General features: G+C 65.5%; 50 protein-coding genes and 2 tRNA genes (2 of these 52 only partly in view). 21 read left to right on the forward strand and 31 right to left on the reverse strand.

The features are described from left to right. Positions 1–135, reverse strand: the start of a protein-coding gene (locus tag WFI54_RS02130) for an ATP-dependent DNA helicase RecG (protein WP_336651147.1). The gene continues 2052 nt to the left of window position 1, outside the view; the window shows 135 of its 2187 coding nt (coding positions 1–135); the start codon lies at positions 133–135; its stop codon lies beyond the left edge, outside the window. 74 nt (positions 136–209) lie between these two features. On the opposite strand from WFI54_RS02130, the gene rsmD reads away from it, so the two are divergent. Continuing rightward, positions 210–782 carry a 16S rRNA (guanine(966)-N(2))-methyltransferase RsmD gene (rsmD, locus tag WFI54_RS02135; protein ID WP_336651148.1) on the forward strand — a complete coding sequence of 191 codons (573 nt, stop codon included), beginning with the start codon at positions 210–212 and terminating at the stop codon, positions 780–782. A 76-nt stretch (positions 783–858) separates the two neighbouring features. Here the strand turns inward: rsmD and WFI54_RS02140 are convergent, their stop codons facing one another. Next, a complete protein-coding gene (locus WFI54_RS02140; protein ID WP_336651149.1) occupies positions 859–2328 on the reverse strand; it encodes an NAD-dependent succinate-semialdehyde dehydrogenase in 1470 nt (489 codons plus the stop codon). Between the two features lie 138 nt (positions 2329–2466). Then, on the reverse strand, positions 2467–3810 hold the full coding sequence (gene gabT / locus WFI54_RS02145) for a 4-aminobutyrate--2-oxoglutarate transaminase (RefSeq protein ID WP_336651150.1): 1344 nt from the start codon (positions 3808–3810) through the stop codon (positions 2467–2469). A gap of 170 nt (positions 3811–3980) precedes the next feature. Here gabT and WFI54_RS02150 point away from each other — a divergent pair, with 170 nt between their 5' ends. Next, positions 3981–5549 carry a PucR family transcriptional regulator gene (locus WFI54_RS02150; RefSeq protein WP_336651151.1) on the forward strand — a complete coding sequence of 523 codons (1569 nt, stop codon included), beginning with the start codon at positions 3981–3983 and terminating at the stop codon, positions 5547–5549. 27 nt (positions 5550–5576) lie between these two features. Here the strand turns inward: WFI54_RS02150 and thiL are convergent, their stop codons facing one another. Continuing rightward, positions 5577–6608 carry a thiamine-phosphate kinase gene (gene thiL / locus WFI54_RS02155; RefSeq protein WP_336651152.1) on the reverse strand — a complete coding sequence of 344 codons (1032 nt, stop codon included), beginning with the start codon at positions 6606–6608 and terminating at the stop codon, positions 5577–5579. Between the two features lie 43 nt (positions 6609–6651). On the opposite strand from thiL, the gene WFI54_RS02160 reads away from it, so the two are divergent. Further along, a complete protein-coding gene (locus tag WFI54_RS02160; RefSeq protein WP_336651153.1) occupies positions 6652–7134 on the forward strand; it encodes a DUF3515 family protein in 483 nt (160 codons plus the stop codon). 189 nt (positions 7135–7323) lie between these two features. Here WFI54_RS02160 and WFI54_RS02165 read toward each other — a convergent pair whose 3' ends face one another. The 7 genes from WFI54_RS02165 to WFI54_RS02195 form a co-directional block, all read right to left on the reverse strand. Continuing rightward, positions 7324–8478 (reverse strand): D-alanine--D-alanine ligase family protein, encoded by a 1155-nt coding sequence (locus WFI54_RS02165; protein WP_336651154.1) that lies wholly within the window; start codon positions 8476–8478, stop codon positions 7324–7326. Further along, positions 8475–9596 carry an NAD(P)H-dependent glycerol-3-phosphate dehydrogenase gene (locus tag WFI54_RS02170; RefSeq protein WP_336651155.1) on the reverse strand — a complete coding sequence of 374 codons (1122 nt, stop codon included), beginning with the start codon at positions 9594–9596 and terminating at the stop codon, positions 8475–8477. Before WFI54_RS02170 ends, WFI54_RS02165 begins: the two co-directional genes overlap by 4 nt. Further along, on the reverse strand, positions 9593–10369 hold the full coding sequence (locus WFI54_RS02175) for a lysophospholipid acyltransferase family protein (RefSeq protein ID WP_336651156.1): 777 nt from the start codon (positions 10367–10369) through the stop codon (positions 9593–9595). Before WFI54_RS02175 ends, WFI54_RS02170 begins: the two co-directional genes overlap by 4 nt. 65 nt (positions 10370–10434) lie before the next feature. Beyond that, positions 10435–11763: a UDP-N-acetylglucosamine 1-carboxyvinyltransferase gene (gene murA / locus WFI54_RS02180; protein WP_336651642.1), complete on the reverse strand. Its 1329-nt coding sequence runs from the start codon at positions 11761–11763 to the stop codon at positions 10435–10437. A 74-nt stretch (positions 11764–11837) separates the two neighbouring features. Next, on the reverse strand, positions 11838–12440 hold the full coding sequence (leuD, locus tag WFI54_RS02185; RefSeq protein ID WP_336651157.1) for a 3-isopropylmalate dehydratase small subunit: 603 nt from the start codon (positions 12438–12440) through the stop codon (positions 11838–11840). A gap of 2 nt (positions 12441–12442) precedes the next feature. Then, entirely contained in the window at positions 12443–13930 is a 1488-nt protein-coding gene (gene leuC, locus WFI54_RS02190; RefSeq protein ID WP_336651158.1) for a 3-isopropylmalate dehydratase large subunit, read from the reverse strand. Positions 13931–14126: 196 nt separating this feature from the next. Then, positions 14127–15146 carry a TerC family protein gene (locus WFI54_RS02195; protein ID WP_336651159.1) on the reverse strand — a complete coding sequence of 340 codons (1020 nt, stop codon included), beginning with the start codon at positions 15144–15146 and terminating at the stop codon, positions 14127–14129. A gap of 273 nt (positions 15147–15419) precedes the next feature. Between WFI54_RS02195 and WFI54_RS02200 the strand changes: the two genes are divergently transcribed. Then, positions 15420–16178, forward strand: coding sequence for a TIGR00645 family protein (locus WFI54_RS02200; RefSeq protein ID WP_336651160.1), 759 nt, complete (start codon positions 15420–15422; stop codon positions 16176–16178). 63 nt (positions 16179–16241) lie between these two features. Here the strand turns inward: WFI54_RS02200 and WFI54_RS02205 are convergent, their stop codons facing one another. Further along, positions 16242–17834: an isocitrate lyase gene (locus tag WFI54_RS02205; RefSeq protein ID WP_336651161.1), complete on the reverse strand. Its 1593-nt coding sequence runs from the start codon at positions 17832–17834 to the stop codon at positions 16242–16244. Between the two features lie 230 nt (positions 17835–18064). Here WFI54_RS02205 and WFI54_RS02210 point away from each other — a divergent pair. Further along, positions 18065–18146, forward strand: a tRNA-Leu gene (locus tag WFI54_RS02210). 281 nt (positions 18147–18427) lie between these two features. Here WFI54_RS02210 and WFI54_RS02215 read toward each other — a convergent pair. Then, positions 18428–18919, reverse strand: coding sequence for a BLUF domain-containing protein (locus tag WFI54_RS02215; RefSeq protein WP_336651162.1), 492 nt, complete (start codon positions 18917–18919; stop codon positions 18428–18430). Next, on the reverse strand, positions 18912–19145 hold the full coding sequence (locus WFI54_RS02220; protein ID WP_336651163.1) for a hypothetical protein: 234 nt from the start codon (positions 19143–19145) through the stop codon (positions 18912–18914). The genes WFI54_RS02215 and WFI54_RS02220 overlap by 8 nt, the downstream gene beginning before the upstream one ends. Positions 19146–19934: 789 nt before the next feature. Here WFI54_RS02220 and WFI54_RS02225 point away from each other — a divergent pair. Then, positions 19935–21089 carry a hypothetical protein gene (locus tag WFI54_RS02225; RefSeq protein ID WP_336651164.1) on the forward strand — a complete coding sequence of 385 codons (1155 nt, stop codon included), beginning with the start codon at positions 19935–19937 and terminating at the stop codon, positions 21087–21089. Positions 21090–22110: 1021 nt separating this feature from the next. Here the strand turns inward: WFI54_RS02225 and WFI54_RS02230 are convergent. Beyond that, entirely contained in the window at positions 22111–23475 is a 1365-nt protein-coding gene (locus WFI54_RS02230) for a hypothetical protein (RefSeq protein ID WP_336651165.1), read from the reverse strand. A gap of 443 nt (positions 23476–23918) precedes the next feature. Here WFI54_RS02230 and WFI54_RS02235 point away from each other — a divergent pair, with 443 nt between their 5' ends. Genes WFI54_RS02235 through WFI54_RS02245 form a run of 3 tightly spaced genes read left to right on the forward strand, consistent with a single transcriptional unit; the run spans position 23919 to position 26744 of the window. Further along, positions 23919–24551 (forward strand): response regulator transcription factor, encoded by a 633-nt coding sequence (locus WFI54_RS02235; protein ID WP_336651166.1) that lies wholly within the window; start codon positions 23919–23921, stop codon positions 24549–24551. After that, entirely contained in the window at positions 24544–25701 is a 1158-nt protein-coding gene (locus WFI54_RS02240; RefSeq protein ID WP_336651167.1) for a sensor histidine kinase, read from the forward strand. Before WFI54_RS02235 ends, WFI54_RS02240 begins: the two co-directional genes overlap by 8 nt. A gap of 11 nt (positions 25702–25712) precedes the next feature. Then, positions 25713–26744, forward strand: a complete 1032-nt coding sequence (locus tag WFI54_RS02245; RefSeq protein ID WP_336651168.1) for a hypothetical protein — start codon at positions 25713–25715, stop codon at positions 26742–26744. Positions 26745–26845: 101 nt separating this feature from the next. On the opposite strand, the gene WFI54_RS02250 is transcribed toward WFI54_RS02245, so the two are convergent. Continuing rightward, a complete protein-coding gene (locus WFI54_RS02250; RefSeq protein ID WP_336651169.1) occupies positions 26846–27841 on the reverse strand; it encodes an SRPBCC family protein in 996 nt (331 codons plus the stop codon). After that, the gene (locus WFI54_RS02255) at positions 27838–28083 is read right to left on the reverse strand and encodes a hypothetical protein (protein ID WP_336651170.1); all 246 of its coding nucleotides are present in this window, start codon (positions 28081–28083) and stop codon (positions 27838–27840) included. Before WFI54_RS02255 ends, WFI54_RS02250 begins: the two co-directional genes overlap by 4 nt. A 199-nt stretch (positions 28084–28282) precedes the next feature. On the opposite strand from WFI54_RS02255, the gene WFI54_RS02260 reads away from it, so the two are divergent. Both WFI54_RS02260 and mgtE read left to right on the forward strand, forming a co-directional pair. Next, positions 28283–28699: a DUF1801 domain-containing protein gene (locus WFI54_RS02260; protein WP_336651171.1), complete on the forward strand. Its 417-nt coding sequence runs from the start codon at positions 28283–28285 to the stop codon at positions 28697–28699. Positions 28700–29003: 304 nt separating this feature from the next. Then, positions 29004–30362: a magnesium transporter gene (mgtE, locus tag WFI54_RS02265; protein ID WP_336651172.1), complete on the forward strand. Its 1359-nt coding sequence runs from the start codon at positions 29004–29006 to the stop codon at positions 30360–30362. A gap of 177 nt (positions 30363–30539) precedes the next feature. On the opposite strand, the gene WFI54_RS02270 is transcribed toward mgtE, so the two are convergent. From WFI54_RS02270 to rplS, 7 genes are all read right to left on the reverse strand, one after another. Further along, complete coding sequence (locus WFI54_RS02270) at positions 30540–33563, reverse strand: aminotransferase (protein ID WP_336651173.1); 3024 nt, start codon at positions 33561–33563, stop codon at positions 30540–30542. Between the two features lie 156 nt (positions 33564–33719). Then, positions 33720–34346 carry a non-canonical purine NTP pyrophosphatase gene (locus tag WFI54_RS02275; protein ID WP_336651174.1) on the reverse strand — a complete coding sequence of 209 codons (627 nt, stop codon included), beginning with the start codon at positions 34344–34346 and terminating at the stop codon, positions 33720–33722. A 2-nt stretch (positions 34347–34348) separates the two neighbouring features. Then, the gene (gene rph, locus WFI54_RS02280) at positions 34349–35119 is read right to left on the reverse strand and encodes a ribonuclease PH (protein ID WP_336651175.1); all 771 of its coding nucleotides are present in this window, start codon (positions 35117–35119) and stop codon (positions 34349–34351) included. 102 nt (positions 35120–35221) lie between these two features. Beyond that, entirely contained in the window at positions 35222–36043 is an 822-nt protein-coding gene (gene murI, locus WFI54_RS02285; RefSeq protein WP_336651643.1) for a glutamate racemase, read from the reverse strand. A 179-nt stretch (positions 36044–36222) separates the two neighbouring features. Continuing rightward, entirely contained in the window at positions 36223–36804 is a 582-nt protein-coding gene (locus WFI54_RS02290; RefSeq protein WP_336651644.1) for a ribonuclease HII, read from the reverse strand. An 86-nt stretch (positions 36805–36890) separates the two neighbouring features. Next, positions 36891–37613: a signal peptidase I gene (gene lepB, locus WFI54_RS02295; protein WP_336651176.1), complete on the reverse strand. Its 723-nt coding sequence runs from the start codon at positions 37611–37613 to the stop codon at positions 36891–36893. Positions 37614–37730: 117 nt separating this feature from the next. Beyond that, positions 37731–38078, reverse strand: coding sequence for a 50S ribosomal protein L19 (gene rplS / locus WFI54_RS02300; protein WP_024357218.1), 348 nt, complete (start codon positions 38076–38078; stop codon positions 37731–37733). Positions 38079–38301: 223 nt separating this feature from the next. Between rplS and WFI54_RS02305 the strand changes: the two genes are divergently transcribed. After that, the gene (locus WFI54_RS02305) at positions 38302–40416 is read left to right on the forward strand and encodes a RecQ family ATP-dependent DNA helicase (protein WP_336651177.1); all 2115 of its coding nucleotides are present in this window, start codon (positions 38302–38304) and stop codon (positions 40414–40416) included. A gap of 43 nt (positions 40417–40459) precedes the next feature. On the opposite strand, the gene WFI54_RS02310 is transcribed toward WFI54_RS02305, so the two are convergent. The 3 genes from WFI54_RS02310 to WFI54_RS02320 all read right to left on the reverse strand — a co-directional run bounded on the left by WFI54_RS02310 (position 40460) and on the right by WFI54_RS02320 (position 42737). After that, on the reverse strand, positions 40460–41467 hold the full coding sequence (locus WFI54_RS02310; protein WP_336651178.1) for an Fpg/Nei family DNA glycosylase: 1008 nt from the start codon (positions 41465–41467) through the stop codon (positions 40460–40462). A gap of 91 nt (positions 41468–41558) precedes the next feature. Further along, on the reverse strand, positions 41559–42050 hold the full coding sequence (locus WFI54_RS02315; protein WP_336651179.1) for a ribose-5-phosphate isomerase: 492 nt from the start codon (positions 42048–42050) through the stop codon (positions 41559–41561). A gap of 81 nt (positions 42051–42131) precedes the next feature. After that, positions 42132–42737 (reverse strand): mycothiol-dependent nitroreductase Rv2466c family protein, encoded by a 606-nt coding sequence (locus WFI54_RS02320; RefSeq protein ID WP_336651180.1) that lies wholly within the window; start codon positions 42735–42737, stop codon positions 42132–42134. A 164-nt stretch (positions 42738–42901) separates the two neighbouring features. Here WFI54_RS02320 and pepN point away from each other — a divergent pair, with 164 nt between their 5' ends. Genes pepN through WFI54_RS02335 form a run of 3 tightly spaced genes read left to right on the forward strand, consistent with a single transcriptional unit; the run spans position 42902 to position 46853 of the window. Further along, the gene (pepN, locus tag WFI54_RS02325; protein WP_336651181.1) at positions 42902–45490 is read left to right on the forward strand and encodes an aminopeptidase N; all 2589 of its coding nucleotides are present in this window, start codon (positions 42902–42904) and stop codon (positions 45488–45490) included. Beyond that, positions 45487–46416 (forward strand): mechanosensitive ion channel family protein, encoded by a 930-nt coding sequence (locus tag WFI54_RS02330; protein WP_336651182.1) that lies wholly within the window; start codon positions 45487–45489, stop codon positions 46414–46416. Before pepN ends, WFI54_RS02330 begins: the two co-directional genes overlap by 4 nt. After that, complete coding sequence (locus WFI54_RS02335) at positions 46413–46853, forward strand: globin (protein ID WP_336651183.1); 441 nt, start codon at positions 46413–46415, stop codon at positions 46851–46853. Before WFI54_RS02330 ends, WFI54_RS02335 begins: the two co-directional genes overlap by 4 nt. Positions 46854–46904: 51 nt before the next feature. Here the strand turns inward: WFI54_RS02335 and WFI54_RS02340 are convergent, their stop codons facing one another. Both WFI54_RS02340 and WFI54_RS02345 read right to left on the reverse strand, forming a co-directional pair. After that, positions 46905–47408, reverse strand: a complete 504-nt coding sequence (locus tag WFI54_RS02340; protein ID WP_336651184.1) for an FBP domain-containing protein — start codon at positions 47406–47408, stop codon at positions 46905–46907. Positions 47409–47703: 295 nt separating this feature from the next. Beyond that, a complete protein-coding gene (locus WFI54_RS02345; protein WP_336651185.1) occupies positions 47704–48429 on the reverse strand; it encodes an alpha/beta fold hydrolase in 726 nt (241 codons plus the stop codon). An 80-nt stretch (positions 48430–48509) separates the two neighbouring features. Between WFI54_RS02345 and WFI54_RS02350 the strand changes: the two genes are divergently transcribed. From WFI54_RS02350 to WFI54_RS02360, 3 genes are all read left to right on the forward strand, one after another. After that, a complete protein-coding gene (locus WFI54_RS02350) occupies positions 48510–49211 on the forward strand; it encodes a helix-turn-helix transcriptional regulator (RefSeq protein WP_336651186.1) in 702 nt (233 codons plus the stop codon). A 43-nt stretch (positions 49212–49254) separates the two neighbouring features. Continuing rightward, positions 49255–49827 (forward strand): HhH-GPD-type base excision DNA repair protein, encoded by a 573-nt coding sequence (locus tag WFI54_RS02355; RefSeq protein ID WP_336651187.1) that lies wholly within the window; start codon positions 49255–49257, stop codon positions 49825–49827. 399 nt (positions 49828–50226) lie between these two features. After that, on the forward strand, positions 50227–53478 hold the full coding sequence (locus WFI54_RS02360; protein ID WP_336651188.1) for a DUF7507 domain-containing protein: 3252 nt from the start codon (positions 50227–50229) through the stop codon (positions 53476–53478). A 124-nt stretch (positions 53479–53602) separates the two neighbouring features. Here WFI54_RS02360 and WFI54_RS02365 read toward each other — a convergent pair. After that, positions 53603–53678, reverse strand: a tRNA-Arg gene (locus tag WFI54_RS02365). Between the two features lie 164 nt (positions 53679–53842). Here WFI54_RS02365 and glsA point away from each other — a divergent pair. The 3 genes from glsA (at position 53843) to WFI54_RS02380 (ending at position 56959) form a co-directional block, all read left to right on the forward strand. Further along, the gene (gene glsA / locus WFI54_RS02370; RefSeq protein WP_336651189.1) at positions 53843–54865 is read left to right on the forward strand and encodes a glutaminase A; all 1023 of its coding nucleotides are present in this window, start codon (positions 53843–53845) and stop codon (positions 54863–54865) included. After that, positions 54858–56501 (forward strand): MFS transporter, encoded by a 1644-nt coding sequence (locus WFI54_RS02375; RefSeq protein ID WP_336651190.1) that lies wholly within the window; start codon positions 54858–54860, stop codon positions 56499–56501. Before glsA ends, WFI54_RS02375 begins: the two co-directional genes overlap by 8 nt. Before the next feature lie 80 nt (positions 56502–56581). Continuing rightward, positions 56582–56959: an META domain-containing protein gene (locus WFI54_RS02380; protein ID WP_336651191.1), complete on the forward strand. Its 378-nt coding sequence runs from the start codon at positions 56582–56584 to the stop codon at positions 56957–56959. Between the two features lie 77 nt (positions 56960–57036). On the opposite strand, the gene WFI54_RS02385 is transcribed toward WFI54_RS02380, so the two are convergent. Next, positions 57037–57374 carry the 3' portion of a DUF1048 domain-containing protein gene (locus tag WFI54_RS02385; protein WP_336651192.1) on the reverse strand. It continues 31 nt past the right edge of the window, so 338 of the gene's 369 nt are visible here — the last part of the coding sequence; its start codon lies beyond the right edge, outside the window; its stop codon occupies positions 57037–57039.

Below are 57374 nucleotides of genomic sequence, written 5' to 3' on the forward strand. Positions count from 1 at the left end.
GCGGCGCGAGTAGCGGCGCGGGAAGTGGTGCAGCAGATCTGACACGGTGCGCATCTCGAACGCGCGCTCGAGCGGCTTGGCCGTGCGCGCGCCCACCACGCCATCAAGGCGAGTGTCGAGCGAAGCCTGGGTCATACCTCAAGCGTAGCGGCGACCTCTGACGTGCACCGCGACCGACGCCTGCGACGACGAGGCGGTACCCTCGTGGGATGACCAGAATCATCGCCGGAGCCGCAGGTTCGCTGCGCCTCGATGTGCCGAAGTCGGGCACCCGGCCGACCAGTGACCGGGTGCGAGAAGCAATCTTCTCGACCCTGGAATCCTGGGGCCTCGTCGACGGTGCGCGCGTGCTCGACCTCTACGCCGGTTCAGGCGCACTCGGGCTCGAAGCCGCGAGCCGCGGCGCCTCGGCCGTGACGCTCGTGGAGAAGCTTCAGCAGGCGGCCCAGGTGGCGAACCGCAACACGGGCACGGTGCTGGGGGCGTTCGGCGGATCCGGATCCGCCCCCCGTATCGAGGTGGTGCGGCAGTCGGTGCAGGGATTCCTCGACGGGGCGGGTGCCGCGCGCTGGGATGTGGCGCTGCTCGATCCGCCCTACGATCTCTCCGAGGCTGAGCTCGCCGCGAACCTCACTGCCCTCGTGCCGCTGCTCGCCGAAGACGCCGCCGTGCTCGTAGAACGCAGCAGCCGCTCCCCCGAGCCGAGCTGGCCGACAGGGCTCGCTCCCGTGCGCGAGAAGCGCTACGGCGAAACCGCCCTCTGGTGGGCCGAACCCATCTAAACCGCAGCCCCCGCACACACCTCGGGCCCGAACCCTCGGCAGAGGTTTCGGGCCCGAGTGCGAATTCCGGCTCGAACTACGAGCGCGGGATGAGCGTGTACTTCGTCGAGAGGAACTCGTGAATGCCGTCGAAGCCGCCCTCGCGGCCGATGCCCGACTGCTTCACGCCGCCGAACGGTGCCGCCGCGTTCGACACGAGACCCGTGTTGAGGCCCATCATGCCGGTCTCGAGCTGCTCGATCATGCGGTGACCGCGTGCGAGGTTCTCGGTGAACACGTACGAGACGAGGCCGTACTCGGTGTTGTTGGCGATCTCGACAGCCTCCTCCTCGGTGGAGAAGCGCACGATGCCGAGCACAGGTCCGAAGATCTCCTCGCGCATGATCGCAGCCTGCGGGCTCAGGTGATCGATCACGGTGGGCTGGAAGAAGTTGCCCGGGCCGTCGATCGTCTCGCCACCGGTGACGATGGTGCCGCCGGTCTCGACTGCGTCTGCCACGAGGCGAGCCGTGTTGGCCACGGCCTTCTCCTCGACCAGCGCGCCGATGTCGTTGCCCTCGTCGGCGCCACGGCCGATCTTCATCGCAGCAACCTTCTCGCCCACGCGGCGCGCGAACTCGTCGGCAACCGACTCGTGCACGATGATGCGGTTCGCGGCGGTGCAGGCCTGTCCAATATTGCGGAACTTCGCAAGCATCGCACCCTCGACAGCCTTATCGAGATCGGCATCTTCGAAGACGACGAACGGCGCGTTGCCGCCGAGCTCCATCGAGGTGCGCAGCACGTTCTGAGCCGCAGCCTCGAGCAGCTTCACACCCACCGGGGTCGAGCCAGTGAAGGAAAGCTTGCGCAGGCGCGGGTCGCTGAGCAGCGCCGACGACTGGGCGCTCGACTTCGAGGTGGGGACCACGTTGACAACGCCTGCGGGGAGGCCCGCCTCTTCGAGCAGCTGCACGAAGTAGATGGTGGTCAGCGGGGTGAGCGCGGCGGGCTTGATCACCGAGGTGCAGCCTGCTGCCAGCGCCGGAGCGATCTTGCGGGTCGCCATCGCGAGCGGGAAGTTCCACGGCGTGATGAAGTAGCAGGGGCCGACGGGAATGTGCGAGACCACCATGTTGCCGGTGCCCTCGGGGTTCTGTCGGTAGTCGCCCTGCACGCGCACGGCCTCCTCCGAGAACCAGCGCAGGAACTCGCCGCCGTAGACGACCTCACCGCGCGCCTCGGCGATGGGCTTGCCCATCTCCATTGCCATGAGCAGCGCGAACTCTTCCTTGCGCTCCATGAGCAGGTCGAAGGCGCGGCGCAGAATGTTCGAGCGCACGCGGGTGGGCGTGTTGGCCCATTCCTGCTGCGCCTCGACGGCAGCATCGAGCGCGCGCACGGCGTCTTCGACGGTGGCGTCGGCGATCGTCTTGATAACCTCGCCGGTCGCAGGGTCGGTGACGTCGAAGGTTGCGCCCGAGGTGGACGCCTCCCACTTGCCGCCGATCCCGAGGCCGCTTTCGACGCGGTCGAGCAGATCTTGCTCGTTGGGCTTCAGTGCCATGTTCTCTGTCCTTTCATAACGCCGCTCCGCGGCCGTGAGGCTGTGCGAAGCGGCGTGTCGTCTGTGGATCCTGCGACTGCGACAGGATAACGGGTCGTCGAGATTCCGCGCCTGTGCGCGGAATCCCGACGAGGCCGATCAGTTTGCGGTGAGCGCGTCGGCGACGACCTGCAGGCCCTCGCGCAGCAGCTCGTCCGAGATGGCGAGCGGCGGGAGGAAGCGGATCACGTTGCCGTAGGTGCCGCAGGTGAGCAGGATAACGCCCTGCTCGCCGGCGAACTTGGCGATGGCACCGGTGAGGGCAGCGTTGGGGGTCTTCGAACCCGACTGGACGAGCTCGATCGCCTTCATGGCGCCGCGACCGCGGATGTCGCCGATGCGGTCGTCGCTCTTCGCCAGCTCGCCGAAGAACTCGTCGATGATCGCGCCGATCTCGCGAGCGCGCTCGGTGAGGTTCTCCTCCTGGTAGGTCTCGATCGTGGCGAGGGCCGCAGCGCAGGCGATGGGGCTGCCGGCGTAGGTGCCGCCCAGGCCGCCGGCGTGAGCGGAGTCCATGATCTCGGCGCGGCCGGTCACTGCGGAGAGCGGCAGGCCGCCCGCGATGCCCTTGGCGGTGGTGACGAGGTCGGGAACAACTCCCTCGTGGTTCGCGGCGAAGAGATCGCCGGTGCGAGCGAAGCCGGTCTGCACCTCGTCGAGGATGAAGACGACGCCGTTGGCGGTGGCCCACTCCTGGAGGGCGGGGAGGAAGCCCTCGGCGGGGGCGATGAAGCCGCCCTCACCCTGGATGGGCTCGATGATGATCGCGGCGAGGTTGGCGGCGCCGACCTGCTTCTCGATCTGGGTCAGTGCGACCTGAGCCGCCTCGGCGCCGGACAGGCCGTCGCGGAAGGGGTACGAGGTGGGCACACGGTAGACCTCGGGAGCGAAGGGACCGAAGCCATCCTTGTAGGGGATGTTCTTCGCGGTCATGCCCATGGTGAGGTTGGTGCGGCCGTGGTAGGCGTGGTCGAACACGACGACGGCGTTCTTCTTGGTGTAGTGGCGGGCGATCTTGATCGCGTTCTCGACGGCCTCTGCGCCCGAGTTGAACAGCGCGGAGCGCTTCTCGTGATCGCCGGGGGTGAGCTCGTTGAGCTTCTCGGCGACCTTGACGTAGCCGTCGTAGGGGGTGACGGTGAAGCAGGTGTGAGTGAACTGCTGCACCTGCTCGGTGACGGCCTTGACCACGGCGGGGGCGGAGTTGCCGACGCCCGTCACGGCGATGCCCGAGCCGAGGTCGATCAGCGAGTTGCCGTCGACGTCGACCATCACGCCGCCGCCTGCAGCGACGATCGAGACGGGGAGGGCCACGCCGACGCCTGCGGCGACCGCGGCGTTCTTGCGGGCCAGCATCTCCTGCGACTTGGGGCCGGGGATGCTGGTGACGAGCTTGCGCTCCTGCGGGAGCGAGGGGCCGCCGACGATCGTGGCGTCTGCCATGAGGTGTTCTCCTTGCCTGGGGCTTGGTGCGGCGCCCGGGTGCGGACGTCGCGGTGTTGGAATGTGATTCTGGATCAGCCTAGCCCCGAGCAGCCACCACTTCCTGTGCCACAATGGAGTAATTCAATTCGAAGTTTCGACACTTCGGCAGATGGGGTCGGAGGAGGACCATGACCCAGCAGGCCGCGCCTTCTGTGCGCCCCACCGCCGCCCATTCCCCGACCATCGAACTCGGAGCCCTGCTGCGCCAATACCAGCTCGGACTCGTGCTCATCGCCGGCGCGAGCGATGACGCAACCGAGCGCCCGGTGCAGTGGGTGCACGTGAGCGAACTCGAAGATCCGGCTCCCTTTCTCACCCCGCGCACGGTGCTGCTCACCACGGGCGCACGTTTTTCGGCGGTGCACGATCAGAGCGACGCCGATGCCTATGTGCAGCGGCTCCTCAGCGCCGGGGTCACAGCCCTCGGCGTCGCTGTCGGCCTGCACTGGGACCGCGTACCCGCGCAGATCGTGTCGGCCTGCGACAGCCTCGGTCTGCCGCTCTTCCGCGTGCCCTACGACACGGCCTTCATCGAGATCGTGCAGACCGCAGCACGCTTGCTCGAGGCCAGTGCCCGCGAGCGCGATATCTGGGCGCTCGAATCGCAGCGCGCGGTGGCCTCGGCCTCGCTGCAGCGGGACGGACTCGGATCGGCGGTGCGCGAGGCAGCCGCCCGCCTGGGGCGCTGGGTCGGCATCACCGACCGCTCCGGTCGCATCGTCGAGTTCGCACCGGATGCGGCTCGTTCAGAAGTGCAGGCCGAGTGGATCCGCCGCGAAACCCGACGGCTCGTAGAGCGCGGGGCGAGTGCCGGGCGCATCGGCGGCGCTGGCGGCGGCGTGCGCATGCAGACGCTTGGGCGCAGAGGCAGGGTGCTCGGCGTGCTTGCGGTTGAAGACCATGGCGCACCTGACACCGCCGAACGCACCCTCATCGGCCTCGTAGCTGCGCTCGCGACCGTGCAACTGGAGCACCGCGGCGGTATCGACGCCGCCCAGTCGTCACTGCGCGATGCGATCGTGCAGTTGCTGCTCGCAGGCGACTTCGCCCTCGCCGAGAAGATCGCAGCCGGTGCGCTGGTACGGGTGCCGCAGGGGGCCGTGGTTGCACTGCGCTATGGCTCCCCCGACAGCCTCGACCCCGCAATCGTCGAAGACCTGCAATCGTTCGATGCGGGCAGCCCCGGCCTCATCACTGCGATGCTCGACGACTCGCCGCTCATCATCGCGGAGACCCGGCATCTGCCTTCGATCCGCCGCCTGCTGCTCACGCGCCGCATCCACTCGGGCGTTTCCGAGCGCGGCACGCTGACGCAACTCGCCGACCTCATCGACCAGGCCGACCGGGCACTCGACTACGCCGTCGCAAGCGACGCCGAAGGCCCGGTCGACTACTTGCCGGCACTGCACGACGGCGTGCTGCACCTACTGAGCGCGCTGCCCGACGCGCACCGGCGCGCCGAGGGGCTGCTGGCCCCGCTGCGCGAACACGACAGGCGACACAGTGACACCCTCGAGCACAGCCTGCGGGTCTGGCTTGCGCACCACGGCCAGACCAGCCCGGCAGCGACCGAACTGGGCGTGCACCGCCACACCCTCAAGTCTCGGGTGCACACAGCCGCACAGCTGTTGCAAGCCGACCTCGACTCCCCCGACACCCGCGCGGAACTCTGGGCGGCGCTGCGCCTCACCGACTGACCCGACCGCCACTGCGGCGCAAACGTTTCAGGAGCCGGGCGGGCGCACGGTGTAGGGATCCCAGCCTGCCGGGACGAGCGGGGCGCCGTTGAGGCGTACTCCGGGAGCCTCGGAAACGGGTCCACCGCCCCCGCCGATTGCCGACCGCACCACTCCGATGGGGCGAAATCCGTGAGGCAGCGCCTCCGACGCCGGGAACGTCGCGAGCAAGCCGTGATCCTCGCCGCCCGTGAGCATCGCCTCGATCGGCACCACTGCATCCTGCTGCACTCCGAATCCGTCTTCCAGCAGCTGCGCGTCAAGGTCGACAGCCACCCCACTCGCCCGCGCCAAACGGTCGGCGTCGATGGACAGCGAATCGGAGACATCCATCATCGCCGTCGCACCCGCCACGGCGGCGGCAACACCGAGCGCCACTGGCGGCTCCGGGGCGAGCTGGGCGGCGAGAGCCGCCGGGTGGGCGCGCCGCAACTCGGGCAACGACCGGGAATGGGCGGTGCCGTCGGGATCCGCTGCCTCTGCAAAGAGCAGCGACAAGCCGAGCCCCGCAAGCCCCAGCGCGCCGGCATAAGCCACCGTATCGCCGGGCTGCGCAGCAGAACGCACCACCGGGCGCCGACCGTCAAGTTCGCCCAGCGCCGTTACCGACGCCATCACCACAGGGGCACGGCCGAGATCCCCTCCGACCACCCCGCAACCCGGCGCGAGTTCGCGGCACGCAGCATCAAGCCCGGCCGCGATCCGCTCCAACAACCCCACCGGGGTGCCATGCGGCACCGCGAGCGCAACAGTGAGCGCTGTCGGCCGAGCCCCCATCGCCGCAACATCAGACAGGTTGGTAGCCGCGAGCTTCCACCCCAGATCAAACCCGTCATGCCAGGCCAGACGAAAATCAGGCCCCTCGATCATCGTGTCGCTCGTCACCACCGTGTCGCCCGAGAAGCGGAGCACCGCGCAGTCATCGCCAGGGCCGAGCACCGCGCCCCCGGCTGCACCCAGCTGCGCGAGCACGCGGGCGAGCACTTCCCGCTCCCCCACCTCTCCCACGGTCTCAGTCACCCTCTCAAGTTAGCGCACAGGCGCGACTCGCTAGGCTGGATGCGTGACTTCGCCCCGGATCCGCCTGTTCGCGTTCACCGCAGCCGTGCTCGCCGCGGCACCGCTGCTCACCGCTTGCGCGGGCGACGTGCCGATGGATGCCGCAGAAGACGCCAACAACCCTGCCTGTGCCGACGTCATCGTGCGCCTTCCAGACACCGTCGCCGGTATGGACCGTCGCACCACCAACGCGCAATCGACAGGGGCTTGGGGCGATCCTGCAGCCGTGCAGCTGCAGTGCGGCATCGAACCGAGCGGCCCCACCACCGACGCCTGCGTGAACGTCGACGGCGTCGACTGGATCGTCGACGACTCGCAGGCACCGCTCTACCGCTTCGAAGCCTACGGGCGCTCGCCAGGGCTCGCCGTGTTCGTCAACTCCGAGCACGCGAGCGGCACCGCAGCCGTGCTCGACCTCGGTGCCGTCGTCAAGCTGCTGCCGCAGACACGGGAGTGCGTCGGCATCGTCGACACACTCGATCTGTAGAGCTGCGGCCCGCTCGAAAGCGAGAGCCTAGGGCGTGCCTCGTAAATCGTTGCCGTTGCGAGCAGCGTCTGGGCGGGGTGCCTCGCAAGGCGGAGGAGGACGGTTTGCTGGTTGTAAATCTGACGACGACAACGCAGCGAGGCGCCCCGAACAGGCGCGCGCAGTAGGCGAGGATTTGCGAGACACGCCCTAGTACGCAGGCTTCTTCGCGATAGCCAGCTCGATCAGTTCGGTGATGAGCTCGGTGTACCCGAGCCCCGACTCCTGCCACAGACGCGGGTACATCGAGATCGGCGTGAATCCCGGCAGCGTATTGATCTCGTTGAGCACCGGGCCGTCCTCGGTGAGGAAGAAGTCGATGCGGGCGAGCCCTGCGCACTGGGTCACCTCGAACGCGAGCACAGCGGCATCACGGATCGCCGCGAACTCGGCGTCGGTCACCTGTGCCGGCAGTGCGAGTTCGACACCGGCAGCACCCAGATACTTCGCCTCAAAGTCGTAGAAGTCGCGGCCGGTGAACACAATCTCACCGATCACCGAACTCGTGCGAGGCCTGTCGTCGCCGCGGCCCTCAAGCACCGCGATCTCAACCTCGCGACCGGTCACGCCCGACTCGACGAGCACCGTGCGATCCTCGGCAAACGCCACATCGAGCGCGGCGGGCAGCTGCGAACGCTCAGTGACACGGCTCACGCCCACCGATGAACCCGCGCGGGCCGGCTTCACGAACAGCGGGTAACGCAGCCCGTCATCCAGCCGCTCCACGAGATACGGGTCATGCACCAGCTGCTCACGGGTGACCGTGCGCCACGGCGCGACCGCGATACCGGCGTCAGCGAGCACTGTCTTTACAGCGTGCTTGTCCATGCAGAGCGCCGAACCCAGCACACCGCTGCCGACGTAGGGCAGGTCGACGAGGTCGAGCATGCCCTGCACTGTGCCGTCTTCCCCGTAGGGTCCGTGCAGCATCGGCAGCACCGCGTCGACATGACCGAGTGAACGGAGCGAACCCGCCTGGTCAATCACGGTGAGCGAGCGAGTCGCCGTCGACGCCGGCCACAGCACGCGGGTGCCGTTGTCGTGCACCTCAGGCAGGGCCCCGGCTTCGAGGCGGTAGCCCTCGAGGTCTTCTTCGTGCATCAGCACCGTGGCGCCCTGCTTGGTGATACCCACCAGGATCACATCGAAGCTGGTTCGATCGATGGATCGCAGCACACCGGCTGCGGTCACGCAGCTGATGCCGTGCTCGCTCGACCGGCCGCCGAACAGCAGCGCAACCGTGCGTCGCGCATCAGCGCCGGTCTGAACGTCGGCCTCTGCCGAACGGGAGGAGGATGCGGTCACGCCTGGGTTCCCTTCACACGGTTGAACAGCCGGCGCAACGCCCCGGCCGGGGGTTCCGCGAGCGTCTGCTCTGGCTGCGGTACATCGTCTTCGGTGGCAAGGTGCGGGCCGAGATCCCGTGGCGCCATACGGCCCGCGAGCACCATCTGCACCTGCTCCACAATGGGCATGCGAATGCCGAGCTCGCGAGCCAGTTCAAGCACGGGCGGCACCGAGGTGATGCCCTCCGCAACCTGCTGCATCTGCTCTTTCGTCTCCTCCTGCGTGTACCCCTGGCCGATGAGACGGCCGGCGGTGTTGTTGCGGGAGAGCGGCGATTGACAGGTCGCGATGAGGTCGCCCAGCCCGGCAAGCCCGGAGAGCGTCGCCGGATCCGCACCCTGCGCAACCGAGAACTGCGTCATCTCAGCAATGCCGCGCGTAATGATCGCGGCCTTCGTGTTCTCGCCGTAACCCACACCGTCGACAATGCCGATCGCGAGCGCGATCAGGTTTTTCAGCACCCCGCCGAGCTCGGTGCCTGTGACGTCAGTGTTGACGTAGGTGCGGAAGTAGGGCGCTGAGGCGGCTGTCGCGATCTCCTGGGCGACCGTCAGATCGACGCAGGAGGCTACCCCGCCCGTGGGCTGCTCCTTCGCGATCTCAAGCGCAATATTGGGGCCGGACACGACGCCGATGCGGGCGGGGTCGAGGTCGAGGGTGTCGGCGATCACCTGCGACATGCGCATCGTGGTGATCTTCTCGACACCCTTCACCAGGCTCACCAGCACGCTGCGCCTGTCGAGGTAGGGCTCGAGGTCGATGAGGTTCTGGCGCAGGGTCTGGCTCGGCACGGCAAGGAACACCAGACCGGCGCCGCGCAGCGCAACGCTCAGATCATCGGTGGCCTTCAGGGTCTTCGGCAGGTTGATGCCGGCAAGATACTGACTGTTGCGCTTCGCCACCTGGATTTCATGCGCCACCTCGCGACGGCGCGCCCAGATCGTGACGTCGCAGCCCGCATCGCAGAGCACTTTCGCGAAGGTCGTGCCCCAGCTGCCCGCACCGATCACCGCAACCTTTCGGCCGCGATTGCGCAGATTGCGGCCAGTGACCGTGGGGATCGGTCGAGTGCTCAAAAGCGCCCCGTTTCGCTCTGCTGGTGCTTGCTCGGATCCCAGCGCTCAGACGGCGCCTGCTCGCCGCGCAACTCGGCAAGCAGCGCAGTGATCGCATCCATGAGCTGGTTCGTGGCTTCCGAGACGACGCGCTGGTCGAGAGGCCGTCCCGCGAAACGGCCGAGATCGAGGGGCTCCCCCACCGACACATGAATCGTCTTGCGAGGGAAGGGGTGGATCCGCTTCGCATAGCGAGGCATCAGCTCTTGCGTGCCCCAGTGAGCGACAGGGATCAGCGGAATACCCGATTCGAGAGCGAGTCGCACCGCGCCCGACTTGCCACGCATCGGCCACAGGCCGGGATCGCGGGTCAGCGTGCCCTCCGGGTACACGATGACACCAGACTCCCGCTCGATGAGCTGAGCGGCGGCACCCATGGGGTTCACACTGTCGCTGGACGCGCGCGCAGATCCCTGCCGCTCGACGGGGATCTGGCCGGAAGCGCGCAGCAGCCAGCCGAACACAGGCACACGGAACAAACTCGCTTTCGCCATGAACCGGGGCAGGCGGCCCAGATGCCACACCGCGGCCCCCATGGCGATCGGGTCGATCTCGCTGTAGTGGTTCGGTGCAAGAATGAACGGCCCCGACTGCGGCAGCTTCGACTGCGGCGTGAAACGGTAGCGCACCATCAGCGACCAGGCCGGCAGAATCAGCGAGGCCAGCACCCAGAAGACGGAGGGCCGACGCTTCTCCGCAGAGGAGCGGCTGCGGAACTTTACCGTGTCAGTCATGATCTCATTATCTCGCCCTCGCGCTCCCAGCACGGAATGCCGTGCCGGGAGCGCGAGATCGCGGATCAGCTCTCGTAGACGAAGTCGGCGCCGAGCTGGCGCAGCTTTTCGATGAAGTTCTCGTAGCCGCGCGAGATGATGCCGAGATTGGTCACCTTCGTCTGCCCTTCGGCGGTGAGACCGGCGATGAGGTAGCTGAAACCACCACGCAGATCAGGCACTTCGATCTCAGCGCCGGTGAGGGGCGTGGGGCCGGCGATGACGGCAGCCTGCTCGAACTCGCGGCGATTCACGCGCCGGGCGTCATCGTGCAGGCCGTCCTTGTAGACCTTGATGTCGGCACCCATCTTGTTGAGGGCATCGGTGAAGCCGAAGCGGTTCTCGTAGACGGTCTCGTGGATCGTCGAAACGCCCTGCGCCTGCGTCAGCGCCACGACGAGCGGCTGCTGCCAGTCGGTCATGAATCCGGGGTGCACATCGGTTTCGATGGTCACCGGGGTGAGTTCACCACCGGGATGCCAGAAGCGGATCCCATCGTCGTGCACGTCGAAATCGCCGCCGACCTTGCGGAACACGTTCAGGAAGGTCATCATTTCTTCCTGCTTGGCACCGCCGACGAACACGTCACCTCGGGTGGCCAGCGCCGCAGAAGCCCAGCTTGCAGCCTCGTTGCGGTCGAAGATCGCGCGGTGATCGTACCCGCGCAGCTCCTTCACACCCTCGATGAAGATCACCCGGTTCGGCTCGACGGTGATGATCGCACCCATCTTCTGCAGGATGCAGATGAGGTCGATGATCTCGGGCTCGATCGCGGCATTGCGCAGCTCAGTCTGCCCCTCGGCGAGCACGCTCGTGAGCAGCACCTGCTCCGTGGCGCCGACAGAGGGGTAAGGCAGCTCGATGTTCGCACCCTTGAGCCCGTTGGGGGCGGTCAGGCTGATGCCACTGGGCAGCTTCTCGACAACCGCGCCGAATCGGCGCAGCGCGTCGAGGTGGAAGTCGATCGGGCGGTCGCCGATGCGGCAGCCACCGAGATCAGGGATGAACGCCTTGCCGAGCCGGTGCAGCAGCGGGCCGCAGAACAGAATCGGGATCCGAGACGACCCAGCATGCGCGTCGATATCCGCGTGATGCGCGTGCTCGACGTTCGAGGGGTCGAAGTGCCACTCACCCGGATCTTCACCGCGGGTGATGAGCACACCGTGCAGCGCGAGCAACCCAGCGACAACGCGAATATCGGAGACGTTTGGCACATTGCGCAGGATGCTTGGGGTCTTGCCGAGCAGTGCCGCGACCATCGCTTTGGGGGCGAGGTTTTTCGCACCGCGCACCTCGATGCGCCCCTTGAGCGGGCGCCCACCGTTGATGAGGATCTCATCCGAGGAGAGCCCCACACGGGCGGCAGCCTTCCGCGCGTCGATCTTCAGACCCTCGGCATCGACCTCAGTGGTCGGTGCGTCCTGCTCGCTCACGCGGCCTCCAACGGGGTGGTTGTGGGCATCCAGCTGGGCCGCCGGGCCTCGAAATCAGAAATCGCGCTCTCGTTGCGCAGCGTGAGGGAAATGTCGTCAAGACCCTCCATCAGACGCCAGCGCGTGTAATCGTCAATCTGGAACGGCACCGTCAGATCCCCCACCGAGACGGTGCGATCTTCGAGGCTGACGGTGAGCTGCACACCGGGTTCGGCGTCGATCGCCGCCCACAGCCGCTCAACATCGGCCTCTTCAACCTGGGCTGCAAGCAGACCCTGCTTCCCGGAGTTGCCGCGGAAGATATCGGCGAAGCGAGGCGAGATGACCACCTTGAAGCCGAAGTCGCGCAGCGCCCACACGGCGTGCTCACGGGAGGAACCGGTGCCGAAGTCGGGGCCGACGACCAGGATCTCGGATCCGGCGAAAGCCGGCTGGTTGAGCACGAAGGTGTCGTCTTGCCGCCAGTGGTAAAAAAGCGCGTCATCGAAGCCGGTCTTGGTGACGCGCTTCAGAAAAACGGCGGGGATGATCTGGTCGGTGTCGACGTTGGAGCGCTTCAGCGGCGCCGCGACTCCGGTGATCGTGGTGAACTTGTCCATGATTACGCTGCCTCCACCTTCTCGTCCGCGGCATCGGCTTCCGCGTTGTGCGTGATGCCCCGCTCGGTATCTTCCTGCAGATCCCATGGGCTTGAGAGCGTGCCTCGGATCGCGGTCGCCGCCGCCACGAGCGGCGACACCAGGTGGGTGCGACCACCCTTGCCCTGGCGCCCCTCGAAGTTGCGGTTGGAGGTCGACGCGCAGCGCTCACCCGGAGCCAGCTGGTCGGGGTTCATACCCAGGCACATCGAGCAGCCCGCGAAGCGCCACTCGCCACCGAACTCCTCGACGATCTTGTCGATGCCCTCGGCTTCGGCTTCGAGGCGCACGCGCGCCGAACCCGGCACCACCATCAGGCGAACACCCTCGGCCTTCTTCTTGCCCTTGATGATGTTCGCGAAGGTGCGCAGGTCGTCGAGCCGGCTGTTGGTGCACGAACCCATGAACACCGCATCGACCGCGATCTCCTTCATGGGGGTGCCGGCTTTGAGATCCATGTATTCGAGGGCTCGTTCTGCGGCGGCACGCTCGTTGGGATCCTCGATATCGGCGGGGGTCGGCACGCGCTCGCTAAGCAGCACGCCCTGCCCGGGGTTGGTGCCCCAGGTCACGAAGGGCTCCAGCTGGCTCGCATCGATGAACACTTCGCGGTCAAACACTGCACCCTCGTCGGTGGGCAGCGTCTTCCAGTATTCAACGGCGCGATCCCAGTCCTCGCCCTGCGGGGCGTGCGGGCGCCCCTTGACGTACTCGAATGTGGTCTCGTCAGGGGCAACCATTCCGGCGCGGGCGCCGGCCTCGATCGACATGTTGCAGATCGTCATGCGGCCATCCATGGAAAGGCCGCGGATGGCGGATCCGCGATACTCGAGCACGTAACCCTGGCCGCCGCCGGTGCCGATCTTCGCGATGACGGCGAGGATGATGTCCTTGGCGGTCACCCCGGGGCGCAGTTCTCCCTCGACATTGATCGCCATGGTCTTGAACGGCTTCAGCGGCAGCGTCTGCGTGGCCATCACGTGCTCGACCTCGCTCGTGCCGATGCCGAAGGCGAGCGCCCCGAAGGCGCCGTGCGTCGACGTGTGGCTGTCACCGCACACGACAGTGATGCCGGGCATCGTGAGGCCGAGCTGAGGGCCGACGACGTGGACGATGCCCTGCTCCTTGTCGCCCAGCGGGTGGGCGCGCACGCCGAACTCGGCGACGTTGTGGCGCAGCGTCTCGATCTGCAGGCGGCTGGTGGGATCCTCGATCTGGCGAGTGATGTTCACCGTCGGGGTGTTGTGATCCTCGGTCGCGATCATCAGGTCGACGCGACGGAGGGGTCGACCCGCTGTGCGGAGCCCATCGAAGGCCTGGGGGCTCGTTACCTCGTGGATGAGGTGCAGATCAATGTAGATGAGATCCGGCTCGCCGTTCTCGCCTTTGACGACGACGTGGTCGTCCCACAGCTTTTCGGCCAGCGTTCGGGGCTTCAGTGCTTCAGTCATACGTGCGCTTCTCTATTCCGTAACTTGCATGCGCAAAAACGCGCGATTGCTTTTCGGCCGTGCTGGACTCCGCGACGGGAGGGCCGAGCAGCTACACCCCGTCGCGGCAAGGAAGAAGAAGCTGCCAACGACGCATGGCGAAGAGTCTACCACCGGGTGCCTGCATTCCCTGGAAGCGGGCACCCGGTGCAGCTTCTCAGTCGTCTGCGTTCTCGGGCGCGCCGAGGTGCAGCCGTTCGCCGTGCCGCTTCGCGTCGCGGTTCATCTTCACCACGCTCGCGATGGTAGCGACCGCCATCGCAGCGACGATGAAGCCGAGCGACATCCAGGTGGTGATATCGGGAACGGGCACATGCTCGCCGCCGTTGATGAAGGGCAGTTCGTTTTCGTGCAGCGCGTGCAGCACCAGCTTGACACCGATGAAGGCGAGAATCGCCGCGATGCCGTACTTGAGGTACACGAGACGGTCAAGGAGGCCGCCCAACAGGAAGTAGAGCTGACGGAGACCCATCAGAGCGAACACGTTTGCGGTGAACACGATGAAGGGGCTGCGGGTGATACCGAAGATAGCCGGGATGGAGTCGAGCGCGAACAGCAGATCAGTGGTGCCGAGCGAGACGAGCACGAGCAGGAACGGAGTCCACATGCGCTTACCGTCGACTGTGGTGCGCAGCTTGCCGCCGTCGTAGTGCTCGCTGATCGGCATGACCTTCTTCACCTGGCGGATCACCCAGCTGTCGCCGGCGTGCGCGTCTTCGCCGGGCTTCACCTGCTGCCATGCCGTCCAGATGAGCCAGGCGCCGAAGATGAAGAAGATCCAGATGAAGCGCTCGATAAGGGCGGCGCCGGCGAGGATGAAGATGCCTCGGAAGATCAGGGCGAGCACGATGCCGATCATGAGTGCGCGCTGCTGGTATGCGTGCGGCACCTTGAAGCTTGCGAGGATCAGCACGAACACGAAGAGGTTGTCGATCGACAGGCTGTATTCGGTCAGCCAACCAGCCAAGAACTCGGTGCCGTGCTGCACATCCCCCAGCAGGAAGATCGCGCCCGCGAAGACGAGCGCGAGCAGCACGTAGAAGCCCACCCAGAGGCTAGCTTCGCGCATGCTCGGCACGTGCGGGCGCTTGATGATGAGAAGCAGGTCGATGATGAGGATCGCGACGAGCAGGATCATCGATCCGATCTCGAACCAGAACGGAAGAACAGGGGTCACAGCATCTCTTTCGGTGCGGCGCGGGCGCGCGAATGAACCGAAAGTCTCTCCCCGGTGAGGCTCCCCGCGAGGCGGCGGAACGTCACCGCGTCCGCACCGGCCGGGCCACGGAGCACGGCGTATTGACGACACGGACGAAACGGAATACTCCCTTTCGAAGGCACCATCATACCCCGCCATGCCGGAAGCCTCGCCGAGGCGCGAGCCTTATTCTCAGCGGTGTCTGGCGTATGACTCGCTACGATGTGATCCTCAGCAGACGAAAGGATCCTCGTGACCGACCGTTCCAACCCGCCGATCACGCGCAGCGCCGAGCGTGGCCCGGGGCCGGCTTCCCGCACGCTCGCCGCGTTCATCTTCGCCAGCCGCTGGCTGCAGGCACCGCTGTACCTCGGACTGATCATCGCGCAGGCCGTCTATGTCGTGCTGTTCTTCGTGGAGCTCTGGCACCTGATCGACAACGCGATCCTCGCCGGGCATATCAGCGAGACCGAGGTCATGCTGAGCGTGCTCGCGCTCATCGACATCGTGATGATCGCGAACCTGCTCATCATGGTGATCATCGGTGGCTACGAGACCTTCGTGTCGAAGATCCGCGTCGAGGGCCACCATGACGAGCCCGACTGGCTTTCGCACGTCAACGCGAACCTGTTGAAGGTCAAGCTCGCGATCTCGATCATCTCGATCTCCTCGATCCACCTGCTCAAAACCTTCATCGAGGTCGGTCGCATGGACGACGGCATCGTCCGCAATGCCGACGGCACGGTGCTCTACTCATGGGATGGCGTGTTCTGGGAGGTCATGATCCACCTCGCCTTCATCATCTCGGCGCTCGCGCTGGCCTGGATCGACAAGATGAGCCATCAGCACCCCGCTCCCCCGAAGAGCGAGCAACTCACCGCTGGTCGTTTGGAGGCCTCGCTGCGGAGTGCTTCCCCCGCAGCCGATGCAACCCCCAGCTCTGACGGCTATGTCACCGTCCGGCTCCCCGCCGGGTCGCAGCTTCCCGAGGGTGCCCGCATCGTCGACTGATCGACTCGCTGCACGCAAGAAAATGGGGCCCGGCATCTGCCGGGCCCCATTTTTGTGTTCAGATCAGAACTGGTTCATGGTGTTGTCTTTGCCGCCAGCCTTGAGTGCGGCGTCACCGGCGAAGTACTCCTTGTGGTTGTCGCCGATATCGCTGCCGGCCATGTTCTGGTGCTTGACCGTGGCGATGCCCTGGCGAATCTCCTCGCGCTGCACGTCACGTACGTAGGTGAGCATGCCCTCGTCGCCGAAGTAGCCCTTGGCGAGGTTGTCGGTGGACAGCGCGGCCGTGTGGTAGGTCGGCAGGGTGATGAGGTGGTGGAAGATGCCAGCACGGGCGGAGCCATCGCGCTGGAAGGTGCGGATCTTCTCATCGGCGAGGCGGGCAAGCTCGGTGTCGTCGTAGTCGACGCTCATCAGGCTGTCGCGATCGTAGGCGGAGACATCGGCCCCCTGCTCGACGAGCGCGTCGTAAGCCTGCTGGCGGAAGTTGAGGGTCCAGTTGAACGAGGGGCTGTTGTTGTAGACAAGCTTCGCGTTCGGGATGACCTCGCGGATCCGGTCGACCATGCCGGCGATCTGCTCGACGTGCGGCTTCTCGGTCTCGATCCACAGCAGATCCGCGCCGTTCTCCAGCGAGGTGATGCAGTCGAGCACGCAGCGATCCTCACCGGTGCCCTTGCGGAACTGGTAGAGGTTGCTGGCGAGGCGCTTCGGGCGCAGCAGCTTGCCGTCGCGCTTGATGACCACATCGCCGTTGCCGAGATCGGTGTCGGAGATCTCTTCGACGTCAAGGAAGGAGTTGTACTGATCGCCGAGGTCGCCGGGGGTGTTGGTGACTGCGAGCTTCTGGGTGAGACCGGCACCGAGCGAGTCGGTGCGGGCAACGATCACGCCGTTGTCGATTCCGAGTTCGAGGAAGGCGTAGCGCACTGCGTTGATCTTCGCGATGAAGTCCTCGTGCGGCACGGTGACCTTGCCATCCTGGTGACCGCACTGCTTCTCGTCGGAGACCTGGTTTTCGATCTGGATCGCGCAGGCGCCTGCCTCGATCATCTTCTTCGCGAGCAGGTAGGTCGCCTCGGGGTTGCCGAACCCCGCATCGATATCGGCGATGATCGGCACGATGTGGGTCTCGTAGTTGTCGATCTGCGACTGGATGAACTCGACCGCGGTGTCATCACCGGCGCGGCGTGCTTCATCGAGCTTCGAGAAGAGCAGGTCGAGTTCACGGGCGTCGGCCTGGCGCAGGAAGGTGTAGAGCTCTTCGATGAGCGCCGGCACGGCGGTCTTCTCGTGCATCGACTGGTCGGGCAGCGGGCCGAACTCGGAGCGGAGCGCGGCGACCATCCAACCCGAGAGGTAAAGGTAGCGCTTGTTGGTGGTCTGCAGGTGCTTCTTGATCGAGATCAGCTTCTGCTGACCGATGAAGCCGTGCCAGACACCGAGCGACTGGGTGTACACCGAGGAGTCGGCGTCGTACTCGGCCATGTCGCGGCGCATGATGTCGGCGGTGTACTGGGCGATTTCGAGGCCCGTGCGGAAACGGTTCTGCGCACGCATGCGAGCGACGTGCTCGGGGTTGATGGCATCCCAGCTCGAGCCGTTCTGCTCCTTGAGTGCCTCGATGGCCTCGATGTCGTTCTGGAACGCAGTCATGCTGACTCCTTTGTGTGATGGCGGCTAGCTCCGATGTGAACTAGTTCTACTCTGCGGCACGCTAGACCCCCACCACCAACGTATCGGAGGGTGAAGATTCGCAGAATTTCTGCTCTACGGAAAAGTTGGTGCCAGCTCAGGCACGGTCAGCACCGCAGATGAGGAGCGTGTGCTGCGCACTGCGTCGCTCACAGGAGCCGATATGCTGTCAACGGCCCTCAACGGGCCGAGCGCGAGTGGCGGAATTGGCAGACGCGCTGGATTTAGGTTCCAGTGTCTTCGGACGTGGGGGTTCAAGTCCCCCCTCGCGCACGCTATACGGGATACGGGCAGAAGCCGACACCGGCTTCTGCCCGTCGTGCGGATGGCGCGCAGATACAGTGCCCCTCTGGCAATGAGCTCACACGACCACCTGCATCAGTCATTCCCGCGTACAGCTTCGTCTCCCGGGCCGCACTCCGCGGGCGCGATCGCCTCGCGGCATTCGCGGTGACTCCATTGGCAGAATGGGTGCCAGTAGTGTCGAATCTCAACAGTGGGCGCGAACCTCGGTCAGTACTGATCCAGTGGGCACCCAAATAGGAGTATCACGATCAAGCTACTGCGAGCGCAGGCAGACCTGACCGCACCCGGAACCACAATGCCAACTCCTTTGCCGCCCGCCCGGAGGTTACAGCGGTCGGATCTTCAGCGATATCGGCGAAGGAGTCCCTGAACCCGTCAGGCGCGGGAACACCGTCAGACCGCATCGCTCGATACCCCATGGTCCAGTCGTGGAACTGGCGAGTCAGACTCCATTCATCGACGCCAACGCGAATGTTTGTGTGTCGACGATCTCGTTGAATCTTGAGCATGAGCTCGTCAATCGCGGCAGGTTCACCTTCAAGGAATTGAATGAAACGGTCGTTCCGGTACAGCAACAGTCCCGTGATACCAACGGCACTGTTCCGCGACCGCGCATCCGAGAGCAGCAGTTCGAGGTCTTCTTCGTAGAACCTGGTTACCGCGAGACTGGAATACACCAGGAACCGGAGCGTCCCCTTCGGCAAGAGCGTATTCTCAGCTCCCTGGACAGAGTCACGCATCGTCCGAACCACCTTCGTTCATCCCAGGCAGCGACTGAACTGCCTCCATCGCTTCGTCGAGGGAACCGAACTGCCCCAATGGTCGGGAGAGCATGTCCCATGCCATGGCATGACTTTCATGAGCATCATCGACGTAGCCTAAGAATTCCCCGAACCTGCTTCCCACATAGAAGTCATCTTCAACTCGCGCCCACGTCGTGTGAACGCTAGAACGACCGTTGTTCACCTGCCGCGCCACCTTACTGCCCGTTTCAGCTGGGCGGGTTCGCACAGAAGGCGAATCATCGCTCGGGTCACCTCGAAAATGTACTGCCCGCCAAAGCTCATCAGTAGCCCTTGCGCCTCCGGAGAGAATCCGGTAGCGCAGCCAAAGGACTTCTGACCCGACTGGTCTGGGTGGGAAGCCTCAACGAACATCCGCAAGTGCAGGCACCATTTCTTGGAGTATCCAGTTCCCGGGGACGTGAACCTCGCTCACTCAACAGCAGTTGACCGCTTCTGACGCTCACCACGGAAAGCGAACACCCACCTGTCGGGTAAATCGGGATGTCACCTGAGCACCTAACCGCTATGACCCCCATAAGTGGGGATGGCCCGCATGTGGCGCCGCAAATACGTTGGAACTTTGAGCGCCGAGGGGCGTGCGAGAAGTCCAACACGGCTTGCCAGCCCCGCGATGCGGGTCGAACACAAACGCAACGGACTGAAGAACGACTGTTCTGGGAGCAGTCAAGAACTCACTGACATGGATAAGGGGTGGAGCACCGTGAGCAAGATACGACAGGCTTCAGGTCAGGCCGCATTGGCATTTCTGGTGGCGGCTGCAGGGTCACTCATCGCGGTGAGCGTGCCGAGCCCGACTCAAGCGAGTGTGCCCGATCCTCCAGCATCTGAGCAATTCCAGGCCCCCTTATGCTCTGGGAGCACCAGCTATGACCCGCGGGAGCACACTGGCGTCTCAGAGGACCTGAGTGTTGTGTTTGGCCAACGCCTCTCGGACTACAACGCAGGCAGAATGGTGATGCTCTACAACACGGCCGGACTCAACCAGGGCGATCCGCCGATTTGCGGAACGCGCCATGTTGCCGGTGTCGGAGCGGTGTCAGAGTGGATGTACTGCACCGATATGGACTACAACACCTGCGCCGAAACAGACCAAGAAGGTCGCCTGACACATCAAGGCGGCACGATCATCGAAGGCCTCGAAGACCGAGCTTCCAACCCCAGACTCTCCGTTGATCAAGAGCGGCTCGTCCGATATATCCTTACCAACGATCTTCAAGTTCTTGATCACAACAATCTCGTCTCGGCGAGCGACGAAAGTGATTACAGCCGCGATCTACGGCAACTGGCAGTGTGGTGCATCACTGAAGACCAGGAAAGCCTCACAGGCAATATCGCAAGCTACTGCCACACCAACTTTTCTGAACTCAGGCAGCAAGAGATCCTCGATTCGCTCTCCGCAGAACCTACGTTCACATCGGTCGTTACTCCACATGTGGACCAGATGACCCCTCGGGTTGGTGAGACAGTGGTGATCGAGGTGTCCACCAACGTGTATGCCACGCCTATCTCGATTGACGCGCCAGGTGCGGAAGCCGAGATCTGCTCCCAGTCTGCGCTGCTCGCGCACTTCGAAAATGGGCAACTCGTTGTCAACTCGTCAACCGCATCATCCGAGACCATACATCTGTGCCTGACATGGGAGACATCCGGGTCGAAGCAGGTGCGACTCGCAGTGACGCCCTCAGAAAGCACTCCCCAGGCGCTCTCGTGGGTGCAATCTCCGACGCTGATCGAAGAGAAACCCTGTCAGGTCTATTCGAACTTCAACTCCGCGCTGGGAATGACACTTAGTACAGAGCTTGTTGTCGACGTGGCCGCGGCCGAGAATCCCATCGACCCAGGTGCGCCCGGCGTGCCTACCGCCCCAGAAGAAGCGGTAATCCCTCCTCGAGCGAGCGAGACCACGGAGCCACAGGAAGCCGCAGCTGCGGGAAGCTCGCAGCGCCCGAACGACAGGCAGCTGGCTTCCACAGGCGGCAGTTCGATGCTTGGAGTAGGCACCGCAGCCTTCTTGCTTGCCGCGGGAGGTGCAGTCCTGGTACTCGTGCAGAAGCGCGCACGGCAGGTCGCGGTCACGTCCGGCACCCAGGTGGATCATTCTTGAGTGCGGTCTCACCCCAAGCGGCTCGAGTCGGTGACAGCTGCGTCTGGCGACTAGTGCGACTTGCTCGTTCGTCATGATCCCGTGGTTGACCAGAGCCAGGCGGCCGAGGCAATCCCGCCGCCGCCTCCCCTCCCCCCAGTGTGGGACCGTCTGCACAACGCATCCTGCGAAACTTCCCAGCGCAGGGTGCGTTGTGCGTTGCTCTGCAGGGAGCGTGACTCCATTCTTGAGTCAAGCGAGCAGTCCAGGATACGACTGAAAAGCACATCGCCCACGACGAAAACACTCCGGCCCTGGCGAGTCTCATGCGCTGAACTGTCGCAGATAGCGCTCAGGTAGCTGATGCGCTGCGCATTCGGGCGAAACGGTCGTCGTTCGCTTGCAGGTTCGGCCGCGTCCTGGTGACGCTCAGTTTCTCCCCCAAGCGATCACCCACTCGGTGCCGCAGATAGGGGACTACGAGGATCGGTTGCAGATGGGCTCGCGTGAGTGTCGTGCTTCTTCGACGATGATCCCCACGAGCGGGCAGCCCCTGTCCCGCAATATATGCAAGGGGAGAGGGGTGCATCCACTTCGCACACCACCACTGCATCCTGTTCCAGGAACTCGTTGCGGTGCAGGGTTTCCCCGGTCTCATCGGTCCTGGGGCGGGTGGCTCCAGCTTCAATGTGAGCCTGCCGGCCCCCGATCAAGCGCGCAGGCGCGCACATCGTGTCTCTTCGCGACCCGGGCAATTGGAGCCACTGGTCTGGTTTCGTGGCGACGTTTACGAAGCCAACGGACACTTGCGAACCGCTGGGAATGCTAGCGACCACACTCCTGACCGGCCGAAGCTCCCCCGGTCAGATGTCGCATCACCGGAAGCAGTCCGCCCACCGATCGCCCATCACGCCTCAGACAAGCCTTCTTGGCGCTTACACAGCGTGATGGGTCGCTGTGCCAAAGCCCAGCGACCCATCACTTTCAATTCGGTCAGCAGCCAGCGGCGTCGTTGACCCTCACCCGGCGGGAGCCGCGATCATCATCCCCGCACAGTGCGGCGACGATGCGCGATCCACACTCCGCTTCCTGTTGTCAGCAGCATTGCCGCGACCAGTCCGGCCCACACGGGCGCGGTGCTCCCCGTGCGCGCAAGTTGCTGGACGCTTTCCTGGCCCTCTGCGCTTGGGGCGACTCCCACCGCCGGCGCAGCAGGGCTGCTCGGCTCGGATGAACCGCCTGGTATGACGGGAGTTGCAGGCTCGACGGGAACAACGGGGTACTCCACTGCAACAGTGAGCCCGGCGGTCAAGACATCAGTCACCTGCGAACGGAAGTTCGAGAAGACCTGGCAGGGTTCTCCGTCAACGATGCTCGGCGACTGCACCCACCCGAGCGCCTCACTCGAAAGGGTCTCAGGGAGTGCCGAGAAGCCGATGGCATGCGTGCCGGCTTCCTGCCATGAGACGCAGAGCGACACCGTCGCCTGCGCAGCATCACCTGAGCTGATAAGCAGCACACCATCAGCGATGTTCGCGGTGCCCTGAGACGCAGGGCAGACACTCACCGTGGCGCCAGGGGCATCGATCGTGATCGGCGTGCCGAACAGGTTCGTGGTCAGCGTCACCTCGACGGTATCGTCGATTCCAATGCTCGCTTCGCTCGAAGCCGCCGACAGGGTTGGCTCGAAGAAGGGATCTGCAGGCAGCGCGTCAAGCATGGCCTGCTTCTGCGCATCAGTGAAGTTTGCCGCGCAGAACGCCTGCAACAGATCGAAGTCCCCTCCGTCGGGGTCAGAGACGCACCACACCGACCACTGCCGGTAGGTGCGCGATTCCGCATTCGCATTGCCGATCACCAGGGGTGATCCGTTGACCATCACCGTGAGATCAGTGGTGAGAATATGTCGGATGAGGCGTTCCTGCGAGGCATCGAGCCGTGGGTTCCCGTCAAGGTCGAGCAGGCCGTCGACAACGACATCGCCCTCAACGAGACGCCCCTCGGCGTCGGTTTCTGAGCAGGTGAGACTGTGAATATCTGTGCAGTACAACCATTCAGAGACAGGCCCACCCAGCTCGGCTTCGTAGCGGGTGCCGCACACCGGCACCTCTCCGTCGACGTTCATACCGGAGTTGGCGTACAACATGACCATCTTTCCGGCGTTGTAGTCGGTGAGTCGTTGTCCAAACACCTCACTCAAGTCGCTGATCGGGTCGTTCATCGGGTGCAGGGGGTCGAATCTCGTCGCGCCCTCGCACAGCGGGGCCTGGAATGGCTCTGCAATCTGTGGGTTCGGGGCGACGGGTTGCACCGCCTCAGCGGGCACAGTGCCGACGAGCGCCATCATCACTCCGATGACAGGCACGAGGAGCCCCATCACCGCACCTCGTATCTTGCGTCGTCTCATAAGTTTGTCCCCTCAGAATCCTGCGTACCGTGGACCCCGGGGCACGTGTTTTGCACCCTGCACCAGAGTCCACCTCTCAACTTCGAACGCGCCTTCACGGCACTCGGCCGCTTGACGCACCTGACTATGTTCGTTGCGGGATCCGCCGTGAACAACCCCCACTGATTGGGGTTTTGAGCACCCCAGAAGCGCTGTAGCTTGGTGCTGGTCACTCGACCATCTCGGCGGCCCTGTGACCCCACACAGGCCAGGCCCGAGGCCCACGCCCAGCGCTCCCAGAGCTCCTTGGGCGGTGGTGAGCGGTGCCGGGTCGTCCCCCATACCCCGATCCGATGCCGCTCACCACTTTGCGGTACTGTGCGAGTGAGGTCGCGTTCTCACGAGGGCGCCGTTCTATTCACTCGGGCTGCGTCCCGATCGGAGCGCTATGCCCTGGAGGGACCATGATCAACATTGGGGTTATCGACGATCATGCGGTGATCGCGCAAGGCGTGACAGCGCTGCTGAACGCTGAGAAGGATATTGAGGTCGTCGCTACTGCGACTTCACCGAACGGTCTGCCTCGACCGCCACACCCCTATGACGTGGTGCTTTTGGATCTGTCTCTCGGCGACGGCTCGACCACCAGCGACAACGTCGCAGCAGTGAGCAAGCTCGCCAAGAAGGTCATCGCCTTCACGAGCGGAGAGCAGCCCCACCTGATCCGCGAGGCGACCCGTGCGGGGGTGGCTGCTGTGGTGCGAAAGTCGGCTCCGCCGCAAACGCTCGTCAGCGCGATCAGAGCAGTGCACGGCAACACCGCGGTGCCCGATGCTGAGTGGGCTGCGGCGCTCGAAGCCGACCGCGGCTTCGTCGCCACGCTGCTCACGCCCCGAGAGGTCGAAGTGCTCGCACTGTACGCGGGCGGCGAGCCTGCGAAACGCGTGGCCAGGGCGTTGTTCATCTCGGAAGACACGGTGATCGACCACATTCGCAATATCCGCGCCAAGTACGCCGATCAAGATCGGCCGGTGAGTTCGAAGATTGATCTCTTCCGCCGCGCTGTGGAGGATGGCATTCTGCGTATCGATGACTGATTCAGCTTCTCGTATCGAGCTTCTGAACCGACGATTCGCCGGTTTCGTCGCGCTCGGCGGTCTCGCTCTTGGCGCGATGTGGATCGCAGAGCAGTGGCTCTCCCCCACGCGGCAGGCCTGGTGGGCGATCGCGGGGTACGCCGTGCTTCTGCTTGGCCTGCTCATCGTTGCTGTGGGGGCAACGCGGATGCGGAGCCGCACGCTTTACATACTGCTGTGCTTGATGGTCGTGCTCGGCTTCCTGTTGCAGGTGCTCACATTCCAATCACTCACCGGGGAAATCTCTCCCGAGGTGTGGCAGACCGGCTGGATGCTCACCGGCGTGTATCTAAGCTTCATTGCGCTGCTGCTGCGAGCCTCGCACCCGTATCTGACGATTAATCTCTTCGCTGCACTCGTCGCTACGTTTCCCGCGCTGTCGTTCTGGTTCGATTCAGGGTTCGTGACGGTGCACATGGTGGTCGTCACACTGGTGCAGTTCACGAATGTTGGTTACCCGGTCGTGTTGCTCGCTCTGCGCGCGCGTCTTATGCACTACGGTGCCCGCCAGGATCGTTGGCGTCAGCGTGCGGTCGACGCGGCAGCGACGCGTGAAGAACTGCGTGAGGCACGGCGGCTCGGTAGCGCAGTGCATGATCGCGCGCTGGGGGTGCTCACTCAGGTGATGTGGAGCGGCGGTGCCGTAGACAATGCTCTCCGCTCCTCGGCCCGAGCAGCGCTGACGCTTCTGGAGGAACAAGAGCGACGCAGTGCCGGTGAAGTCAATGTTGAGGAGATTGACGCAGTGCTGCCGAGCGACTTCGCTCAGATCGATCCCGAAGTCTCGGTCGTGGTGCTTCGCAACGAGGGCACTCTCCCGAGCATCGTGATTGCTTCGCTCCTGGATGCCGCGCTTGAGGCGCTGCGCAACAGTGCGAAACACGCGCCAGCTGCACACCGTAAGGTGCTGATCTCGTTCCAGGATGATTGCGCACGGGTGGTGGTGTCTGATGATGGGCCCGGCTTCAGTCCGTCAATCATCGGCGAGAATCGGCTCGGGGTCTCAGGCTCGATTGTGGCCCGAATGAGGGATCTTCCCGGCGGAGAGGCGCGGGTGGTCACATCCCCAGGTTCGGGAACGGAGGTGGTGCTGACGTGGAGACGCGAGTAGGCGGCGGGGCAATGTCGCCGTCCCACTTCAAGCGACGTGATTCCACCTGGGTCCCGCTGCACCGGCCGGGGCCGATGATCTGGCTATTGATCATGCTGCTGGCAACACCTCTCATTGAGGCTGCGCTGAAACGCGACGTTGACGCGGCGGCGGCGTCCGTGGTCGTGTGGGCGGCGGTTGCAGCGTGTCTGGGCACAGCAACATACCTGAGTGGTTTCCACCCGGCACTGCACAGGTTTCGCAGGAGCCGCGTTGCCATTATCGTCGCGTGCGCCTACGGCACCGCCGTGATCAGGGTAAACCTCAACACCACCGAATACCTGCCCTCGCTGTTCACATTTGCGATGGTGCTCGTCATCTTGGTGCTGCTGGAGGGGCATCGGGTGCTGGCACTCACTGCGGGCATGCTGATGCTGGCGGCTGCGGCTGTGCAGGTCGTTGCGAACGGGCCGAGCCTGCGCGAGTTTCTCTCGCTGGGCTATCTCTTGTGCATGCTGCTGTTGGCCCTCGCTTGGGTCGTCTATGTTGGCCGCTTGCTGCGGGCTGGCAACACGTTCGACGCCCGGGCAGCTGCGCTCCTGGATGCCCGCAGAGCTGATGCTCGTGAATTGATCCGCTTGCGGCTGCACCATGCACTCACCGATTCCGGCACGAATGACGTGCTGAGACGCCTCACCACCGCAGACACTGTCGACGAGGAACTGATGCGCGATGTTCGCATGGCTGAGGCGAGCTTGCGCGACCAGCTCAGCGCCCCCATCTTCAATCACCCCGCGATGACGTCCGAGGTCGCGGCAGCCAGGCGGCGCGGCGTTGCCGTGCGATTGACGGGAGAGTCGCTCGGTGCTCAGCGAGGGGGCACCGTGGGGTTGGCGCTTGCAACGCGACTTGCGAGTGTCTTGCGGGGGCTGCACGCCGGCAGTTCCGTGGTGATTCGTCACCGGCCGAGCACGGCAGCAGACACGTTCACTGTGGTCATCGAGGCCGACGATGAAGTCTCCCAACTGACATTCAAGGCCAGCGGAGAGGTGCTGAGAGATTGATCACTCGCGTGTGATGGGCGGATCAGCGGGCCCTCAAGAGGCAGCACCGACCGCCGCCGGCGCAGCCGTCGTGCTGTTGCACGGCTTCGAAAGCAGAGCCCTCACCGGAAGGCCCTGCTGATCCCAGCACCGAGCTGCGTCAATTGCATCCAGATCACAAAGCGGTGCACGGGCCGCAGCAGCGGCTGCAGCAGGCGGCGGATCCGCGTTCCGCGTTCCAGGTTCCGCTCCCACGCGAGGGAGGTGCGCAGCTGGGTGCCACCGGCGGCCTGTTCGAGGGCGATGCGGATCCGTTTCGTGTTGCTGCGCGGAGCGTCTGGCCATGAGAAGCGCCACTCGATGAGGTGCAGGGGCTCGCGTGCGGTGAGTTCGACGAGCGAGGCGCGGTAGTGGGGGTTGACCCGCAGCGGCTTCCCGTCAGGGCGCTCCGTGCGGGTGAGGGCGCGCCAGCTTGAGCCGACGCACACGCGCTCAGGAACATCTTCGACGCTTGCGGTGCCCGGCTCCCACTCCGCGAAGCGGGCGGGATCGTCGAGCAGCGCCCAGACGTGCTCTGGCGGTGCCGGCACGAAGCTCTCGGCCGAGCCCGTGAGCACTGCGGGGGTGATCCCCGCCTGAGGCAGGCCGGGGAGTTGCTCGGCCCCGGCGAGCCGGGTGCGCACCTCATCGACTTCTGCCCCGAGGCGGCGCAGCACGGCCTCGACGAATCCGCTCGGTTCGGCGATGAGTTCGCGCAGCACGGCTGAGGCATCGCCCTGGCGCGAGCCTTTCGATGCTTTGGTAAGAATGTCGAGCGCCTGCTCACCCCAGCGGTAGTCTCCCGTCTCATGGAAGGTGATCCGGCCGGACGTGGGTGCTGCGGCGGTGATACCCAGCGCGGCGAGTTGGGCGGCGTGCTGCGCCGCGACGGCTTCGCGCGCAGTGTCGAGCGTGATTCCGAAGCTGCGCAGCACCTGCCCTGCCGCCTGCTCACTCACCACGAGCGCGAGCAGCAGGTGGTCGACGCCGGCGGTGCGCTCCCCTGTGCGGGAGGCTTCCTCCATCGCAGCGAGTGAAAGTGTGTGGCTCGTGGCCGCGGCGGTCGTGAATTTGCTCACCGGGTTCTCCTCGGAACGGGGATCGATGGGTCGATCCGTTTGGCATACTTCTTGTGCACCGCCTGACGTGACACCCCGAGCGCGTCAGCGATCTCCTGCCAGTTCATACCGGCGCGTAGTCCTGCTTCGACCTGTGCGAGTTCGAGACGTTCAGTGAGGGAACGCAGCGAGGCGATGGCGCGCAGGCCTGTTCGGGGGTCTCGCGTATCAGCGGCGGCTTCGGCGACGTGCAACGATTCCATATTGTCAACCTACATTGCCAAGCGACACTTCGTCAACCAAGGTTGCTCACAGTGGGCGGTCACCCCCGAGGCCGGCCAGACGCGCGGGCCCGGGGCGACCGGGATCCGCCGCCAGCGCGGCATCCGCGCGCATGCCCACCCACAGCTGTAGGATGCGAGCACCGTCACACCGTGGCACCGCACCGATCCGAGGAGCTCCATGGCCAAGAAAGAGCCGGCAATGTCACCCTCCGACACGCCAGTGGTCGAAGTGCTCGACCGCGTTTCAGGCCCGCGCCGCGCCGAAGCCGACGAACTGCTCGCCCTCCATACCGACCTCAGCGGCACCGAAGGCTTGGTGTGGGCGGGCCGCATCATCGGCTTCGGCGAATACACCTACCACTACGACAGCGGCCACAGCGGACGCGCCCCCGAGCTCGCCTTCGCAACAGGCTCAGCAAAACACACTCTCTATCTCACGCCTGACTTCTCAGAACGCTGGCCAGAGCTTCTCGAACAGCTCGGGCCGCACCGCGCAAGCAAAGCCTGCCTCTACCTGACACGCCTCTCCCAGGTCGACCGGCGCGTGCTGCGCGAACTATTGGAGCGAACCCTCGCAGAAACCCGCGGAGCGTAAGACCAGGCCGCACCGGCACGACTTGTCGCCGCAGCGCGATCCTGTTAGGGTCGCTGCGGATCCTCCGCACCACCCACCGGCGAAGCCGTCGATCCACGCAACACGAACGAAGCGAGGTGAGCCCGATGTCAAGTGACAGTTGCAGTCATCAGCCGGGCTTCGTGCTCGCCTCTGCTGCCCGCCTGCACTAGTTGACGGCAGCACGCGGCCCGGCGTCATATATCCATGCGCCGCGCGCTCAGAACGCCTGCGGCGCGACGCACCGCGCACGCGCCCCGCTGCGCGCCTCCTCGAAGGAGCCCTTATGGCCGCCCAGAGCACCCCCGTATTCGACGGAATCATCGACACCATCGAGCAACAACTCACGGCACGAGATCTGCACGCGCTGACACACACGCTGGCACCCCTCGCGCCCGCAGATATTCTTCCCCTCTTCGATCGACTCAGCCTACGGAAACGGGCCATCGTGTTCCGCCTCCTCAGCAAGGAGTGCGCCTTGCAGGTCTTTGAATCACTCGCCCCAGAACTGCAGAGCGACCTCTTCGCGGGTCTGCACGATGCAGACGTAGCGCACCTCTTCGCAGAACTCGACCCCGACGACCGGGCCCGGCTACTCGAAGAACTACCCGCCTCGCTCGCCAACCGGCTGCTGCGCGGACTGCCCGAACAAGACCGCCTCGTCACCGCCACCATACTCGGATACCCGCAAGGCAGCACCGGGCGGAGGATGACCACCGAGTGCGTGACGACCCGCGTCGGCCTCACCGTCGAGCAATCACTCGCGCGCGTACATGCCGGCCTCGACACCTCAGAGACCGTCTACACGATCCCGGTGCTCGACGCTGGCCGGCAGGTGGTCGGTGTCGTAAGCCTTCGCGACCTGCTCGGCGCAGCAGCAACCGCTCCCGTCGAAAGCTGCATGCAGTCGGCTCACACAGCCGAGGCCGTAGAACCGGCCGAGGGTGCGGCACGACGCTGCGCCGACCTCGCCTTACTCGCGCTGCCCGTCGTCGATAGTGAGCACCGGCTCGTCGGCATGCTCACCATCGACGACGCCGTGCGGGTGCTCGAACGAGAAGAAAACGAAGACACGGCCCGCCAGGGCGGGACCGAACCGCTACGGCGCCCCTACCTCTCGACACCGGTGCGCACGATCGTGCGCTCACGAGTGGTGTGGCTGCTGGTGCTCGCGATCGGGGCCACCCTCACGGTGCAGGTGCTCTCAGTGTTCGAATCAACCCTCGAACAAGTGACCGTGCTCGCGCTCTTCGTACCGCTGCTCATCGGCACCGGAGGCAACACTGGCAACCAGGCAGCGACCACAGTAACCCGCGCCCTTGCCCTCGGCGATGTGCGGCCAAAAGATGTCGTGCGCGTGCTCTCCCGCGAACTGCGCACCGGAGCCATGCTCGGGCTACTGCTCGGCGGTCTCGGCTTCACGATTGCGTCGCTCATCTACGCGCCGAACATCGGCGCGGTCATCGGGCTCACGCTGCTCGCCGTGTGCACCTTGGCCGCTGCTGTGGGTGGCTGCATGCCATTGCTCGCGCGAGCGGTGCGCGTCGACCCAGCAGTGTTCTCGAACCCGTTCATTTCGACATTTGTCGACGCGACCGGGCTGATCGTGTACTTCATGATCGCGAAGGCGATCCTGCAGCTGTGATGCCGAGTCGAGCTGGGCTGGCTTGCCGGGGTGCTGGCTTGCCGGAGTGCTTGCTTGCCGGCTGACTTGTTTGCTGGCTGACTTGCTTGCTGACGGGCGCGGTCTCGTTGCGAGGGTGCGCTCGGCTGCGACCGGTCGAGGGCTTGCACACGTGCAGAGGCCCCCGACCGATCGAGTTCACCAACCGGTGCTGAGCACTCGGTCAAGCTGAGCGACGACGAAATCGGCGCTCTCGGCGGTGAGACACAGCGGAGGCTTCACCTTGAGCACATTCGATCGCTCAGAGGTGGTGAGCACGATCACACCAAGCTCGCGCATGCGCTCGCAGATCGCCGCAGCCTCCTCGGTGGCGGGCTCCATCGTGTCACGATCGCGAACCAACTCGACACCGAGGTAGAGCCCTTCGCCGTGCACCGGGCCGATGATCTCGTGGCGCTCGGCGAGCGCGCGGAACCCCTCGGCGAGACGGCTGCCGACCTCTAGTGCGTTCTGCTGCAGCCCTTCCTGCTCCATGGCGTCGAGCACCGCAAGCCCCACCCGGCAGCTGAGCGGGTTGCCGCCCGCCGAGGAAAAGAACTGCCCCTGCGTGGCGAGCGCGTCTGCGATGCGCTTCGATGTGATCACCCCGCCGATCGGGAAGCCGTTGCCCATGGGCTTTGCGATCGTGATGAGATCGGGCACGGTGCCCGACTGCTCGAAGCCCCAGAAGCTGGAGCCCATACGACCGAAGCCCACCTGCACCTCGTCGGCGATGCAGAGCCCACCAGCGGCCCGCACTCGGGCGTAGGCATCGGCCAGATAGCCGTCAGGCAGCAGCACGCCGCCCGCGTTGCCCAGCACCGACTCGCAGATGAACGCGGCGACGTCGCGGCCGGATGCGGCAAGGGCGTCGAGTTCTGACCCGAGATCAGCGGCGTAGCGCGCGCCCACGCTCACATCGCCGGCCTCGCCGCGGTGCGTACCGCGGAAGCGATTGGGCACATCGGCGACGTGCACCCAGTCGGGCCTGTTTTCGAGCGCGTAGGGGTTGTCGTAGGCGCTCGTGGTGACGGCATCGGAGGCCATCGTCCAGCCGTGGTAGGCCTCGCGCAACGCCACCACGGTCTTGCGGCCGGTGGCGGCCTGCGCAAGCCGCAGCGCGAGGTCGACGGCTTCGGAACCTGAGTTCACGAGCAGTACCGTGTCGAGCCCCGATCCTTCTGGCAGCAGTGCGAGCAACCGCTCGCTGTACTCGGCCAGTTCGCGGTAGAGGAAGCGGGAGTTGGTGTTGAGGATGCGGATCTGGCGGTTCACCGCGTCGGCAACGCCGGGGTGCCCGTGCCCGAGCCCGGTCACATTGTTGACGATATCGATGTAGCTGCGTCCGGTGGTGTCGACGAGGTGGTGACGCCACCCTCGCTCGATCTGCATGGGGCGCTCGTAGTAGCGTTCCTGCGCGCTCGCGAAGATCTGCTGGCGTCGTGCCTGCTCGTCGCCGGCCTCGTCGCGCTGCGCCCACGATTCGAGGCCGAGCAGCGCGGCGGGGTCGTGAGTGAATCGCGACCAGGCAGGCACGCGCTCGGGCGCGATGAGCTGGGCTCGCCCGGCCTCGGGCACCTCGACCGAGAGAATGGGCGGTTCGATACCGTCGAGCGCGTCGCCGCGGCAGAGCGTTATGGCGAGCGGACGGGGCGCCTCGGAGGCACTCAGAGCAGCCACTCGCTCGCCCGCCGCCACCTCAGCACCGAGTTCGACCGCGGCGGGAGCACCGTCGATCGACAGATACCAGCCGTGCGGCAGTTCGAGTAGCAGCCCGCGCTCGGTGGCTGCCGCTACCGTGCCTGCGATTGGAGTGGTCACGTCTCGTGTGTCACCACCGGCCACCCACACTTCGGTGCCGATCGGCCAGGTATCGGCCGCATCAGCCGCGTCGACTACAGTGCGGGTGAGCCGGTACACCCCGTAGGGCAGCACTGCGGCTTCGGCGCCGTCGCCCAGCGCGGCGGCAACGAGCTGCTGCTCGGCATCAGACGCGAGCCACTTGCCGGCATCGAGCGCCTCGCTCTCGACGCCCGGGTCGAGCACCGCCACCTCGCCATCGAACCCCGCCAACAGGGATGACAGCGGGTGCGGATCGGCCGCCACTGCGGGGGCCTGCGGCACCGCGAGCAGCTGCAGATCTGCCCCGTGGGCGACGCCCTGGAAGCCGAGACGAGCGAGCACCTGCTCGGTCGCTTCCGCGAGCGGCACCGCGGTTGCAGCTTCGAAGATCGCCTGCTCGCCCGCAATACGCTCGCGGGCGTAGTCGTTGCTGCCATCGATCTCCAGCTGACGCCAGCCGCTCGCAACGAGCACTGCCGCGCGCAGCACGATCAGCGGCCACACGGCCCGCGCTTCGGCAGCCGAAAGCGGGGCGACCCTGTGGAACGCGGCGATCGTGTCGAGCACACGCAGCGGCCGTTCCGGGTCGTGGTGCAGCATCGAGCTCGCGGTGACTGCAAGTTCGGACACCCGCCAGCCGTAGGCGAGATCACCCAGGTCGAGCATCACGTGCGGGTGCAGACGCCCATCGCGGCCGCGAAGGCCTGTCACGTTGTCGTCGGTGAGATCACCGTGGATGGCTTGGACGGGCAGAGCCTCGACCACACAGTCGAGCGCGCGCTGGGCCGAGTCGGCCATGTCGAGCACGCGCTGACGCAGCTCACCATCGGCGATGGCGGGTGCCAACGCCGCAGTCTGCGCGTGGGCGACTTCCATCACCCACATGTGATCGCGCTCGAGGCCGGGGTGGGTGAGATCGGCGAGTGCGTTCGCCGAGGCCGCAGCGAGGGCTCCAAACTCTTCGAGCACGACGGGAGCGAGATAGCCGGCGTCGACAATCGGCTCGCCCTCTGCGAATGCGCTGCGTCGCACCGCGAAGCCGCGCCAGCGCTGGGTCAAGGAACCATCGAGACCGGGCAGCACGGATGCAACACGCACCCCTGCGTCTCGATAGGCATCGAGCGCTGCGTGCTGAGCGTCGCGCTCGGCGTCGCTGAACACCGGGTTGTCGACGCGCAGCACGCTGCGGCCGCCGTCCGTTTCGATCAGCACGAAGTTGCGATCCTGGTTGCTGCCAAGCTCGTGCGCTTCGGCCTCGATACCGAAGCACTCGCGCGCGATCGTCGCGGCATCTGCCGCAGATACCTCGGGCCGAACCAGGCCCCCCTGCGATTCGCTCACTGTGTGTCCTCCCTCATTGGAATCCATCGAAGAATGTTGCCTTTCCGGCCGCTTGTCCAGCTGGCCGAGCTGCTCCCTGGCGACCGACCGGCCGAGCGTTCATCGGCCGGCCGACCAACCGACCGCCGATCATCGGCCGGACTGCCGAATGTCCGTTCAGCCCAGCTGCGAGCGGATCGCCGGCGCGAGCGCCGAAAAGGCGCGTGTGCGGTGCGACAGCAGATCTTTCTCAGCTGCCGTGAGTTCTGCGGCCGAACGCTGCTCACCATCGGGCTGGAAGATCGGGTCGTACCCGAAGCCGTGCTCACCGGCCGGCTGGCGCAGCACGCGACCGGGCCAGACGCCGAGTTCGCACACTTCACCAGCGCCAGGGCCACCGGTAAGGTGGGCGCCCTCACCAGGAGGCACCACCAGCGCGGCGGCGCATACGAAGCTCGCGGCGCGGTGCTCGTCGGCGACATCGGTGAGCTGCCACAGCAGGAGGTCGACATTTCCGGTGTCGCTGCGGGCGGGGCCACCCCAGCGGGCCGAGAAGATGCCGGGGCATCCGCCGAGCACGTCGACGGCGATACCGGAGTCGTCGGCGATGGCCGGCAGACCCGTGTGAGCGGCTGCCGCGCGCGCCTTGATCAGCGCGTTCTCTTCGAAGCTCAGGCCATTCTCGACGGGCTCAGGCCCGTCGTATCCGATGAGCTCGATACCGGGGATCAGCGGCCCGAGAATGCGGCGCAGTTCTTCAAGCTTGTGTGCGTTGTGCGAGGCGAGCACCAACTGCTGCGTCATTGTCATCGCCCCCCAACGGTCTCGGTGCCGCTCGACGCGGACTGGGCGAGCGCGGCGCGCTGCACCTGCCCGAGCTCTGTGGTGCTCGCGAGCGCCAGGTCGAGCAGGGCGTCGAGCTCGGCGCGCTTGAACGGCGCGCACTCGGCGGTGCCCTGCACCTCGACGAAGTCGCCGGAGCCGGTCACCACGACGTTCATGTCGGTCTCGGCGCGAGAATCTTCGACGTATGCGAGGTCGGTCATCGGAGTGGTGCCGACGATACCGACAGACACCGCTGCAACGCTGTCGCGCAGCGGCTGCGCCTTGCGAGCGATGTGACCCTGCTCACGCGCCCACTCGATCGCATCTGCCAACGCCACGTAAGCACCCGTGATCGAGGCTGTGCGGGTGCCCCCATCGGCCTGCAGCACATCGCAGTCGATCACGATCGTGTTCTCGCCCAGAGCCTTCGTGTCGATCACGGCACGCAGGCTTCGGCCGATCAGTCGCGAGATCTCGTGGGTGCGGCCCCCGATTCGGCCCTTCACTGATTCACGCTGCATGCGCTCGTTGGTGGAACGCGGCAGCATTGAATACTCGGCGGTGACCCAGCCGGTGCCCTTACCCGCAAGCCAACGGGGCACGCCGGGGGTGAATGACGCCGTGCAGAGCACGCGCGTGTTTCCGAAGGAGATCAGAGCACTGCCCTCGGCCTGGGCACTCCAGCCCCGCTCGATCGTCACCGGGCGCAGCTGCTGCGGTGTGCGCCCATCGGCGCGGGTCTGGTCACTCATGTGGTCTCCTTCGGTGGGGGGGTCAAGTCGAGAGGATCGCTGCGGGTCGGCTCTGCCGGTACGGTACCGGCTACCACTGACATTCCTGCGCAGCGGCTTCGGTTAGCCGGGCAGCGTGATCGCGCCGGTTTCAAGACGGTCAACGGCGTCGATACCGATTCCGAGCATACGGCGGGCAAGATCGACAAAGCCTCGCGCATCCGCGCCCGTTGCCTCGTAACGAATGACTGGATCGCCTGAGGCCGGAGGCCGCAGCAGCCCCTGCTCGGTCAGCACGCGAAACACCTCGTTCGCGGTTTCGATGTCGCTCGATACGAGCGCCACATCGGGGCCCATAATGCTGGCGAGCACACCACGCAAGAACGGGTAGTGCGTGCAGCCGAGCACAAGCGTGTCGATGCGCTGCGCAATGAGCGGGGCGAGGTATTCCTCAGCAACAGCGTGCACTTCGGGCCCGCTGGTAAGACCGGCCTCGACAAGCTCCACGAAGCGCGGGCATGCTGCCGAGGTGAGCGCGATCTCAGGCCGCATCGCGAACAGATCGTCGTAGACGCGCGACTGAATCGTGCCCTGGGTGCCGATCAGCCCCACCCGCCCGTTGCGGGTGATCGCAGCAGCACTGCGCACCGTCGGGCCGATCACCTCGACCACGGGCACTTCGTAGCGCTCTCGGGCATCGCGCAGCACCGCAGCCGATGCCGTGTTGCAGGCAATCACCAACATCTTCACGCCCTGGGCCACGAGGTCGTCGAGAATTTCGAGCGCGAAGCTGCGCACCTCGGCGATCGGGCGCGGCCCGTATGGCGTTCGCAGCGTGTCACCGACATAGATCATCGACTCGTGCGGCAACTGATCTCGAATCGCCCGCGCCACAGTCAGACCGCCGACGCCCGAGTCGAATACGCCAATCGGCGCATCGCTCAACATGTCGCGGTTACTCACCTCACCAGCCTATCGCGCCGCAGCTCAGACAGCAGATCGCAGCTCAGGCGGAGATCCCCGCTGTTTCCTCCGTCTGGGCTGCGATCCACGCCCTGAACGGAGGTCCAGCTGAGGTCCAACCGCGATGCGCCCCTGAACGTCGCAGCAGCGGCCCGAACGAGCTACGCGGTGGGCTTGATCCAGGTGTGGCGGTGCAACTCGGTGAGGCCACTGGCGGCGATCCCCTCGTAGTGCGCCCGCGATCCATACCCCTTGTTCGAAGACCAGCCATACTCGGGATGCGCCTCATGCGCCTCGCGCATCAGCGCATCGCGTTCGACCTTTGCACGCACCGAAGCCGCAGCCACGGACGCGCAACTGCGATCCGCCCCCACCCGAGTGCGCACCAGCAGCGGGCTGCGCAGCACCGGGCTGAGCCAATCATGCGAGCCATCGAGCAGGATCAGCGCGCGTTCAACCGCGACACCAGCCGCGTGCAACTCCAGCAGCGCCCGCCGCCCGGCCTCACCGAGCATCGCGTTGATACCGTGCTCGTCGATCTCCTCGGCGCTAGCGAAACCGACGGCACCGGCACCCCACAGACGCACTGCGGGGGCCAACGCCTCGCGGCGCTTCTCGCTCAGCAGCTTGGAATCGCGCAGCCCCTCGGGAAACTCATTCGTACCCCGCAGCACCGCGTGCACGCCTACAGCAACAGGCCCAGCCACCGCGCCGCGCCCCACCTCGTCGACCCCGATCACCATGTCGAAGCCCTCATCGAAGCACGCCGATTCGACATCGAGCGTGGGGTCTTTGGAAGGCGCGTCGCTGACGGAACTCTCGCCGGTCACTACTTGCTTGCCTGCTCGCGAGCCTGCTCAACTCCGGTGAAGGTGCCTTCGGGCGTGCCCAGCCAGGTGAACCGGTTGAGCGGCCAGTTCAGCACGAAGGCCCGGCCCACGATCTCGCTCTCGGGCACGAAGCCGCGCCCCGGCTGATCCTGGTTGTAGCGGGAATCCTTGCTCTGGTAGCGGTTGTCGCCCATCACCCACACCGAGCCCTCGGGCACGGTGACGTCGAAGTCGATCTTCGACGCGCGGCCGCCCTCGCCCGGCGGGATCACGATATACGGCTCATTGATGGGCACACCGTTCACCATGACGCGCCCTTCAGCGTCGCAGCACTGCACCCTGTCGCCACCGATGCCGATGACGCGCTTCACCACGTACTCGTTGCTCGTGTCGGCGGCGAGGCCGATGGTCTGCAGCACCTTCTCGAAGCCCTGAGGCGGTTCGGTGCCGCGCGGCAGCAGCCATCCGCCCGGATCTCTGAAGACCACGATGTCGCCGCGGTTCACACCGATCACATCGGGCACCAGCTGATTTACCAGGATGCGATCGTTCACCTGCAGCGTCTGCTCCATCGACTCCGACGGAATGTAGAAACTGCGCACCAGGAAGGTTTTCAGTAGGAACGATACGAGAAACGCAACCACCAGAATCACGATGAGATCGCGCAGGAACCCGAGCAGCCCGCTCCTGCGACGCCGAGGCCGCACAGCCGCTTCATTCATCTCGTATTCCTTCTCTCCTGCGCCGTCGATCGACCGCACCCGTCCATCCTGCCACTCACGCCCTGAGAACACAGAAACCCCCGCCGAAGCGGGGGTCGCTGTTCAGAAAAGCTCGACTCAGCGGTCGCGCTTCTCCTTGATCTTGGCCTTCTTGCCGGTGAGGCCGCGCAGGTAGTAGAGCTTTGCACGGCGCACGTCGCCGTGCGTCACGACCTCGATCTTGTCGATCGCGGGCGAGTGCACGGGGAACTTACGCTCCACGCCCACCTGGAAGCTGATCTTGCGCACCGTGAAGGTCTCACGCACACCCTCGCCGTGGCGAGCGATCACAACACCCTGGAACACCTGGACACGCGAGCGGTTGCCCTCGACGATGTTGACGTGCACCTTGACGGTGTCGCCGGCGCGGAAATCGGGAATGTCGCTCTTGAGCGACGCGGCATCGACGTGGTCGAGCTTCTGCATGATGATCTCTCTCTGCGCCCGCCGCAAGCCGGAACGCGGAATGAATGGTGAAAGTATTGAGGTGTTGGGCTCACGGCGTGTGCGGACCCTCGCGGCAGTACCGCACCGTGGCACAAAGAACTATTATGCCACACGGATTGCGGATCGCGGATCGCGGCGAGCCTTCCCTGCGGCGACCCGCCGGTGCCGCAGCAATGTCAGTGGTCTCTGCGATCATCGGGGCATGGATATCAAGGAGCAGACCATCCGCGACGAAGCCGTCGAACTGCTGCGCAGGCTTACGGGTCGACACGACGCCGAGTTTCACGAGGGCCAGTTCGAGGCGATTCACGCGCTGGTTGCCGAGCACCGTCGGGCGCTGGTGGTGCAGCGCACCGGCTGGGGCAAGTCGGCGGTCTACTTCGTGGCGACGGCGCTGCTGCGCGCGCGGGGTGCGGGGCCGACACTGCTCGTTTCGCCGCTGCTCGCGCTGATGCGTGACCAGGTCGCAGCTGCTGAGCGCGCCGGGGTGCGGGCGGCGGCGATCAACTCCGCCACGATCGACGAGTGGGATCGCATCGAGCGCGGGTTGGCCGCTGACGAGATCGACGTGCTGCTGGTCTCGCCGGAGCGCCTGAACAATCCGAGCTTCCGCGCGCAACAGCTGCCCGGGCTGCTCGCACGCATGGGCCTGCTCGTCATCGACGAGGCGCACTGCATCTCCGACTGGGGCCACGACTTCCGCCCCGACTACCGGCGCATCGCTGGGCTTCTGGCGGGGCTCGACCGGGACGTGCCCGTGCTCGCCACCACGGCGACGGCGAATGCTCGGGTGGTCGATGATGTGGTGGATCAGCTGGGGCACGACGTGCTGACACTGCGGGGCTCGCTGGCCCGAGATTCGCTGCGACTGGGCTGCCTGTCGCTGCCCACGCCCAGTGAACGTCTTGCTTGGCTCGTCGCACACTTGGGCGAGCTGCAGGGCAGCGGCATCGTCTATGCACTCACGGTCTCGGCGGCAGAAGACACCGCCCGGCTGCTGCGCGATGCCGGATATGAGGTGGCGGCCTACACGGGCCGCACCGACCCCGAGGAGCGCGAGCGCCTCGAAACCGCCCTGAAAGCGAACGAGGTGAAGGCGCTCATCGCCACAAGCGCCCTGGGTATGGGCTTCGACAAGCCAGACCTGGGTTTCGTCGTGCATCTCGGGGCGCCCTCCTCCCCCGTCGCCTACTACCAGCAGGTCGGCCGCGCCGGTCGTGGAGCGGCGAACGCCGATGTGCTGCTGCTGCCGGGCTCCGAAGACGCGGCGATCTGGAAATACTTCGCCACCGCCTCGATGCCCGATCCTGAACGTGCGGCCGCCGTGCTCGCCGCGCTCGGCGACCCTGGTTCCCCGCCGCTCTCCGCCCCGGCGCTGGAGGCGCGGGTCGATATCAGGCGCAGCCCCTTGGAACTGCTGCTCAAAGTGCTCGACGTCGACGGCGCCGTGCAGCGCGTGTCAGGTGGATGGGTCGCCACGGGCGTGCCTTGGCAGTATGACGCCGAACGCTATGCACGCATCGCCGCCGCCCGCGAGGCCGAGCAGCGGTCGATGCTCGACTACGAACGCGGCGACTCGTGCCGCATGGAGTTGCTGCAGCGCGACCTCGACGACCCGAACGCGACACCCTGCGGGCGGTGCGATGTCTGCGCGGGAGCGTGGTACGCCGCAGAGGTGCCGGCACAGGCGGCAGAACAGGCCTCCGGCCAGCTGCAGCGCGTGGGTGTGCCGATCGATCCGCGCAGCATCTGGCCCACGGGTGCCGATCGCCGCGGTCTCCCCGTGAAGGGCCGCATCCCGGAGGCCCAGCGCCCCGCCGCAGGGCGGGCCGTCGCTCGCCTCACCGATCTCGGCTGGGGCGGGCCGCTGCGTGAACTCTTCGCCGCCGGGACCGCAGACCGCCCCATCGACGCGCGTCTGATGGAGGGCGTGATCGCCACCTTGCGCGACTGGCCGTGGGAAGTGCGGCCCGTCGCAGTGGTCGCCATGCCGTCACTCACACGACCGCAGCTTGTTGCAAGCACGGCTGCGGCGATCGCCGAACGCGGCCGCCTGCCACTACTCGGCAGCCTCGACGTCGACGCTTCGATTCCCGTCGCGGGCCCCGGCGGCAACAGCGCCTTCAGGCTGGCGTCGGTGTGGAATCGCTTCAGCGCCGGCTCCGAGCTCGCCGCGGCGGTGGCCCAGACCCCCGGGCCGATTCTGCTCGTCGACGATCTCGTCGACAGCCGTTGGACGCTCACCGTCGCAGCACGCGCACTGCGCGAGGCCGGTGCGCCGTCGGTGCTCCCCTTCGCCCTCGCCAGCGTCGGCTGAACCGCAGGCGGCGCACCGCAGCTGCCCCGAGCTACGCCTCAGATCACAGCTGGCAGCCGGGGCACCAGTAGAGCTTTCGCGCCCCGAACTCTTCGAGCACGATGTTCGTGCCGCAACGTTTGCAGGGCGTTCCTTCGAGCTTGTACACCCAGTGGCGCTCGTCGCGCTCGGCGAGCGCCCGCTGGTAGCGCTCCCCCTCAAGACCGTCGATCGTGATCATCTGGCCCACGGTGATGCCGATGTCGAGGAGTTTTGCCCAGTCGTCCCACAGGTCTTCGAGCACGACGGGATCGAGGGTGTTCGCCGGAGTGTGCGGGTTCAGTCGCGCCCGGAAGAGCATCTCAGCGCGATACACGTTGCCGATTCCGGCGACGATGGACTGGTCCATCAGCACCAGCCCGATCGGCGTCTTCTTCTTGCGGGCGCGTGTCACGAAGCGATCCCGCTCGGCGGGGGTGTTCGCATTGGCGGGGTCGGGGCCCAGCTTCTGGATCACGGCATCGACCTCGGCAGGGGTGAGCACTTCGCAGGCGGTCGGCCCACGCAGGTCGGCGCACACGGTGTCGGTGAGCAACCGCACCCGTACCTGCCCGACGGGGTCGGGCGGGAACGTGCCATTCACAGCCTCGGCTTTGTCGCGTTCCGCCATGCGCACATGCGCAACGCGGGAGCGCCGCGGCGCCCCGATCGAGGTTACGGAGTCTTCGCCGGCACTGTCCACGGGGCCATCGGCCACTCCTGCCATACCGGTTTGACCGAGCTTGCCTCGACCGAACGGGCTGGCGTGAATCTGAATCGACGGGTCGACGGCCACGTCTCCGGCGAAGTCCCATGCACCGTAGATACCGAGGTGCACGCGCAGCCAATGCCCGCCCTCGAACTCGAGAAACATCTGCTTGCCCACGGCGCGAGCGTCGATCATCTCACGCCCGCTGAGCAGCGCAGCCCCCTGCGAGAACCGACCCTGCGGGCTCGTCACCTCGGGTGCAGTGCCCACAAAGTTGACGCCGAACTGGCGCGCGATGCGGTGTACGGAGTGACCTTCTGGCACGGCTCCCCTACTTTCTGCTCGGGTCGGCGGCTCAAATCGGGCCCGCAGTTGGCACGCACCGACGAGCGCGCCGATCCGGCCCGCATGAGGCTCAGATCTGATCGACCTGCTTGCCGGCGATGGTGCCGGTGCGCTCGTACTCGCCGAGCTGGCCGATGCGGCGCACGTGACGCTCATCACCGGTGAAGGGCGTGTCGATGAACAGGTCGATGAAGCGGATCGCATCCGCGACGTCATGCTGACGGGCACCGATGGAGATGACGTTGGCGTTGTTGTGCTCACGGGCGAGCTGGGCGGTCGACTCGTTCCACACGAGGGCGGCGCGGATCCCCTCGACCTTGTTCGCGGCCATCTGCTCGCCGTTGCCTGATCCGCCGAACACCACACCGAGGGCGTCGACACCGTCACGCTCATCGCGGGCGACACCGACTGCCGCATTGATGCAGAACGAGGGGTAGTCGTCGAGCGCGTCGTAGGCCTCGGGCCCGTGGTCGATCACCTCGAAGCCGCGGTCGCGCAGATGCTGCTGCAGCTGCTGGCTGAATTCGAGTCCGGCGTGGTCAGTGGCAACGTGGATGCGCATGGGAACGATTCTATCGGGCTGCGGGCGAGGAGCCCGCGCGAAGCCGGAGCAGGCGTGCAGGCCCGCCCCGGCTCAGCAGGTTCAGAACTGCGGACCTGCGGTGCGACCGCGCTTGAGCTCGTAGAAGCCCGGCACGCTTGCAGCCGCGACGATACCGTCCCAGAGCTGCAGTGCGGTCTCGCCCGTGGGCGACGGGGTGACCACCGGGCCGAAGAACGCGACGCCGTTCACCGAGATGATCGGCACGCCCACGTCTGGGCCTGCGATATCCATGGCATGGTCGGTGTTGCTGCGCAGCTGCGTGTCGTGCTGCTCATCGTCGGCAGCTGCGGCGAGAGCGGCTGGCAGTTGGAGCGCGGCGAGCGACTCGGCGATGATCGCGTCAGTGTCGTTGCGTCCGCCGGGGTGGATGCGGGTGCCGAGTTCGGTGTAGAGCGGTCCGACGAAGTGTTGCCCGTGGGCTGCGCGGGCGGCTTCGACGACCCGGCCCATGCGCAGTCCTTGGCGCTGGCCTTCGGCGTGGTCACCTGCATCGCGGCCCTCGTTGAGGATGGCGAGGCTGATGGGGTGCCAGGCGACGTCGAAATTGCGCGCTTCGGCAACTTCGGCGACCCAGCGGCTGGTCATCCAGCACCAGGGGCAGATCGGATCGAACCAGAACTCGACTGTGGGTGCGGCAGTGCTCATGGGCTCAGTCTACGGTCCTGGCCTGGCTGCTCGGAAGGCGCGGCAGCGATCCTGAGCCTTCGCAAAGCACACAGGCATAGGCTTGAGGGGATAGTCATCAGAGTGCGGGCCGATCCTCCGTGAGATCCGGCCCCGGCACCGACCGCAACGCCTGAAGGAGCACTGTGTCCGGAGAGAACCTGACCCGCGTCGAAGCACGCGAGCGCGCCAGCATCGTCACCACTGAGAGCTACGAGGTCAACCTTGATCTCACGACCGGGGCTGAGACGTTCGCTGCGGTGACGACGGTGCGCTTTACCGGGCGCGCGGGGGCGTCGACATTCATCGATCTCATCGCTGATTCCGTGGAGAGCGTCGAGCTGAACGGCCGTTCGCTCGACCCGGCTGCGGTGTTCGCGGATTCGCGGGTGCAGCTGCCTGAGCTGGCTGAGCAGAACGTGCTGCGGATCGCGTCGACTCAGCGCTACATGAACACTGGTGAGGGGTTGCACCGTTTCGAGGATCCCGCCGACGGCGAGGTGTACCTGTACTCGCAGTTCGAGGTGCCCGATTCGCGCCGCATGTTCGCGGTGTTCGAGCAGCCTGATCTCAAGGCGACATTCCAGTTCACGGTTACGGCGCCTGCGCGCTGGCAGGTGGTGAGCAATCAGCCGACGCCCGAGCCTGTTGCGGCGGGCACGAAGGCGGGCGCGCAGGGCGAGAGCTGGCCTGAGCAGGCGATCGCCACCTGGAGTTTCGAGCCGACGCCGGTGATGTCGAGCTATATCACTGCGCTGGTTGCTGGGCCGTACCGGGTAGTGCGCAGCGAGCTGACGAGCCGCGACGGCCGCACGATCCCCCTCGGCGTGTTCTGCCGTGAGTCGCTTGCCGAGCATCTCGATGCCGATTACATCTTCGAGAAGACTCGTGAGGGCTTCGCGTTCTTCGAGGAGCAGTTCGACTACCCCTACCCCTTCGACAAGTACGATCAGCTGTTCGTGCCCGAATACAACATGGGCGCGATGGAGAACGTGGGCGCGGTGACGTTCACCGAGGCGTATGTGTTCCGCAGCCAGGTCACCGACGCGATGCGTGAGCGCCGCGTGGTGACGATCCTGCACGAGCTGGCGCATATGTGGTTTGGCGATCTGGTGACGATGCGCTGGTGGAACGATCTGTGGCTCAACGAGTCGTTCGCCGAGTACATGTCGACGCTCGGTGTGGCGGAGGCGACGGAGTGGAGCGACTGCTGGACCACTTTCGCGGCTTCCGAGAAGTCGTGGGCGTACCGGCAGGATCAGCTGCCCTCGACGCACCCGATCGTTGCCGAGATCCGCGATCTTGAAGATGTGCTCGTAAACTTCGACGGCATCACCTACGCGAAGGGCGCTTCGGTGTTGAAGCAGCTGGTGGCGTGGGTGGGTCGTGAGCCGTTCATGCGCGGTGTGCACGACTACTTCGTGAAGCATCACCACTCCAACACCGAGCTCACCGATCTGCTGACCGAGCTTGAAGCGCAGAGCGGCCGTGATCTCACGGAGTGGTCGAAGCTGTGGCTCGAGACCGCTGGCGTGAACACGCTGCGTCCGGTGTTCGAGCTCGACGAGGCCGGCCGCTACAGCTCCTTCGCGATCGAGCAGACCGCGATCGCCGAGTACCCCACGATTCGCCCGCACCGCATTGCGGTGGGCCTCTATTCCACGGTCGACGGCGCCCTGCGCCGCGTGCACCGCATCGAGCTCGATGTTCACGGTGCCCGCACCGAGGTGCCCGAGCTGGTAGGTGCCGAGCAGCCCGAACTGCTGCTGCTCAACGATGACGATCTCAGCTACGCGAAGATCCGCCTCGATGCACGCTCCCTCGACACGGCGGCTGCGCAGCTGGGTGCCATCGAGGATTCGTTGGCCCGCGCGCTCGTGTGGGGCACGCTGTGGGACGCGACTCGCGACGCCGAGTTCCCGGCATCGCGCTTCGTCGACATCGTGCTCGCGCATATCGCCCGCGAGACCGCTTCGACCACGCTGCGCACGGTGCTCGGTCAGCTGCTCCTCGCTGCTGAGAGCTATGTGGATCCCGCGCATCGTGAGGCCTCGCTCACCCGGGTCGCTGCGGGGCTGCGTGAGCTCGCTGAGACGGCGGAGCCCGGCTCTGACGCTCAGTTCCAGTTCGTGAAGGCTTTTGCGCAGCTGGCGGCGAGCGACTCCGATCTCGACAGGGTGCAGTCGCTGCTCGATGGATCCGCCCCGCTCAGCGGCCTCGATATCGACACCGATCTCAGCTGGGAGCTGCTCACCTCGCTCGCGGCGGGTGGCCGGGTGGACGAGGATCGGATCGCTCAGCAGCTTGAGACCGACCGCACCGCGAACGGCAACCAGTCGGCTGCGCACGCTCGCGCCGCGCTACCGGGCGCTGCCGACAAGCAGCGAGCCTGGGCTTCGGTGTTCGAGGACAGCGACAAGCCCAACGCGATCGTGCGTGCGACCGGCGCAGGCTTCACGCGAGCCCACGATCTGGCGCTGCTCGAACCATTCGTCGCCCCCTTCTTCGACGCGCTGCTTCCTGTGTGGGAGTCGCGCAGTTACGCGATCGCCGAGGAGCTGATCGATGGCTTCTACCCGGCCCCGCTCGCGAGCGCTGAGCTTGCCGCGACGACGCGGGCGTGGCTCGACGAGCACCCTGACGCACCTGCCGCGCTGCGTCGCATGATCGTGGAGCACCTTTCGGGTGTGGAGCGCGCGCTGAACGCGCAGCGCACCGACCAGGAGGCCCGATGACGGGATTCCGGCTTGAAGGCGCCGAAGACGTTCCGGCTGTTGTGGGCAACGTCTTTGGCGACTTTGTGACGGCCTATCAGGTGCCGTTGCGCATCCTCCTCATCATCGTCGTCGCGGTGGTGTTGAACTGGGCGCTGCGTCGCGTGCTCATGCGAACGGTCACTCGTATCGTGCAGGGGGTGAAGCGTGCGCAGGACGTCGATACGACGTCTGAGATTCAGGCTGCCCCGTATGTGAACGCGCGCGCGGTGCAGCGCACCCGCACCCTCGGCACGGTGGGTCGCGCGATCATCACCTGGGTGATTGTGGTGATCGCGCTGATCCTGGTGCTATCCGAACTGCAGGTGAACGTGGGCGCGCTTGTCGCTTCGGCAGGCATTGTGGGCGCGGGCCTCGCTTTCGGTGCGCAGAACATCGTGAAAGACATCTTGAACGGCATTTTCATGGTGTTCGAGGATCAGCTCGGCGTAGGTGACATCGTCACGATCGGCGAGGTGAGCGGCACCGTGGAGGATGTGGGGATTCGCGTCACCCAGGTGCGCGCGATGGACGGCACGCTGTGGTTCGTGCGCAACGGTGAGATTCTCACCCTCGGCAACTCTTCGCAGGGGTGGGGTCGTGCGGTGATCGATGTCACGGTGCGCGCCGACAGCGACCTTGCGAAGGTGGAGCGGGTGACGCTCGAAACCGCGAAGAGTCTGATGCACGATCCTGCAACGGCCCGCAAGATCTCGGGCGAGCCTGAGGTGTGGGGTGTCGAGAGCGCCTTCGGTGACCGTGCCACGCTGCGCCTCGCCGTGCGCACCCGCCCTGAGGCTCAGTGGGCGGTGAAGCGGGCGCTGCGTGCTGCGCTGATTCGCCGCTACAAAGAAGAGGGCATTCAGCTCGCGGCTGAGCTGCCGAAGTATCCGGGAGGCACCGTATGACCGAGCCGATCCGGCCTCGCCCGCAGTTGACGCTCCGATCCGCAGCTGACGGGGCGGCCCTGACCGACACGCTGTGGGCGCAGGTGGGTGGCACCGACACCTTCGAGCGGATCGTGCGCCGCTTCTACGACGGGGTGCGCGAAGACGAGGTGCTGGCACCGATGTACCCCGACGCTGATTGGGAGGGCGCGATCTGGCGGTTGCGCTCCTTCCTGGAGCAGTACTGGGGCGGGCCGACAAGCTATTCCGAGCAGCGTGGGCACCCGCGACTGCGGATGCGGCACGCGCCGTTCCCGGTCACTCCCGATGCGAAGGAGCGCTGGCTGCGCCACATGCACGCGGCCCTCGACGAGGCCGAACTGCCGCCGATGCACGATGCTGCATTCCGCGACTACATCGAGCGGGCCGCCCTCGCGATGGTCAACCGCTTCGAGTGATGCGGTGGGGCGGATCGGCGTCACCGCGATCCGCCCCACTCCCCTGGCCTGCTACCGGCCCGCGATCAGCATTTCTGCGAAGCCGAAGGCTCGCAGCTGCAGATCTTCAATGCGGCGGATCCGGGCAGCCCCGACGTCGTAACCCTCATACGCCGGCGGCGGGTCGTTGCGCACATTGCGTGAACATTCGAAGTCGCGGCAGATAAGTGTGCCGACGGTGCTGCCCTTCCGGCCCGCCGGACCCACCCGTTTCGCGCTCCAGAAGGCGACATCGTTCGGCAGGCGCACGTCTCGGCACCAATTGCACATTGCTCGCGAACGCGGCATCGCCTCCGTCTGCGTTAGCGCGACACCGACGGGCTCGGCGTCGAGACGCGGCAGCACGACGTAGGCGCGCCTGGCAAATTTCGGGTCACGCCAGCCGAAGAAGTCGAGGTCGCGCCAGGCGGACTCGGTGAGGGTGTCGAAGTGAGTGGGGAGGCCCATTTCCGCCACTTCCCGCCGGGAAGCGTTGATGAACGAAGAACGGATGAACGGTTCGGTGAGGGGTTGCATGAGAGATCCTTGCTCGGATCGCGCAGCGCGCAATCCGAAGAGCGGTGCGGGGTCGACGATGTCGGCCGTGCAGAGCGCAGTTGCGCGGGCACGGCCTCGACGGCTCAGCTAATCGTCGTCGGCGAGTGCTTCGCCGACGACCTCCTGACGCTGGGAGTACAGCTCTCGATAGCTCACGGGTTCAGTCTACTCGCGCCAACTGCGGCAACGCCCTGGGGTGAGAGCCCCGGCTAGCACAGGGCACGGGCGCGGGTCGGCCCTCAGACGACCCGCAGCACCGCTCAAGCAGGGCCGCTCACACCGCCCCGGTATCCGCCGCGAGCACCTTGGCGAGGTCTGCGGGGCGACTCCACATCGGCCAGTGACCCGTCGGCAGGTCAATAAAGCTCGTGTTGGTGTACCTGCAGACTTCGGCGAACATCGGGTGACCGGCCTCGGCCAGCTCGCGCACTTGCGCACTCTGCATGGAGCAGCACACGAATGTCGTGGGCACCTCGAAGCGGGCCTGGTTGGTGAGCTCGACGGTCTGCCGGAGCACAGGCCCCGGCTCGGCGACGGCGCGAGCACGGAAGCGTTCGAGTGCCTCGGCGCTGAGCCCGTCAAGGCTTGCCTGCTGCGCGAGCACGTCGAAGGGCGGCAAGGGCAGACCTTCGCTTCCCTCTGGGAAGTCGGGCGCGAACGCCAGGCCCGAGGTCACGGGGCCGCTATCGACCCACACCACACGCGTCATACGTTCGGGGTGCTGATCGAGCACGCGGGTGACCGGCGCGTTCGCACCACTGTGGGCGACGACGATGACGGGCCCGGGCTCAGATTCGAGCAGCTGCTCAATGGCCGCGACCTGTTCGTCGAGGGTGCGTTCGGCGCGGTGAGGGTCGTCCTTGTCGAGGCCGGGCAGCGTCAGCGCCGTCGCTCGGTGCCCCAGATGGCTGAGATGGTGCAGTACCTCGTCCCAGGCCCAGGCCCCGAGCCAGTGGCCGGGGATGAGCATAATGGTCGGCTGCTGTGTGTGCGTGGTCATGTATTGATCCTCGCAGCGCCGCTGGAAAGCGGTATGTCACTATTTCTGACATGATTTGATGAACTTGCGGAGGTGATGAGATGAAGCGCGCTGAACGACTCCACGCGATCACGGAAATGCTGCGGCGCAGCGGATCAAGAGGATGCACCGCCGAGCGCCTGGCGCACGAGTTCGAGGTGTCGACGCGCACAATCAAGCGCGACCTCGACACCCTCGAACACAGCGGCGTGCCAATCTGGTCGCGCCCCGGCCCGGGCGGCGGCTACGGAGTCGCCGCGCGCTCAAACCTGCCACCGATCAGCCTCAGCCCCGCCCAGGCGGTGGCGCTTCTCGCCGCCGTGTCGGCCGCGGCCGACGCCCCCTACGCCGACCTCGCGTCGGCAGGGGTGCGCAAGATCATCGACGTGCTCGATCCGCGCACCCGCGCGAAAGCCGATCAGCTCGCACGCCGCATCTGGGTCGACAGCGACCGACCTGCGACACGCGCGGTGCGGTCGGCGCTGGAGGAAGCGATGACCGAGCAGCGTGTGGTGCGCATTCGCTACACCGCGGGCGGCGGCGAGCGCACGGTGCGGGAGGTGGAGCCCGTAATCTTCGCCTCCACGAACGGGCACTGGTATCTCATCGGCTGGTGCCGCCTGCGCGATGCGATGCGGTGGTTTCTCATCACCCGCATCGAGCGGGCCACGGTCACTCAGGCACCCTGCTCTGGGCACTCTGTTGCCGAGATCGGCACCCCGCCGGCAACGGCCGCACCGCTCTTCGCCGAAGAGCCACAGTGATATCCCACTTGAGTTCTGAGGTGCCGCTGCAATACTGAACCGTATGAGCCTGCACCTCACTGACGATGCCGCGGCCGACAGGCTGCTGACCGACAACCCCCTCGCGCTGCTGATCGGCATGCTGCTCGACCAGCAGGTGGCGATGGAGGTGGCGTTCTCGGGGCCGCTCAAGATCGAGCAGCGGATCGGCGCGGTCGATGCCGCAACGATCGCGGGCTGCGACCCCGACGACTTCGCGGCAGCGTTCAAGCAGACACCCGCGGTGCATCGCTTCCCCGGCTCCATGGCGGATCGCGTGCAGACGCTGTGCCGCAACGTCATCGACGAGTGGGGCGGCGACGCCTCCGCCATCTGGACCGACGGCGACCCCGACGGTGCGACGGTGCTGAAGCGACTCAAGGCCCTGCCCGGTTTCGGTGATCAGAAGGCGCGGATCTTCCTCGCACTGCTCGGCAAGCAGTGCGGCTTCGCGGGCGAGGGCTGGCGTGAGGCCGCCGGCGCCTACGGCGAGGAGGGCTCGTATCGCAGCGTGGCCGACATCACCTCCCCCGAAACACTGCTCAAGGTGCGCGAGTCGAAGCGTGCAGCAAAGGCCGCCGCGAAACAGCGGGGCTGATCCGCAAAAGCCGACCACTCAGCCGATCACGCCGGTATCGCATTTCAGAGTCAGATTTCAAGCCCCTTGCGCTGAAGCACATAACCAACACGCACCCAAAGCGCCAATAATGGCGCTCTTTTTTACGACTTGATCAGGTGTTCTTGTCACCCTTCCGCGCAAGGTGCACCCAAGCGCTCCTGAAGATATTTTATTTACGCCTGTAGCCCTTTCCCTTCGATATCAAGTTGGTTACCATCCAGCTTTAGAGGTGAGCACTGCAACTGTCGAAGTTGGGAGCGCTGTGGGAAGCGCGAGTGATCACCCTATTCCAAGGGGGGAAATTTGTTTCGTCGATCATCAGGCACCCGTCCACGGCGAATAGGGCGCATACTCCTCGTCGCCGCGGTGGTGGGGTTCATGGCGGTACCCATCCAGGCTCCGCTGGCAGCTCAAGCTGTTCGTGTGGCCGGGGTCACTGCTACCAGTGGCGGCTACACGCAGACCTTCACCCAGCCAGGGGCTCCAAACGTTGTAGCGACCTATACGTTGTCGGGAGGGACTGTCAAGAGTTCACCAGACACCGCCGCGTTCCCTACGAAGAACAGCAATGCTGGAATGTACTCTCAGACCATTCCCGCAGGCACCGCAACAGCGCAAATCCAAACCGAACCCGCTTCTTGCGGCACCGCAGTCGGCAACTTCGAGTGCGCGAATCGCGGCACGGTGAAGATAGCGTTCAGTTCACCGGTCGACAATCCGGTCGTTCACATTGCCGGCCTCGGCGCCTTCCAAGGGGAAAATCGCTACGGCGCGGCAGGGGTGCTTTCGTCGGTCCCAGCAGGCGCAACGATGTCAGTGGCGGGGAACGCCACGAACCTCCAGGTCGTGAGTGGCGGAAGAAAGTTCCAGACCACGTCTTCCCGACCCAACACCGTATGCGATGCGACGCCCGCAGGAGCGAACGGCACCGCGGGTTGCGGCAGCCTGCAGGTGGCGGGATCGGATCTCACCGAGATCACCTTCAATTTGAGCTTGAAGGGCAACCGAGGCGTCAACGCGGCAATCGAGACAGCCGATCAGTGGACGATCTTGGTGACCTTGCCCGATGCACCGACCCCTGCCCTGGACATCGTCAAGACGTCGAATGTGCAGCAAATCAGCGCAGCCGGCCAGGTTGTAACGTATTCGTTTGCCGTGACCAACACCGGAAACGTACCGCTCGACGAAGTGACTCCGCAAGAGACGAGCTTCACAGGCACCGGGCAGATGAGTCCCTTCAGCCCTGGCCCGGTGAACCTCGACCCCGGAGAAACCCAGACGTTCACTTCCCGCTACATCGTCACCCAGGATGACATCAATGCGGGAACCCTGAACAACGTTGCGATCGCGACGGGCACCGGTCCGAAGAACACTCCAGTTGAATCACCACCATCTGAAGTCACCATTGCGGCACCGGCGGCGCCTGATCTGACGATCGTGAAGTCGGCGACCCCGTCGGACTCAGATTCGTTCACTGTCGGGCAGCAAATCGAGTACTCATTCCTGGTGACCAATACAGGAAACACCACGCTCACAGAAGTCACCCCTTCGGAGGAGGCTTTCACGGGAACAGGAGAGCTCGGAGCCTTCTCTCCCGGACCGGTGACGCTTGAGCCTGGTGCTCAGCAGCTGTTCACCGCTGACTACACGCTGACCCAGCAAGACGTTGATTCTGGACGAGTTGACAACACGGCCACTGCCACGGGAAATCCCCCGAACGGGCCTCCCACTGAGGCGCCGCCGTCAGAGTATGAGATCCCCGTATCTCCCAACCCCAGCATCTCTCTGGTGAAGTCTGCCAACACCGCACAAGTAAGCCTTGGCGACACCATTACCTACAAGTTCTTGGTGGAGAATACCGGCAACGTCACGCTGACGGACGTGGCCCCTTCTGAAACCGAGTTCTCCGGGTCGGGCACGCTTTCCGGCTTCACACCGGAAACCGTTGATCGCCTGATTCCCGGTGAGCGCGCCACGTTCACCGCCGAATATACGGTGACGCAGGATGATGTCGATAGAGGTGCGATTACGAATGCCGCGATTGCGACCGGGACGCCCCCCACTGGGCCCCCTGTTAATTCGCCTCCGTTTGAAGTGGAGATTCCCGCACTCCAAGATCCGGAGCTCACGATTGTGAAAAGCGCGGATATCACCGATACCGCATCGTTCACAGCCGGACAGAAGGTGACGTATTCATTCCTCGTCACCAACACCGGCAACCTGACGCTCAAGGATGTGACCCCGGTGGAGGGCGACTTCACTGGCTCGGGTGAACTCGGCCCGATCACCCCAGGCCCGGTAACGCTCACTCCTGGTCAAAAGGCGACGTTTACGGCGGAGTACACGCTAACGCAAGCCGATGTTGATTCAGGCTCTGTGTATAACTCCGCCACCGCGACAGGCGTGCCCCCGTCGGGCCCTCCGGTCGACACGCCGCCGTCCGAGGTCACCATTCCAACTCCTGCAGAATCGGGGCTGTCGATAGTGAAGTCGGCTGACAAGTCGGAGATCACCACCGCGGGCGAAATCGTCACCTACTCGTTCCTCGTCGCCAACGTCGGAAACGTCACCCTCACTGATGTTGCTCCCGTCGAAGTCGAGTTCTCGGGCACGGGCGAACTCAGTGCTTTCGAGCCAGAGACGGCAACACTGGCCCCAGGCGAGGACACCACGTTCACGGCGACATACACCGTCACGCAGGCCGATATTGATGCCGGTGGTATTACCAATGCCGCATCGGCAACTGGCACGCCGCCGGAAGGAAGCGAACTCCCGCCGACACCACCGTCGGAGGTCACTGTTCCGTCGACGCCGAACCCGAGACTGTCGATTGTGAAGTCGGCGACACCGTCCGACATCGAACGATTCCTCGTCGGTCAGGAGATCACGTACACCTTTGTGGTCACGAACACCGGAAACGTCACGCTGACGGATGTGACTCCGGTTGAGGGCGACTTCACCGGCTCGGGCGAGCTCGGCCCCATCACCCCGGACGCCGTCACGCTCGCACCGACAGAACAGGCAACGTTTACCTCCACGTATGTTCTGACCCAGGCTGACATCGACTCAGGATCAGTCAGAAACACGGCAACCGCGACGGGCGTTCCCCCGACTGGCCCGCCTGTCGATTCGCCTCCTGCAGAGGTGGAAATTCCCACCCCTGCAATGCCGGATCTCACGATCGTGAAGACTGCCGATGTGCAGAAGATCACTCACGTGGGGCAGCTCGTCACCTATTCCTTCGTGGTTGAGAACGTGGGCAACGTGACGATGACTGATGTGCGTCCCGTAGAGGTTGGATTCTCTGGCACCGGTCGGCTTGGCGCTATCACGCCTGAGTCTGTGAGCTTGGCCCCGGGCGAGAAGGCCGTTTTCACGGCGACATACTCGGTCACGGCCGCGGATCTTGAGCATGGCACGCTCGAAAACACCGCGACCGTCGAAGGTGTCCCGCCGGGTGGCGGCATCGTCGAGGGGCCGCCTTCGACGGCCAAGGTGCCTGCCGCACCTCTGCCGGGCCTGCCCACTACCGGCAGTTCTGGTATCGCAGGGCTCGCCCTGATGGGTCTGGCCACTCTGGCAGCAGGAGGATACCTGTTGATGCGTCGCCGTAAGCTGCACCTGCAGTAGCAGCGACCGAATGGTTACGGGGTGTGAGACTCAGCAGAGCCTCACACCCCGTAGCGCTGTCTTCAGCGATGCCTGTAGGAGATAACCACCCACGCGTGCCATGAGCGCAACAGGCTCAAGAAGATGGTGCCCCCGGAGAGATTCGAACTCCCGACCGGCGGATTAGAAGGCCGCTGCTCTATCCACTGAGCTACGAGGGCAACCACACCAGCGTACTATGCCGCCTCCCTGCAAGGGGTTCGTTCCAGGACTGACCTGCGCAGCTTCGAGCATTGCTCACGGCACCAGTCCCCCAAAAATGTGTTGGTGCCGCACATTGCAGGCTCTAGTGTTGACCTCAGATGCCCCACTGAGCGGAGGTCGCATGTTCGAGCACGATGCGGTGGATGTCGAGCAGCGAGCGCTCACAGGGGCCTTGCCGCCACGGTCGCACGTCGCCGAGCTCGTAGCCGAAGCGCACGCACGCTATGCCGGGCTCGACGAGGGCGAGGTCGCCGATTACATTCCGGTGCTCGGCGCCGCCGACCCGGCGCGCTTCGGGCTGTCGGTGGTCGACATCGAAGGCACCTCACATGAGGTCGGCGATGTCGGAGACACCTTCTCGATTCAGTCGATCTCGAAGGCGTTCGTGTTCGCGCTGGTGTGCGAAGAGCTCGGACATGAGGCGGTGCATGATCGTGTTGGCGTGAACAACACCGGTCTCGCGTTCAACTCCGTGATGGCGATCGAGCTGAACGGCGGCAGCCCCATGAACCCGATGGTCAACGCGGGCGCGATTGCGACGACCGCGTTGGTGCCGGCGGCATCTGCAGAGGAGCGTTGGGAGCTGGTACGCGGAGGCCTGTCGCGCTTCGCTGGCCGTGAGCTCGAACTCGATAAAACCGTCTACCGCTCCGAGGCAGAGACCAACCATCGCAACCGTGCCATCGGCAGACTACTGCAGAGCTACGGTCGGCTCGACCCCGACCCGCTTGAGACCGTCGACGTTTACACCAGGCAGTGCGCACTGTCGGTGACGGCGCACGATTTGGCGGTGATGGGCGCGACGCTCGCCGCAGGCGGGGTCAACCCCGCGACCGGGGAGCAAGTGGTCTCGGCCGAGGTGTGCCGCGACACGCTCACAGTGCTCGCCTCATGCGGCATGTACGAGCGCTCGGGCGAGTGGCTGTTCGAGATCGGTCTGCCTGCGAAGTCGGGGGTGTCCGGCGGTATCGTGGCCGTCGCGCCCGGCAAGGGCGCCGTAGGCACCTACTCGCCCCGCCTAGACCCGGCCGGCAACAGCATCCGGGGCCAGCGGGCCTGCGCCTACCTCTCGCGCGCCCTCGGCCTCAACCTCTTCGCCTCGATCCACCGAGGCGCTTCCGAACTGGAGGCATCGCATGTCTGAGCAGTCGACTTCCGCTCGCAGCGCACCCGAGCGGGCCGAACGAAGCTCCTGGGCGCCGATGGTGGGCCTGTTTCTTGCACAGGTCCTGATGTCATTCAACGTGGCCGCGCTTCCCATCTCCTTGGGCGGCATGGTCGAAGATTTCGGTGTGCCGCCAACCGCTGCGAGCACCACGATCGTGGTGTACGGCATCGCGGTGGCGGCGCTCGTGATGACGGGTGCCAAACTGGGTCAGCGTGTGGGCTGGGTGCTCATCTTCCGCGTGGTGATCGTGGTGTTCGCGGGTTCTTCACTGATGATGATCCTGTCGCCCTCGATCGGCTGGGCCATCGCCGGCCAGGTGCTGGCGGGCGCCTCAGCTGCGATTATCGTGCCGGCCCTGGTGGCGCTCATCGCGGAGAACTACCACGGCGACCAGCAGGCCACCGCTGTCGGATCGCTCGGATCCGCTCGCGCTTTCTCGGGTGTCAGCGCCTTCCTCATCGGCGGCACGCTCGGCACGCTGGTGGGGTGGCGGCCCGTGTTCGGGATCACCCTCGGCCTTGCCGCGCTCGTCTTCCTCTTCAGCTTCCGGCTGCGGTCGGATCGTGGCAATCCTGCTGTCAAGATCGACCTCGTCGCTTCGGCGCTGATCGGCGCCGGGATCGTGCTGCTCACGCTCGGATTCAACAACCTGAACGGCTGGGGCATCCTGTTCGCCGAGCCGGGAGCTCCCTTCGGTATTCTCGGCCTCTCCCCCGCACCCGTGTTCGTGGTGCTCGGCCTGGTGCTGGGGCAGTGCTTCTTCCTGTGGACCACTCGGCGCATGGCGCGCGGTGAGGTGCCGCTCGTCGACCTGAGCGTGCTCAAGGAGCCGACTGAGCGTGCTGCCGTCTACGCCATGTTCATCATTGTCTCGATGGAGGCCGCCGTGAACTTCACGGTGCCCACCTACATCCAGGTCGTGCAGGGCCGCACCCCGTTCGACACCTCGCTCGCGATGATGCCGTTCAACCTGACAGTGTTCGTCACGGCGACACTGATCGTGCGCTACTACAAGCGCTACGCACCGCGCACGATCGCCCTCTTCGCGTTCGCGCTCACTACGGCGGCGCTCGTGTGGTTGGCCTTCGTGGTCACGAACAACTGGGAGACGCTGCCCACGATCATCGGTCTGATCGTGTTCGGCATCGGGCAGGGCGCCCTGGTGACGCTGGTGTTCAACGTACTGGTCACAGCCGCACCGAAGCGCTTGGCTGGCGATGTGGGGTCGATCCGCGGCACCACGCAAAACCTGGCCTCGGCCGTGGGCACCGCGGTTATGGGTGCGGTGCTGGTCACCACTTTGGGGCTCGGGATCGGCAGCGCCGTGGCTGAGCACCCTGATCTGCCGCCGGAACTCGCCGCCCAGGTGGATCTCGACAGTGCGAATTTCATCAGCAATGACGATCTGCGGGCGGTGCTCGAAGACACGACCGCTGACCCTGCGCAGGTTGAGGCGGCCGTCGCGCTCAACGAGGAGCAGCGGCTGCGCACGCTGAAACTCGGTTTCCTGCTGCTCGCGGGTATCAGCGCGCTCGCGGCGCTGCCTGCGTCGCGGCTGCCGAAGTATCGGCCCGATGAGATTCCCGCCGACGCCGTGGGATCTGCCGAGTGACCGCGCCGATCCGCCATCTGCCGCGCACCCGGCCCCCGGCTTCCTCCTCCCCCATCCATCCCTCCGAAAGGATCCCCGTCATGCAACGCTCGCGCACCCTTCTCACTACCGCGCTCTTCGGGGCCGCCGCGGTCCTCGCTCTCTCGACCGCCGGCTGCTCCGGCAGCAGCTCGAACGCCTTCGTCGGCACCTGGGGCGACGAGGGCGCCGGCTCGGCACCCTCCCTCACGATCGAGCAAAACGGCTCCTTCTCAGGCACCGACGGCTGCAACCGTCTGGGCGGCACTGCTACCTTCGACGGCGACACGATCGACTTCGGCCAGGTCGCGAGCACGCTCATGGCCTGCGAGGGCGTCGACACCTGGTTGCAAGCTCTCAACACCGGCGCAGTGGTCGATGGCAAGTTGCAGATCAAGGACGAGAGCGGCGAGGTGATCGGTTCGCTGCCCAAGCAGTAGCGACCGCCTTGCGATCCTCACGATGAGAGCGGATCTCGCGGTGAGTAGCACAAGCACCTCGGGTGAATGGTTCCGCCTCAGGCTCCTTGCTTCCCACCGTCGAGGGCGTCGATTGCTGCGGTGAGACGGCGGCGCTCCTTGGATATCCACTGACCGTCGGCGTAGTTCGCGAGGAAGGTTTCGGCGAAGTCGACAGGGTCGTCTCCGACGATGGCGCGCACCGGGGTGCCGTCGGCTGCGGCGCGCTCGAAGAGTTCGGTGAGGTCTTCGGTCATCTGCACCAGGACGTCGCCCTTCGAGATGGCACCGAAATAGCTGAGGTAGCGTTCGATTGCCTGCGCGGCTGCGCGGTGGCCGGCGGGGAGGGCTTTGATGCGGGCCTGGCATTCGCGCCAGCGGCGCTTATCGCCGAGAT

This window comes from Leucobacter sp. MMO-125 (assembly GCF_037148395.1).
In the GTDB taxonomy this organism is placed as follows: Bacteria; Actinomycetota; Actinomycetes; order Actinomycetales; family Microbacteriaceae; genus Leucobacter.

Coding starts and splice junctions, on each gene's coding strand:
- rsmD (WP_336651148.1), top strand. CDS start 210: ATGACCAGAATCATCGCCGGAGCCGCAGGTTCGCTGCGCCTCGATGTG.
- WFI54_RS02140 (WP_336651149.1), bottom strand. CDS start 2,328: ATGGCACTGAAGCCCAACGAGCAAGATCTGCTCGACCGCGTCGAAAGC.
- gabT (WP_336651150.1), bottom strand. CDS start 3,810: ATGGCAGACGCCACGATCGTCGGCGGCCCCTCGCTCCCGCAGGAGCGC.
- WFI54_RS02150 (WP_336651151.1), top strand. CDS start 3,981: ATGACCCAGCAGGCCGCGCCTTCTGTGCGCCCCACCGCCGCCCATTCC.
- WFI54_RS02175 (WP_336651156.1), bottom strand. CDS start 10,369: ATGACTGACACGGTAAAGTTCCGCAGCCGCTCCTCTGCGGAGAAGCGT.
- leuD (WP_336651157.1), bottom strand. CDS start 12,440: ATGGACAAGTTCACCACGATCACCGGAGTCGCGGCGCCGCTGAAGCGC.
- leuC (WP_336651158.1), bottom strand. CDS start 13,930: ATGACTGAAGCACTGAAGCCCCGAACGCTGGCCGAAAAGCTGTGGGAC.
- WFI54_RS02205 (WP_336651161.1), bottom strand. CDS start 17,834: ATGACTGCGTTCCAGAACGACATCGAGGCCATCGAGGCACTCAAGGAG.
- WFI54_RS02215 (WP_336651162.1), bottom strand. CDS start 18,919: ATGCGTGACTCTGTCCAGGGAGCTGAGAATACGCTCTTGCCGAAGGGG.
- WFI54_RS02225 (WP_336651164.1), top strand. CDS start 19,935: ATGGTGATGCTCTACAACACGGCCGGACTCAACCAGGGCGATCCGCCG.
- WFI54_RS02230 (WP_336651165.1), bottom strand. CDS start 23,475: ATGAGACGACGCAAGATACGAGGTGCGGTGATGGGGCTCCTCGTGCCT.
- WFI54_RS02235 (WP_336651166.1), top strand. CDS start 23,919: ATGATCAACATTGGGGTTATCGACGATCATGCGGTGATCGCGCAAGGC.
- WFI54_RS02240 (WP_336651167.1), top strand. CDS start 24,544: ATGACTGATTCAGCTTCTCGTATCGAGCTTCTGAACCGACGATTCGCC.
- WFI54_RS02245 (WP_336651168.1), top strand. CDS start 25,713: ATGTCGCCGTCCCACTTCAAGCGACGTGATTCCACCTGGGTCCCGCTG.
- WFI54_RS02255 (WP_336651170.1), bottom strand. CDS start 28,083: ATGGAATCGTTGCACGTCGCCGAAGCCGCCGCTGATACGCGAGACCCC.
- WFI54_RS02260 (WP_336651171.1), top strand. CDS start 28,283: ATGGCCAAGAAAGAGCCGGCAATGTCACCCTCCGACACGCCAGTGGTC.
- mgtE (WP_336651172.1), top strand. CDS start 29,004: ATGGCCGCCCAGAGCACCCCCGTATTCGACGGAATCATCGACACCATC.
- WFI54_RS02275 (WP_336651174.1), bottom strand. CDS start 34,346: ATGACGCAGCAGTTGGTGCTCGCCTCGCACAACGCACACAAGCTTGAA.
- rph (WP_336651175.1), bottom strand. CDS start 35,119: ATGAGTGACCAGACCCGCGCCGATGGGCGCACACCGCAGCAGCTGCGC.
- WFI54_RS02290 (WP_336651644.1), bottom strand. CDS start 36,804: ATGGTGATCGGGGTCGACGAGGTGGGGCGCGGCGCGGTGGCTGGGCCT.
- lepB (WP_336651176.1), bottom strand. CDS start 37,613: ATGAATGAAGCGGCTGTGCGGCCTCGGCGTCGCAGGAGCGGGCTGCTC.
- rplS (WP_024357218.1), bottom strand. CDS start 38,078: ATGCAGAAGCTCGACCACGTCGATGCCGCGTCGCTCAAGAGCGACATT.
- WFI54_RS02305 (WP_336651177.1), top strand. CDS start 38,302: ATGGATATCAAGGAGCAGACCATCCGCGACGAAGCCGTCGAACTGCTG.
- WFI54_RS02315 (WP_336651179.1), bottom strand. CDS start 42,050: ATGCGCATCCACGTTGCCACTGACCACGCCGGACTCGAATTCAGCCAG.
- WFI54_RS02320 (WP_336651180.1), bottom strand. CDS start 42,737: ATGAGCACTGCCGCACCCACAGTCGAGTTCTGGTTCGATCCGATCTGC.
- WFI54_RS02330 (WP_336651182.1), top strand. CDS start 45,487: ATGACGGGATTCCGGCTTGAAGGCGCCGAAGACGTTCCGGCTGTTGTG.
- WFI54_RS02335 (WP_336651183.1), top strand. CDS start 46,413: ATGACCGAGCCGATCCGGCCTCGCCCGCAGTTGACGCTCCGATCCGCA.
- WFI54_RS02340 (WP_336651184.1), bottom strand. CDS start 47,408: ATGCAACCCCTCACCGAACCGTTCATCCGTTCTTCGTTCATCAACGCT.
- WFI54_RS02345 (WP_336651185.1), bottom strand. CDS start 48,429: ATGACCACGCACACACAGCAGCCGACCATTATGCTCATCCCCGGCCAC.
- WFI54_RS02350 (WP_336651186.1), top strand. CDS start 48,510: ATGAAGCGCGCTGAACGACTCCACGCGATCACGGAAATGCTGCGGCGC.
- WFI54_RS02355 (WP_336651187.1), top strand. CDS start 49,255: ATGAGCCTGCACCTCACTGACGATGCCGCGGCCGACAGGCTGCTGACC.
- WFI54_RS02360 (WP_336651188.1), top strand. CDS start 50,227: ATGGCGGTACCCATCCAGGCTCCGCTGGCAGCTCAAGCTGTTCGTGTG.
- glsA (WP_336651189.1), top strand. CDS start 53,843: ATGTTCGAGCACGATGCGGTGGATGTCGAGCAGCGAGCGCTCACAGGG.
- WFI54_RS02375 (WP_336651190.1), top strand. CDS start 54,858: ATGTCTGAGCAGTCGACTTCCGCTCGCAGCGCACCCGAGCGGGCCGAA.
- WFI54_RS02380 (WP_336651191.1), top strand. CDS start 56,582: ATGCAACGCTCGCGCACCCTTCTCACTACCGCGCTCTTCGGGGCCGCC.